This window comes from Kosakonia sp. MH5, from assembly GCF_009935945.1.
GTDB classification, from domain to species: Bacteria; Pseudomonadota; Gammaproteobacteria; order Enterobacterales; family Enterobacteriaceae; genus Kosakonia; species Kosakonia radicincitans.
Window position 1 is genome coordinate 264,519 of record NZ_QODH01000008.1, and the last position, 49,286, is coordinate 313,804.

Below are 49,286 nucleotides of genomic sequence, written 5' to 3' on the forward strand. Positions count from 1 at the left end.
CTGGCTGGGTGCGGCGATGAACCCGCTACTGACCGGGATCATTCTCACCACCCTGCCTGCCTGGTCACTGTTTGTGATCCTGATCGTCACCATTGGCATAGCATGGCTGATGCTGGTGAAAGGGATGCAGGTACGGCAATGGGGCGCGGTGCCAGCGCAATAAATAGCAGGTGCCTGATGGCGGCCACGCCATCAGGCACTCACAACGCTTTACCGACTCACCACACTTGTGCGGCGATATTTGTCACCAGACGCACTTTGTCCCACTGCTGCTCCGGCGTTAGTGAGTTGCCCTCTTCGGTGGAAGCAAAACCGCACTGCGGGCTAAGGCAAATCTGGTTGATATCCACATATTTTGCCGCTTCCGCGATACGTGCTTTCACCCCTTCCGGGTTTTCCAGCTCGCCGTTTTTAGTGGTAATAAGCCCCAACACCACCTGCTGTTTACCCGGACGAACAAAGCGCAGCGGTGCAAAATCCCCGGAACGATCGTTGTCATATTCAAGGAAGAAAGCATCAACATTGACGCTGCCGAACAGCACTTCTGCCACCGGCTCGTAGCCGCCTTCGGAAATCCAGGTCGAACGGAAATTGCCGCGGCAGACATGCAACCCGATGGTCAGATCCTCCGGCTTACCTTCCAGCGCTTTATTGAGTACGCGGGCATAAATGCGCGCCAGTTCATCCGGATCGTCACCGCGTTCGCGGATCTGGCGACGCTGATCGTCAGAGCACAGATAGGCCCAGACGGTGTCATCCAGTTGCAGATAACGGCAACCGGCGGCATAGAAAGCATGAATGGCATCGCGCCAGGTGGTCGTCAGATCGTCAAAATAGGCATCCAGTTGCGGATAGACGGTCGCATCAATATCTTTACGCCCGCCGCGGAAATGCAGCACGCTCGGGCTGGGGATGGTCATCTTCGGCTGCGCGTTGCCGCTGATGCTTTTCAGATAGCGGAAATCATTCAGCATTGGGTGATCGCCAAAACGCAGTTTGCCGGTGACACGTACGCCGTGGGCTTTGGTTTGTACGCCGTTAAACTGAATACCTTTCTCCGAATCGTAACGCTCAACCCCTTCCAGTCCGTCGAAGAAATCAAAGTGCCACCAGGCGCGACGAAACTCCCCGTCCGTCACCACATGCAGACCACAGGCGCACTGCTGTTCAACCACATGACGGATGGCCTCATCTTCGACACTGCGCAACTGCTGTGCGGTGATCTCGCCCTGCGCAAACTGCTGGCGGGCATTTTTGATGGCATCCGGTCGTAAGAAACTGCCGACTACGTCTGCGCGGAAAGGGGCCTGATGTCGCTGCATGGTTATTCTCCTCGAACGCCGGAGCAGATGATTACCCGGCGTGATAATTCATTATTTGAATTTTTAGCCTTCTGGATGGCTAAATGTCCAAATAAAATGTCACACCGGGCAGAGTGCAGCAACAGAGAAAATTTCACCATACATGAGAGAGTTTCATGATGACGTAATGAAGATGAAAAAAGAGGACTAGAAATCCGCTTCGCTCTGCCCGCTGGCGAAGGCATAACCTTCATCTTCCCAGCCGGTGATGCCACCGATCATGATTTTGACCGGTAGTCCCAGCCGCGCCAGTTTCAGCGCCGCGCGATCGGCACCGTTGCAGTGCGGCCCGGCACAGTAGACTACAAACAGCGTCTCCGACGGCCAGGCGGCCATGCGTTCGGCAGTCATCATGCTGTGCGGCAGATGCAACGCGCCGGGAACGTGACGACGAGCGAAGGCATCCGGGCTGCCAACCACATGCAGCAGGACAAAATCTCTGTCGTCATGGGTGATCGCGTCATGCACATCGGCGCAATCTGTTTCAACGCTCAGGCGGCGCAGAAAATGGCTGGTGGCTTGTTCAGGGGATGCGACGGGAAAATCAGTAACGTAGCTCATCGTGCTTTCTCCTTGTTTGTGTTAACAGTAATCTAACCAAAACAGGACAACTTAGCTGCACCGTTCTATGCCAGATAACACCAGGATAATGACAACATTACGACATCCCCCCGCACCGCACCGTGTTGTTGCCCTCGCTTATGATGGGCTTTGCACCTTTGAGTTTGGCGTCGCGGTGGAGATCTTCGGTCTGCCGCGCCCGGAAATGGGCGATAACTGGTACCACTTCGCCGTTGCGGCAGTGGATGCCGGAGAACTGCGGGCGACCGGCGGTATTCGTGTAACGGCTGAAGGCGGGCTGGAGCTGCTGGCCGACGCGCAAACCATTGTCGTGCCCGGATGGCGCGGGGCAGAGTCGCCCGTTCCGGCTGATTTGTGCGCTGCGCTCCAGCAAGCCTGGCAACGGGGTTGCCGCATTATCTCCATCTGTTCCGGGGTGTTTGTGCTGGCGGCGGCTGGCCTGTTAAACGGGCGCAAAGCCACCACCCACTGGCGTTATACCGATGGGCTGCGCGAGCGCTATCCGGCCATTGTGGTGCTGGAGGATGCGCTCTATTACGACGAAGGGAATGTGATGACGTCCGCGGGCAGCGCGGCGGGGATTGATCTCTGCCTGCACGTGGTCCGTGAGGATTTTGGTCTTGAGGCGGCGAACATGGTCGCCCGGAGACTGGTGGTTCAGCCACATCGCGATGGTTCGCAGACGCAGCAGCTTATCCGCCCGGTCGCCCGCACGCGCGAGAGCCGCCAGTTGGGACTGCTGTTTGATTTTCTCCACCAGCAACTTGCGGAAAATCATACCGTGGCATCACTGGCGCAACGGGTGGGCATGAGCCCGCGCACCTTTTTACGCCGCTTTCAGGAATCGACAGGCACCACGCCGGCACGCTGGATTTTACAGGCGCGGTTGCAGCGCGCTCAGACGCTGCTTGAACAAACACGCATGCGTATTGATCTGGTCGCCGGGCAGGCAGGATTTGGTAATGCCGCGTTGCTGCGCCACCATTTTCATCAGCAATATGGCATCTCCCCGGCGATGTACCGCAAGAAGTTTGCCGAAACAGCGAAATAACGCGCGCCATTCAGGCTTTATTGAGGTTCACCAGGTTATTATCTCTCCATCGCGGCTAAATAATTAAGGTAAGAGAGGCAAGTTGGTTAATTAGATGGAGGTTTAAAATGATGGCAAATATGCATGTCTTTATGGCAGTACTGGGAGTGATTCTTTTTTCCGGATTCCTTGCTGCTTATTTTAGTCACAAATGGGACGACTGATGAACAGCGATAATCCCCCACCGGGAAGGCCCCTTACGTAAATGCGTGAGGGGCCTTTTTCGTTATGCCCCAAAAAAAAACCGCCGTATCGGCGGTCAATGCTTGCATGGATAGTTTTGTATTATTCTGCACGTTCACTCAACGGGATGGGTAAACGCCGTGCTGACTACACTAGCAGTTACTGCCTCAATGAAGGTTAAACAAAGCTGAACTGGCGATAAAAAAAGCGCCAGCGAAACGTTTTGCTATTGAAATTATTGAAGATATATCTTTCAGCGCAATAAGAATATGTTAACGTCGAATCACCACTTCACAGACCGGAGGGGTTATTCCCAATCTCAAATTTCAGTGCCCGGTTTGCAGCAGTCAAAAGTTTTTATTCACCACATTCTGCCAGGAGCGGCAACAGCCGCATGGCGCAATTTGCTCAGTATGTGGAACAAGACTGACGGCAAGAACCTGTATATCTACGCCACGCCGCAGACGCTGGCCTAAACCGGTAATGTAAATGGGCCTCGTTGAGGCCCTTTTGATTTTTATATTTTGCATACTGCATGATAATTCAGGTAACTGCACAAACTGCCCGCATTTTATTTTCCGCTATTTGCACGAAACGCTAACGTTCAATTCTGGCTGCGACATGGCGTAAAAAAAACCGCCCTCAGGCGGTCGTTAATTAATAAAATTTCCGGATAGCCTGTTCGGTTTCCTGTTGGCTCACCAGATCGGAGAAACGGGCAACCAGGAAGGTCTCGCCATCCAGTTCCCAGGGCTCAATCGGGATTTCGAGAAATGAGCTTTGCTCATTTTTGAATGTGACCGATTTTGCGTTGTCTTCCACGGTCACGTTTTCAACCTTACCACCGGCGCGTATTACCACTACATTTTTGGTCATGTCGGTTACCTCAGTTGCTCAAATTTGATTCGACATTAGCACAGTCACTGTCTGAATGCCTGGGTTATGCCACAGAATGTTAACGTTCAAATCAGGTCCTTTAATTTGGCTTAATGAACGACATAACGCCACGGTAGTAAATGTGAGGTAGCCCACACTTTAACAACTGAGTGGTCTAAAAGCGGCAGTTAGCGCAGTGAAAAGAGAGGAAAGTAAAAAGCCAGAGGCCCGATGATGCAGGCCTCTGGCTGAGGAGTTTACGGTGATGCCGGGTGCCTCCCGGTGAGTTCGCGCCAGCCCACGAAACCCGCGATACCCCAAAAAGGTTTGACTGGTTGCCCCTCCGCGCAGGGGGATTCATCACCATCTGTTACGGTATTTCTCACGTGGAAACAGGTCAATAACCCTGCGGGTTATGTAACTTTTTAAAGCATTTCCGCCCGTGATTAATCACTTAACCCGCGATTTTTCAGCATCGGCTCGATCTGCGGATCGTGGCCGCGCCATTGCCGATAAAGTTCACCGAGATCGCTACTGTTGCCGCGCGACAAGATGGCTTCGCGGAATCGTTGCCCATTTTCACGGGTTAAACCGCCCTGCTCCACAAACCACTGATAGCCGTCATCGGCCAGCATCTGCGTCCATAAATAGGCGTAATAGCCAGCCGCATAACCGCCACCAAAAATATGCGCGAAATAGCTGCTGCGATAGCGCGGCGGAACCGCCGCCAGATCGAGCCGCTCCTTGCGAATAGCTTCACGTTCAAACTCATCGACATCATTCACCCCTGCGCCATCGGCCAGCGCATGCCAGTTCATGTCGAGCAGCGCCGCGCTCAGCAGTTCCGTCATGTCGTAACCTTTATTGAACTGGGTGGCTTGCAGCATTTTCTCGCGCAGCGCCTCCGGCATCGGCTCGCCGCTCTGATGATGGCGGGCGTAGTGAGCGAAAACCTGCGGCTGGCTGGCCCAGTGCTCATTGATTTGCGAAGGGAATTCAACGAAATCGCGCGGCGTATTAGTGCCGGAAAGCGTGGCGTAACGCTGGCTGGCAAATAGCCCATGCAGCGTGTGGCCAAACTCATGGAACAACGTAATCACTTCATCCCACGACAGCAGCGCCGCCTGCCCTGCGGCCGGTTTCTGGTAGTTACAAACGTTATAGATCACCGGCTGCGTGCCATTCAGCGTCGATTGTTCAACAAAATTGCCCATCCACGCGCCGCCGCTTTTTGAGTCGCGGGCGTAGTAATCGCCGTAAAACAGCGCCAGACCGCGGTCATCAGCATCGAAAATCTCCCACACGCGCACATCCGGATGATAAACCGGAATATCAAAACGCTCGCTGAACCGAATACCAAACAGCTCGCTCGCTGCCCAGAACACCCCGTCCGTGAGCACAGAGTTCAGGGCGAAATAGGGTTTTATTTGCGATTCATCCAGCGCATATTTCGCCAGACGAACCTGCTCGGCATAGAACGCCCAGTCCCAGGCCTGCGCGGTAAAGCCGCCCTGCTGGGTGTCAATCATCTGCTGAATGTCAGCCAGTTCCCGCTCGGCACGCGCGCGGGCGGCAGGCGCGATATCGCGCATAAATGTCAGTGCAGCCTGCGGCGTACCGGCCATCTGATCGGCGATCTTCCAGCTGGCGAAATCGTTAAAACCCAGCAGTTTCGCCTGCTGCGCGCGAAGCTGCACCAGACGCAGCACTATCGCGCGGGTATCATTGGCATCCCCTCGCTGTGTGCGCAGCCTACTGGCGGTAAACAGATTTTCGCGGGTCTGGCGATCGCGCAGCGCAGCGAGCGCCGGTTGCTGAGTGGTATTGAGCAGAGAGAGCAGCCAGCGGTTTTCCAGCCCTTTCGCCTTCGCCGCTTCGGCGGCCGAGGCGATCTCTTCGGCACTTAAGCCATCGAGTTGATGGACATAATCCACCACCAGCCCGCCCGCTTTATCTGCGGCCAGCAAACGCTGGTTAAACTGGCTGGTCAGCGCCGCCGCTTCGGTATTCAGCGCTTTCAGCGTCGTTTTATCTTCTGCGCTCAGCGTCGCGCCTGCGAGGACAAACTTCTGATACGTCGTTTCGACAAGGCGCAACGATTCTGCATCCAGCCCCAGCGCTTCACGTTGATGCCATACGCTTTCCACGCGGGCAAACAACGCATCATCAAGGTAAATATCGTTTGCCAGTTCCGCCAGCTCCGTGGAAAACGCCTCATCAAGTTGCTGTAAAAAATCGTTGGTATGCGCGGAAGTCATGGCGAAAAAGACGCTGGTCACCTGATTCAGCAGGTGGCCGCTCTGCTCCAGCGCCAGCAGCGTATTGTCAAAATCGGCGGCAGCCGGGTTCGCCGTAATGGCGGCGATCTCCGCGCGCTTTTGCCGTACGCCTTCGTCAAACGCCGGGCGATAGTGTTCATCAGTAATCACATCAAACGGTGGCGCCTGATACGGCAGCGGGCTTGCAGAGAAAAAGGGATTGGTAACCGACATGTTTCGCTCCTGAACACAGTGAATCTTTTCAGAGTAGGCATCCGCTGCGCGCATCGCAATCATTTCTCTCTCTGTTGCCGCACAAGCGTGCGTTTTTTGCCACACTGTAAGGCGGGATAACTTGTGTTACCGCAAACATGCGGTCATGCTAGGGTTCAACACCACAAAAAGCGTTGAGGAACAGTGAGATGATTATTCTGGTTACCGGGGCAACGGCAGGTTTTGGCGAAGGTATCACACGTCGTTTTATTCAGAACGGCCACAAAGTGATCGCCACAGGTCGCCGTCAGGAACGTTTACAGGAGCTGAAAGACGAGCTGGGGGATAACCTCTATATCGCGCAACTGGACGTTCGCAACCGTGCGGCAATTGACGAGTTGATGACTTCCTTGCCAGCACAGTGGCGAGACATTGATGTGCTGGTCAACAATGCCGGTCTGGCGCTGGGCCTTGAGCCCGCTCATAAAGCCAGCGTTGATGACTGGGAAACGATGATCGACACCAACAACAAAGGTCTGGTTTATATGACCCGCGCGGTACTGCCGGGCATGGTGGAACGTAATCGCGGCCATATCATCAATATCGGTTCAACGGCGGGGAGCTGGCCGTATGCAGGTGGCAACGTCTACGGCGCGAGCAAAGCGTTTGTGCGTCAGTTCAGCCTTAACCTGCGTACCGATCTGAGCGGTACGGCAGTGCGGGTGACCAATATTGAGCCAGGTCTGGTCGGCGGTACGGAGTTTTCGAATGTGCGCTTTAAAGGCGATGACGCTAAAGCGGGAAAAACCTACGAGAATACCACTGCGCTGACGCCTGAAGATGTGACCGAAGCGGTCTGGTGGGTGGCGACGTTGCCGAAGCATGTCAACATCAACACCCTGGAGATGATGCCGGTAAGCCAGACGTATGCGGGATTAAGCGTTCACCGTCAGGGTTAAATTTCCCACCCGGCCTGCGGGCCGGGTATGGGATGTACCGTAAATAAATGGTATGGTAGCCGGGTTAACCCTTTAAAAAGTAAGAGCGAATGGCCGCTGAAACGCAACTCAACCCTACACAGCCCGTAAATCAACAAATTTACCGCATTCTACGGCGGGATATTGTGCATTGCCTGATCCCACCGGGTACGCCGTTGTCGGAAAAAGAGGTGTCGGTGCGTTTCGACGTTTCGCGCCAGCCGGTGCGTGAAGCCTTTATTAAGCTGGCGGAAAACGGCCTGATCCAGATCCGCCCGCAGCGCGGCAGTTACGTTAACAAAATTTCCATGACGCAGGTGCGTAATGGCTGCTTCGTGCGCCAGGCTATCGAATGCGCCGTTGCCCGCCGCGCCGCCACGCTGATTGATGACAGTGCCTGCTATCAGCTTGAGCAAAACCTCAACCAGCAGCGCACCGCCATCGAGCGCAAGCAACTGAATGATTTTTTCGAGCTGGATGACAATTTCCACCAGAAGCTGGCGCTGATCGCCGATTGCCAGCTGGCATGGGATACCATCGAAAACATCAAAGCCACCATCGACCGCGTACGCTATATGAGCCTTGACCACGTTTCGCCGCCGGAAATGCTGCTGCGCCAGCACATGGATATCTTTTCCGCACTGGAAAAACGTGACCCTGACGCAGTCGACCACGCCATGAGCCTGCACTTGCAGGAGATCAGTGAATCAGTAAAAACCATTCGCCAGGAAAATCGCGACTGGTTCAGCGAGGATTAACGTCCTCGCCGGTCACAGACACCTGAGGGTGAGCCACCCTCACCGGTAGCTCACCGCTCTCCTTTCAGATACCTCTCGCGTTAGCGTTTAAACCGGCATTCCGGTGTCCGTAGCGACCGGCGCCGGCTCACGGCGGGATTCGCCTTTGCTCAGGTTGTACCGATCAACAGTGTCAAACATCTCGGTAAAAAGCGCGTCATCCTTTCGCGCCCAGAACGTATCCTGATCCTCGCCGCCCCAGATCTCATGAGTATGACAGGCGAACTCCAGTAAGCCGGAGTGATGCGGCGTGAAATCGATACGCTTCTGCGTCTCCTGCGGGACAATATTCTGATAGAAAAGCACAACTTCACACTCGCAGCCTTTCGCGTTGTACAACGACAACAGTTCATTCAGATGAGCTCTTAGCAGTGCAAGATCGGAATCCGCCGTGACGCGGTGATGATAAAGGAAGACAAAATTTTTATTTCCTCGCCAGGCGAGCTGACGCTCAATACGCCGTTTGAATGTCTGCTTATCAGCGGAAATGCTGAGGGGATCGTGATGGGTGAATTCAAATCCCAGCATATGTCTTTCACTGTACTGGCCAACGCAATGCTTATAGTAGGTGGAGCGTACAACAGAGTGGTCGCCATCAGGAAAATGTTGCAGATGCGTTTTGTCCAGTAAATTCTGGTAATTATCTTTTTCCATCTGAAGAATATATTCTATATTAGATCGCCCGGAGGAAAAAATAGAACTGAACGATTTCCTGTTGTGCCGACGAAGGATATCATCAGGCAGGCAATTTTCTCCAAGGGAAATCCAGTACACATCCGAATCACCGCTATGACGATATTTCCATTTCTTGCGCAGATGCGTAATTGTGCGTTTAAGCGACTTAAGATGATTTCTCACCTGTTGCTTGACAACCTCACTTTTCATTATGCCATCCCCATTCCGTATCGTTATAACACCATTAAAATGAAGCGATAAAACATCTCGCATTCATTAAAATTACCATCAAGATCAATGAGTTAAAATAAAACTATCTTATAAAAGACGTTCATACTCTTCGCCTGTTTGTTAATAAACAGACGACATTAAATGAAATAATTTCAATTCGTGATAATTCCAGATATATCTTTATTCTGTTGTCACTTACAGTAAGTTCAGTACAGAATAGCCAGCGATAAATTATGCTGTCGACCTTCATCACTTGCCGACAAAAACCAGGCTTCCCGCACTCTTCTGTCGCTTCATTTTTATTTAAAAACGATCGCCATATTTTATTCAAAAGAAACCCGGCGCAGGATTCCACTGCGCTAAAAATAGAAAAAGCGAAACAGTCTCTAACATATCGTTACAGAGTGTACGCGTTATCGCGCGGCAGGTAATAATCAGGAAAATCTTAAAAGCTTTTTATCATTAATGAATGAAAATAGAAGCGGGGAAATAAACGCGCGGTTTTTACCTATATCCGGTTGATTTAAGGTGTTTGTCATTGCGTGATGCCAAACATTTTTTCAGCAAAAAAGTGTGATGTTGATCAAAAACAAAAACTTGTCATCTCAGAAGCGTATTTATAAGGCGTCCGTAGCGGGGACATCTTCTGCCCCGTTTCGTTTTTTGGATATCAACAAGGAGAAACCACCATGGTGACTTATGATCGTAACCGTAATGCGATTACTACCGGCAGCCGCGTAATGATTAATGGCACGGGCCGTACCGGCAAAATCATTGCGATTCACGCAGCCGGGCTGGACGCCGCACAACTGCGCCGCAGTAAAACGGTAGAAGTGGAAGGTTGTGAAGGTAAATTCGAACCGGTTGAACTGATCCGTCTTGGTCTGCACTAAAATGGTGAAAATGCCCGTATAACGGCAAAAAAGAATGCCGCCCCGGCGGCATTCTTTCGACGATTTACAGCGCAGCGGCGTATTCTGCCACCGTCGCTTTCGCCCCTTTCTCCAGCAGTGAACGATACGCATTCTGTACCTGCGCCACAAAAGCCGCTTCTTTCGGCAGTTCGTTGCCAAAAATCGCTTCGATGCCCAGCAGAGCCTGCACGCGCGCTTCACCTTCCGCGCTTGCGTTAACGGCGCCCTGAATCACCGTCAGCAGCGGATCGCACACTTCGATCGCCTGACCTTGTTCATCAATACCGCCGACGTAGCGCATCCAGCCCGCCACACCCAGCGCCAGCAGTGCAAAGGAATCCTGATGCGCTAAATGCCAACGTACGGAATCGAGCATACGCTGCGGTAATTTCTGGCTACCGTCCATCGCGATCTGCCAGGTACGGTGGCGCAGCGCAGTGTTGCTGTAACGCGCAATCAGCAGATCGGCGTAACGCGCAAGGTCAACGCCCTTCACTTTCAGCGTTGGCGCCTGCTCTTTCAGCATCAGCGCGTGCGCCGCACGGCGATAGTTATCGTCGTCCATGCATTCGTTGATGTGCTGATAACCGGCCAGGTAGCCCAGATAAGCGAGGAAGGAGTGGCTGCCGTTCAGCATACGCAGTTTCATCTCTTCAAACGGCACGACGTCGGCAACCAGTTCGGCGCCCGCTTTTTCCCATGCCGGACGCCCCGCGACAAAGTTATCTTCAATCACCCACTGGCGGAACGGTTCGCAGGCCACACCGGCCGGATCGCGCACGCCGGTAAGCTGTTCGATTTTATCCAGCGTTTCAGCCGTTACCGCCGGAACAATACGGTCCACCATGGTCGACGGGAACGTCACGTTGGCGTCAATCCAGTCTGCCAGCTCCGCATTCACTGCACGGGCATAAGCGCACACCACATTGCGGGTAACGTGGCCGTTTTCCGGCATGTTATCGCAGGACATCACACTGAATGCCGCCAGCCCTGCCGCTTTGCGACGCGCCAGCGCTTCCACCACCACGCCAGCTGCGGATTTCGGCTGCTGCGGGTTTTGCAGGTCGCCAACGATTAACGGATGATCGAGCATCAGTTCGCCAGTCGCCGGTGAGTGGCAATACCCTTTTTCGGTAATGGTCAGCGAGACAATCGTCACCTGCGGCTCGCACATGGCGGCCAGCACAGTTTCCAGGCCATCAACCTGCGCGTGAAGAGCGCGTTTCGCCACACCAACCACCCGCGCTGTCCACGCGTCGGCAGACATTTCCGCCACGGTGTACAAATTATCCTGCTGTTTGAGGTCGGCAATCTGCTGCTCACCGCCAATCAAATTGACTTCGCAATAACCCCAGTCGCTGCCATGCTCTGCAGCCAGAATATCCGCATACACCGACTGATGAGCACGGTGAAACGCGCCAAACCCCAAATGCACAATGCGTGGAACCAGTTTGTTACGATCGTAAGTAGGTAACGTGGCTTTCGCCTTTAATAGCCTGTTTTCCATGGTGGGACTCATCTTATTAAGTGAAACAGTGGTTCAATAGATTACGGGCTGTCGCAAATCAGACGTTGATTTACGACAGCATTTGCGGACTACACTAACTAGAATGGTAACCAAATGTGTCAAAATTCTTTTAAATTACCCCTGGCTCAGCGTTCACTTCCGGTAATCGATAAGGCGTTTCAGATATAGTTACGGTTTCCCACCGGTTGAGTCACAGCACGCGGTTCAGCCGCGTCTTGCAGAATATTCAAATCGCGATCGCGCACTTCCGGCATCAGTACGGCGGAGAGCAAACCAATCAGCGAGTAGGCCACCAGCATGACGACTATCGGCCACCAGGAGCCGGTCATATTGCAGAAGATCCCTGCCAGTACTGGCCCGAATCCGACAGCCACCAGCCCACCTGCCTCTTTCGAAATGGCCATCCGCGTGAAGCGGTTACGGGAGCCAAACATCTCCGCCATGGTGATGTTTTCCAGCGCGAATAACCCGAGCACGGCAACGTTATGAATGACGATGATCGACAGCATAATCACGCCAGGGTTGTAGCTCTTATCGACGATGATCGCCATCATCGGGTACGCGAGAATAATCGCCGAAATACACAGGCAGATATAGGGTAAACGGCGCCCCACTTTGTCGGACAGCCAGCCCAAAAACGGAATGGTAAGAAAGCCAACAATCGAACTGATCATCAGGGCATCGGTCGGAATGCGTTTTTCGAACAGCAGGGTTTGTACCAGGTAACCCGCGAGGAAAGTCTGGATTAACCCGGAGTTACCGGCCTGACCAAAGCGCAAACCGGTCGCCAGCCAGAAAGTTTTGCTGCTGAACATCGCGCCCAGCCCCATTTCCGCACTTTGGCTTTTCGGCGCATGTGCGCCTTCGTGCACCTTCTCAAAGACCGGGCTTTCTTTCAGGTTCAAACGCAACCAGATGGCGAAAATCATCACTACCACACTGGCGATAAACGGCACCCGCCAGCCCCAGGCCAGCAGTGCTTCGCGATCCAGCGCGAAGAACATTACCGCCCAGATCGCCGTTGCGCTCAGCGTGCCGCAGTTGGTCCCCATCGCGACCAGTGAAGAGATAATGCCGCGTTTCCCTTTCGGCGCATATTCCGCCAGCATGGTTCCGGCACCGGATATTTCCGCGCCTGCGCCAAGGCCCTGAATAATACGCAGTGTTACCAGTAGTACCGGGGCAAAAATACCGATCTGCGCATAGGTCGGTAACACGCCAATCAAAGTGGTACAAATACCCATCATCGTGATGGTGATGAACAATACTTTTTTGCGGCCGATACGATCGCCCATTTTACCGAAGATAAACGCGCCGATAATGCGCGCCACATAACCCGCTCCGTAGGTTCCCATCGCGAGGATCAGCGCCATTGCCGCCGATTGCTCCGGGAAGAAGATCTCATGAAAAACCAGCGCCGCACCCAGCGAGTAAAGCTGGAAATCCATAAACTCAAGCGCGGTACCCAGCCAGCCGGAAACCGCGGCTTTCACCAGATCTGAGGTTGTTCTTTCAGCGTTAACTTGCGTCATAATGGCTATCTCGAAAAAGAAGTATGCGTACCGCTCAACCGCATTTTTCGTTGTAATTAATTGAACGTTAATAAGACTTTACAGCAGTGCCGCTGATCTTTTTCAAACAGTTCAATCGCATCGGTGACATGTTGATAGTCAAATTTATGCGTCACTAACTTCGTCGGATCGATCAGGGCGCGAGCCAGCCAGTCGATCACCACCGGGAATTTGCCCGCGTTAAGACGCGAAGAGAAAATAGACAGCTCTTTACCCGTGATGCCCTGCTGGATTATCTGGCTGGGTTCGCTGGAAAATCCCATGATCACAATACGCGCGGCCGGAGAGGCCAGCGCAATCGCCTCCTGGAGAATGGATGGATGACACGCCGCATCAACAATCAGCGTCGGTTTAATGCCCTGCTCTGCCAGCGCTTCCGCCAACGGTTGCTGGCTGTTGTTAATCACCCAGTCCGCGCCATTGCGCTGCGCCATTGCCAGACGCTCTTCAATACGATCGGCAACAATCACCTGCTGTACGTTGTAGACATTTTTCAGCGCCTGCAGCGTGGTTAACCCCATCGGCCCGGCACCATAGATCAGCGCAATGTCTCTCTCCTTTGGTTGCACCAGGCCTGTGACGTTAGCCGCGATGGTAAACGGCTCGATCATTACCGCATTCTCATCCGGGATTGTCGCCGGAACAGCCCACGCGTTACGTGCCGGTACAGTGGCGTATTCGCTAAAACCGCCATCGCGATGCACGCCCAGCACTACCAGTTCGTTGCAGACGTTCGGTTTGCCAACGGAGCACGGATAGCAATGGCCGCAGCTGATCACCGGATCAACAACCACGCGTTCGCCCAGCCTTTCCGCCGATACACCTTCACCGACGGCATCGATCAGACCGTAGAATTCGTGGCCGATGACGCGCGGATATTTGGCGAACGGGTTGTGCCCGCGATAGATGTGGCTGTCGGAGCCGCAGATCCCGGCGATTTTGACCTTAACGCGCACCTCACCGGCTGCGGGTTGCGGCAAAGGGCGTTCAGCGAGCGTTAATTGGTTGGGCTGTTCAATCACCACACTTTTCATTTTGCTTTCCTCTGTTACCAGTTCCACAACGTGCCATCTTCCAGCCGCGCGACCGGCAGATACGCGGGATCGTAGGGGTATTTCGCCGCCAGTTTTTCGTCAAAGCCGATGCCCAGACCGGGTTGATCGCCAGGGTGCATATAGCCTTGCTCAAAGCGCCAACTGTGCGGGAAAACTTCCAGCATCTGTTCGGAGTAACCCATATATTCCTGCACACCAAAGTTGGGCACCCACAGATCAAAATGGAGGGCTGCCGCATGACAAATGGGTGAAAGATCTGACGGGCCGTGCGAGCCAGTACGTACCTGATACAGCGAGGCGAAATCCGCAATGCGCCGCATACCCGTAATGCCACCGGCATGAGTGATCGTGGTGCGGATATAGTCGATCAGCTGTTCTTCAATCAGTTGCTTGCAATCCCAGATACTGTTGAACACTTCGCCAACGGCAATAGGGGTAACGGTGTGTTGGCGGATCAAGCGGAAGCACGCCTGATTTTCAGCCGGGGTGGGATCTTCCATCCAGAACAGGCGAAAAGGTTCGATGCTTTTACCAAAACGCGCGGCTTCAATTGGCGTCAGACGGTGGTGCATGTCATGCAGCAGATGTTCGTCGAAACCAAATTGACTGCGCACGGCGTCAAACAGTTTCGGGGTGAAATCGAGGTATTTTTCCGTCGACCAGAGCTGCTCTTCCGGCCACTGGCCTTTGGTGGCCGGTTCATACGCCTGGCCTTTGCCTTTTGCCATGCCGTAGGTGGTTTTCATTCCCGGCACGCCGCACTGCACGCGGATGGCTTTAAACCCCATCTCTTTATGCCGCGCGTAATCTTCCAGCATCTCATCAATGGTGTGGCCGGTGGTGTGGCAATAAACCATCACCCCTTCACGGGAAGCGCCACCAAGCAACTGGTAGAGCGGCATATTGGCGGCTTTGGCTTTAATATCCCACAGCGCCATATCAATGGCGGAGATAGCCGACATGGTCACCGGACCGCGCCGCCAGTAAGCGCCTTTGTAGAAAAACTGCCAGATATCTTCAATGCGCTGCGCGTCACGGCCAATAAGTTGCGGGCACAAATGATCTTTCAGGTAGGAAGCAACGGAGAGTTCGCGGCCATTCAGCGTGGCGTCACCAAGGCCGATGATCCCCTCTTCGGTGGTGATTTTTAATGTGACAAAGTTGCGCCCCGGGCAGGTAACAAAGACATCAGCGCCAGTGATTTTCATGCGGGTTTCCTTGCATCGACGTAATGTGATGCGGAAAACTTACGCAATCAGGCAACTACCATACAAGTATAATGATCAAGAAATACGCAATCGATCACAAAATATTAACGATTAGTTAAGTACGTCCCCATCCGGCGACAATGATTAACATACCGCATATCGCGACAACGGCACCCAGCCAGTCATAAAGACTCAGCTTCACGCCATCCACCACGCGCAGCCAGATAAGCGCCGTGCAAACATACACTCCGCCGTAAGCCGCATAAACGCGCCCGCTGGCCGCCGGATGCAATGTTAACAGCCAGACAAACAACGCCAACGCCAGTGCCGCAGGCACCAGCAGAAACGGCGTCGCGCCGCGTTTTAACCACAGCCAGGGCAGGAAGCAACCAAGGATTTCACACAGCGCGGTAGCAAAAAAAAGCAGCGTTGTTTTGAGCATTTCTGGCACTATTATTCAGGATTGGTTGAACCATCATACCCGATAATGTTCTGAGAGTGAGCGCCGCCCCAGTATGCTGGCAGCCTGAGATCGCATAGAATAGAGAGATGTGGGCTACCCGTTTCTCCCTCAATTTAAGGATATCGCAATGACAACTACACTTAGCAAACGCCTGTGCCTGACCGCAATGCTGACGCTGGGTGCCATCGTGTACACCACCTCCGCAATGGCAGAAACCAACCGTCTGATTATCGAATCGGGCGACAATGCACAAACCCGTCAATCTGTGGAGATGGAAAAAGAGCAATGGAATGACACCCGTACGCTGCGTCATAAAGTGAACAAACGCGTTGAAAAAGAGTGGGATAAAACCGACGTGGCGTTTGACGCACAGGATAACTGCCAGAAAAGCAGCAACTTTAACGCGTACTGGGAACCCAATACCCAGCGCTGCCTCGATCGTCGTACCGGTCGTCAAATTCAGTAATTTCACCGGGCGCGCACCGCGCCCGCTTTCTGCCTGCAGAAAAACTTAAGTGACGCAGCTATACCGCTCAGCTTCATCCTCCCCTGCGCTTCGCCCACCGCCTGATAACTTTTCGTAGGCCCTACCTGGGGTACGGATGAGGCTCACGCGAAACCGGATATCAGGCAAAACCCTTGCCAGTTCTCATATTATGAAAGAAACAGCAGGTGAAGAGTCAGTCCCGCAACCGCGCAACCGGCGATGACATGCGTTACTTTTGCTTTAAAGCGAAACAGAGCAATTGCCGCAGCCAGCGCAATCAGGGCCGCCGCCCAGTCGAGGTTGCCAGCAAACCCTTTCGGCCATAGCACATGATAACCAAAGAACAGGGCAAGGTTGAGAATGACGCCGACGACGGCCGCTGTTATCGCCGTGAGTGGCGCGGTGAATTTGATATCGTTGTGGGTTGTTTCAATAAAAGGTCCACCGGCAAAAATAAACAAGAAAGAAGGCAGGAAGGTGAACCAGGTAACCAGTATTGCGGCAACCACACCTCCGAGGAAGAAATGATCCGGCCCAAACACGGTATTGGCATATCCGCCGACAAATCCGACAAAGGCGACAACCATAATTAAAGGACCGGGAGTGGTTTCTCCCAACGCCAGACCGTCGATCATCTGGGTAGGGGTTAGCCACTGATAATTAACGACTGCCCCCTGATAAATGTAAGGCAGTACGGCGTAAGCCCCACCAAAAGTGAGAAGCGCCGCTTTGGTAAAGAACCAGCCCATTTGCGTTATGGTATGTTCCGGGCCCAGGGTGAGATAAAGCGTCCCCATAGGGAGCACCCACAAAAGAGCGCCAGCAATCACTATCCACATCAACCGCGACCATTTGAAAACGGCATGTTCCGGTGTCGGGGTATCATCATCAATCATGGCGGAGCCATAAGATTTGTCGGTTCCGGTATGCGCGCCGCCACCTTTGAACCTCTCCGGGGAGAAACGCCCGCCGATGAAACCAATGAGCGCGGCCGACAAGACAATAATCGGGAACGGGATATTTAAAGCAAAGATCGCCACAAAAGCGGCTGCGGCAATGGCCCACTGAGTATTGTTGCGTAACGCTCTGGTACCGATGCGATGCGCCGCCTGTACGACAATCGCGGTGATCGCGGGTTTAATGCCATAAAATAACCCCATGACGACAGGCAGGTCGCCCCAGGCGATATAAATCCAGGAAAGCGCGATTAACACCAACAGTGAAGGCAGAACAAACAATGTGCCAGCCACGATACCGCCCCAGCTACGATGCATCAGCCAGCCAATATACGTTGCCAGCTGCTGCGCTTCAGGCCCTGGTAGGACCATGCAGTAGTTCAATGCGTGCAGAAAACGTTGTTCTGAGATCCAGCGTCGGTTTTCCACCAGTTCCTGATGCATGATGGATATTTGCCCTGCCGGGCCGCCAAAACTGATAAACCCCAGCTTCAGCCAGAATAGAAATGCTTCCCGGAAACTGACGTGATGAGGAGTTTCTGTATCGGCCATAGCGAGCGATGGGCTTTTACTCATGGTGTGCTGATCCCATTTGGTAAGTCATTAACAGGCCGTCAAACAGCATAGATGCTGTCTCCAGCAACTTGTCATCGTCCGTAATGTTCTTCAGTGATACGCTCAACGCCAGCCGCCCCTGGGGGCTGAACTCCGCCAGTATCCAGGTAATCAGATTATTTTGAAATAAAACCAGTGATGATTACGCGCCCCTAAACAACTGTCTCAGGGACTCATTGCCATAACGGTCATGAACCGCCTGCCGCCACCGCGCCGTAAGCGCGGCGGGGAACTGCATCAATAATAGGAGATGGTATTTTTGATGCTGTATTTGTGGGTAACCTGCGGGGAAGCGCTCAGATCGACAACCTCCAGCGTGCAGCTCAACGGATTGTCGTGGCTGTCGTAGTCGCAAGCCTGTTTCACGCTGCCGAGCGGCTTGTCATTCAGCGTGCTGAGCGATGTGTAATCGAGTTTTTTCCGTTTGTCTTTGGAAGGCGTCGAGGCCACTGTCAGATGCTCGTCCTTCGAGGTCGTGGATTTGCCCAGCGGGTAACCTTCCTCATCGTAACGGTATTTCACTTCCATCTCTTTCCCGGTCGCCAGCACGACAAAACCGTTGTCATCGGTGTCCCACGTCACGCCCGCCGCCGGAAACTCAGCTAACTGGCATTTACCCTGCAAGCGCAGCCGCTTCTCTTTTGTTTCCGCGTCGAGGTAATAATTGGCATCCAGCACCAGCGCGACGCCGCTGTTGTTCTCCAGATCGTGCAGTTCCAGCGTATCGAAACAGCCCTCTTTCGACATCGTTCCGTTGACGCGTTTTGTTACTTCGCCCTTCTCATTTAACAGCGTCTGGCTGAACTCTTTCACCGGGCCACGCAACGGATCAAAATCGAATTCATTGGAGAAGCTCGCCATCTCTGGCGTAAACGATACCGGTCCCTTCGCGTCATCACATCCGGCGAGCAGTGCTGCCACAGCGATGAGCAATAGCTGTTTTTTCAATGGGTTCACCACATTTTTCTTCTGGATTGCGCTTATCTTAGCAAAATCTTTACACAGTCGGGCAAACACTTATTTGTCTTACGGCCTAAAACCTGCCAACGAATACACGCTGCCCATCAAATTTAGTAGCCGGAGCGGTCATAAAACGGCGGCGGTTATGTGTGCCGCCGCAGATAACGTTACTGCCGCATCAGCGATCGCATCGTCAGATAATTCAGAGATTTATCCGGCCCTGACGCGGAAACTGCTAAGCTTACTGCGGGCAAAACTGAAGGAGATGAGAATGCAATATTCACGTTGGTTATGTGCATTACTGCTGGCGGGCGCGGTTCCTGCCTTTGCTGCGCCCGATTCATGCGAGCGGGTCAAGGCGGATATCCAGCAGCGCATCATTAATAACGGCGTCCCGGAATCGGGATTCAGCCTGACAATTGTGCCGAATGACCAGGCAGACCAGGCCGGTTCGCAGGTGGTGGGCCACTGTGCGAATGACACCTACAAAATTCTCTACACCCGCAACAGCGGTGCCACCCCGCAGAACGATCAGGGCGCCGGTACGCAATAAAATATAATCCCCCTGAATATTAGGGGGATTATCCCGCAGTTGATCGTGGTTAAAACTTATCCCCCCCAAATGGTTACCATAAACACTTCATTAGCCTGCTTCTAATATGAGCGGTTAATTTCTTTTTATTATAAATAATAATGGAGTGAGCTATGTCCGACATTGAACACCAGGGGGGGATCAGCCGACGAACGTTGGTGAAATCTACTGCGCTGGGATCGCTTGCACTCGCAGCGGGTGCAATCTCCCTTCCTTTCGGCATGCGCTCCGCTGCAGCCGCCGTACAACAAGCCATGCAACCCGCGCCCGATAAAGTCGTCTGGGGCGCCTGCTCGGTAAACTGTGGCAGCCGCTGCGCCCTGCGTTTACATGTGCGCGATGACGAAGTGTACTGGGTGGAAACCGATAATACCGGCGATGATATTTACGGTAACCACCAGGTCCGCGCCTGCCTGCGCGGGCGTTCGATTCGCCGCCGCATCAATCATCCCGATCGTCTTAACTACCCGATGAAGCGCGTGGGCAAACGCGGTGAAGGCAAGTTCGTGCGCATTAGCTGGGACGAAGCTCTCGATACGATTGCCAACAGCCTGAAAGGCGTGGTGCAGAAATACGGTAACGAAGCGGTTTACATTAACTACTCTTCCGGCATCGTCGGCGGCAACATTACCCGCTCTTCACCTTCCGCTTCGGTCATTGCCAGGCTGATGGCGCTATACGGCGGTTTCCTTAAACAGTACGGCACTTACAGCACTGCGCAAATCTCCTGCGCAATGCCTTATACCTACGGCTCCAACGACGGCAACAGCACCTCGGATATTGAAAACACCAAACTGGTGGTGATGTTCGGCAACAACCCGGCGGAAACTCGTATGAGCGGTGGCGGCATCACTTACTTTCTTGAACAGGCACGCGAACGCTCGAATGCGCGGATGATTGTTATCGATCCGCGCTATACCGATACGGCTGCCGGACGTGAAGATGAGTGGGTTCCGATTCGTCCGGGTACCGATGCCGCATTGGTCGCGGGCATGGCCTGGGTATTGATCAGCGAAAACCTCGTCGACCAGCCGTTCCTCGATAAATATTGCATCGGTTATGATGAGAAAACCCTGCCCGCCGATGCGCCTGCCAACAGCCACTACAAAGCGTATATTCTCGGTCAGGGCGATGATGGTATTGCCAAAACGCCGCAGTGGGCGTCGCGTATTACCGGTATTCCGGCCGATAAAATTATTAAGCTGGCGCGGGAAATTGGCAGCGCCAAACCGGCCTATATTTGTCAGGGCTGGGGGCCGCAGCGTCAGGCCAACGGCGAGTTGACTTCGCGTGCCATCGCCATGCTGCCGATCCTCACCGGTAACGTGGGCATTAACGGCGGCAACAGCGGCGCGCGTGAATCCACTTACACTATTACCATCGAACGTATGCCGATGCCGGAAAACCCGGTGAAAACGTCGATCTCCTGCTTTACCTGGACGGATGCCATTGCCCGCGGCCCGGAAATGACCGCCAAACGCGACGGTGTGCGTGGTAAAGATAAACTCGATGTGCCGATCAAATTCATCTGGAACTACGCCGGTAACACCATCACCAACCAGCACGGCGATATCAACCGGACTCACGACATCCTGCAGGACGACAGCAAATGCGAAATGATTGTGGTCATTGAGAATTTTATGACCTCTTCGGCAATGTATGCCGACATTCTGCTGCCGGATCTGATGACCGTTGAACAGGAAGACATTATTCCGAACGACTACGCAGGGAATATGGGCTATCTGATCTTCCTGCAGCCGGTCACCGCGCCGAAATTCGAGCGCAAACCGATCTACTGGATTACCAGCGAAATCGCCCGTCGTCTGGGGCCGGATATCTACCAGAAGTTCACCGAAGGCCGCACCCAGCAAGAGTGGCTGAAGTATCTGTACGCCAAAATGGTCGCCAAAGATCCGCAGTTGCCTTCCTATGAAGAGCTCAAAGCGATGGGGATTTATAAGCGCAAAGATCCGAACGGACACTTTGTCGCCTATAAAAAATTCCGCGATGATCCGGTTGCTAACCCGCTGAAAACGCCCTCTGGAAAAATTGAAATCTACTCCAGTCAACTGGCGAAAATCGCCAACAGCTGGGAGCTGGAGAAAGACGAAGTCATCAGTCCGCTGCCGGTTTACGCCTCAACCTTTGAAGGCTGGGACGATCCGGCGCGGGAAAAATTCCCGTTGCAACTGTTCGGGTTCCACTACAAAGCCCGCACGCACTCCAGCTACGGCAACATCGATGTGCTGAAAGAGTCCTGCCGCCAGGAAGTGTGGATCAACCCTATTGATGCCGAGCGTCGTGGTATCAAGCATGGCGACATGGTGCGCGTCTTTAATGAGCGCGGCGAAGTGCGCATTGCGGCGAAAGTAACACCGCGCATCATGCCGGGCGTCAGCGCCATGGGCCAGGGCGCCTGGCACCAGGCCAACATGGAAGGAGACCGTGTCGATCATGGTGGCTGCGTGAATACGCTAACCACCCACCGCCCGTCGCCGCTGGCGAAAGGCAATCCGCAGCACACCAACCTGGTCGACATTCAGAAGGTTTGAGGAGTAACCGATGACAACTCAGTATGGATTTTTTATTGACTCCAGCCGTTGCACCGGTTGCAAAACCTGCGAGCTGGCCTGTAAGGATTACAAAGACTTAACCCCGGACGTCAGCTTCCGCCGCGTGTATGAATACGCTGGCGGCAACTGGCAGGAAGATAACGGTATCTGGCACCAGAACGTCTTTGCCTACTACCTTTCGATCTCCTGCAACCATTGTGAAGATCCGGCCTGCACCAAGGTGTGCCCAAGCGGCGCGATGCATAAGCGTGAAGATGGTTTTGTGGTGGTGGACGAAGATGTCTGCATCGGCTGCCGCTACTGCCATATGGCCTGCCCCTACGGCGCGCCGCAATACAACGCCGCGAAGGGACACATGACCAAGTGCGACGGCTGCCACGATCGCGTCGCCGAGGGGAAAAAGCCCATCTGCGTCGAATCCTGCCCGCTGCGCGCGCTGGATTTCGGCCCAATCGAGGAACTGCGTAAACAGCACGGTTCGCTTGCTGCCATCGCCCCCTTCCCGGCTGCGCATTTTACCCGGCCGAATATCGTGATCAAACCTAACGCCAATAGCCGCCCGACGGGTGATACCACCGGCTATCTGGCCAATCCGCAGGAGGTATGAAATGGGAAACGGATGGCATGAGTGGCCGCTGGTACTGTTCACGGTACTGGGCCAGTGTGTGGCTGGCGGCCTGATTGTAAGCGGTATCGTCTGGATGAACGCCAACGACGATCGTATCGGGCAAGTGCGCATTGTACGCAGCCAGCTTCTCCTCTGGGTGCTGATGGGCGTGGGTTTTATCGCCTCGATGATGCACCTCGGCTCGCCGCTGCGCGCCTTTAACTCGCTAAACCGCGTCGGTGCGTCGGCGCTCAGTAATGAAATCGCCGCCGGTTCTCTGTTCTTCGCCGTCGGTGGTTTCTGGTGGCTGGTAAGCTGGCTGGGGAAAATGCCCGCCACCTTAAGCCGCATCTGGCTGGCGGTCAGCATGTTGCTTGGCGTGCTGTTTGTCTGGGCCATGACGCGGGTCTATCAAATCGACACCGTGCCGACCTGGCATAACGGCTACACCACGGCAGCATTTTTTCTGACCATGCTGATGGGCGGCCCGCTGCTGGCCGTACTGCTGCTGCGTCTGGCGGGTATTCGTTTTCGCGCCTCGCGCTTCGCCGCGCTTAGCGTTGCGGCGTTTATCGCCAGCATTGCCGTAGTGATGCTGCAAAGCCAGCAATTGGGCGAGATCCACAGTTCCGTCCAGCAGGCGATCGCGCTGGTACCGGATTACGCTATGCTGCAGGTGGCGCGCCTGCTGCTGGTTGCGCTCGGTCTGGGCTGCTGGATCTGTCCGCTGGTGATGCGTAAACAGCCGCAGGTGCTTAGCCTGCTGCTTGGCATCGCGCTGGTCGCCGCCGGGGAAGTAATCGGGCGTGGTCTGTTCTATGGGCTGCATATGACCGTGGGCGTCGCCGTTGCCGGTTGATGATGTGCGCCGGATGGCCGTGCCTGATTCGGCCTGCGTGTTCCGCATGATGCGCAGGCCGGATAAACACCGCGCCATCCGGCAATTTTTCAGGATCAAACATGACTGACCTAACCGGTGAAAATTTTGTCGTGACCGCCCGCGTTCTGGGCGCGCTGTTTTACTACCCGCCGCAGAGCGAGCAGTGCCAGCCGCTGATTGCCGCGTTCACACAGGGAGACTGGGCGAAACAGTGGCCGCTCCCGCAAACCGACCTTGCGCCGCTGGTGGCTGAGTTCGCCGCGCCCTGTGACGAACCGCTGTCTGCAGCCTGGCAGCGCCTGTTTATTGGCCCGTGGGCGCTGCCTGCGCCGCCGTGGGGTTCCGTATGGCTGGATAAAGAATCGGTGCTGTTTGGCGATTCCACGCTGGCGCTGCGCCAGTGGATGCGGGAAAACAATATCGCCTTCGACAGCCGGCAAAATGAGCCGGAGGATCACTTCGGCGCACTGCTGTTACTGGCGGCGTGGCTGGCTGAAGAGGGAAATAGCGACGCCTGCGAGCGGCTGCTGGCCTGGCATCTGCTGCCGTGGGCCGGGCGTTTCCTGACGGTCTTTACCAACGAAGCGCAGCATCCTTTCTGGTGCTCAGTTGGAAAACTGGCGCAGCTGACGTTGGCCAGCTGGCAATCGCGCTTGCTGATCCCGGTCGCACAAAAACCCTTGTTTCGTTAATCCCGACCCGGCGTAACTGCCGGGATTTCCACGCTTTGTCATCATATATATGTGACATTGTCACTTTAAGCCGGTGCTTTTAAGACAATTCTTTACTTCCGGTTCGCAACCGTTATCTCATCAGGTCTGGCGTCTCTTTCCGGCATCATCCCGGCGCAAAGTAAATTTCCCCGTCACTGGAATCCTTCCCAGGCGCTTGCTATAGGTCAAGTCACCCTGCCGAACATGGCATAACAACACGCAACGCCCGTTGCCATAACGCATGCAAACAGGGAGAAACATTGCAATGCAACTATCCGTACTTACCCGCGCCCTGCTGTTTATCGTCGGGATCGCCATAGTTCTGGCCCTGCTGACCTGGGGAATTGGTCTGGACACCCTCAAAGCCCGCCAGGTCGATCTGCTTTATCTCGGGCAGCAGCACCTGATTCTGGTGTTCAGCTCAATGTTCTTCGCCCTGCTGGTGGGCATTCCGAGCGGTATCGCGCTTAGCCGTCCTGCCGCACGCGGCGTGGCGGAATACGTGATGCAAATCTTTAATGTCGGCAATACGCTGCCGCCGCTCGCCGTTCTGGCACTGGCAATGGTGGTGATTGGCATTGGCGATACACCGGCGATCATTGCGCTGTTCCTCGCGTCGCTGCTGCCGATTGTGCGTAACACCTACGCCGGGCTGTGCTCGGTGCCTGCGTCGTTAATTGAAGCCGCGAACGGCATCGGTATGACCAAATGGCAACGCCTGCGCCAGGTGGAGATCCCCAATGCCATGCCGGTGATCCTCTCCGGGGTGCGTATTGCCACCGCCATCAACGTCGGAACTGCGCCGCTGGCATTCCTGATTGGTGCCAGTAGCTACGGTGAATTGATCTTTCCGGGAATCTACCTGAACGACTTCCCAACGCTGATTTTAGGCGCTGCGGCCACCGCGCTGTTCGCCCTGATCCTCGACACTCTGCTGGCGGCGCTGGGCCGCTTCCTTAGCCCGCACACGGCCTGAAAACAACAAGAGGGAACCTGATGAAAAGATTGACCCGCTTGCTCGGTGCGCTTGCCGCTGCGGTCTTATTTTCCGCCAGCGCGCATGCCGCGCCGCTGATTCTGGCGACCAAAAGTTTTACCGAGCAGCACATCTTGTCGGCGATGACCGTGCAGTATCTGCAAAAACGCGGTTTCCAGGTACAGCCGCAGACCAATATCGCCACGGTGATCTCACGTAACGCAATGATCAACAAGCAAATTGATATGACCTGGGAGTACACCGGCACCTCGCTGATTATCTTCAATCACATTAACCAGCGCATGTCGCCACAGGAGTCTTACGACACGGTAAAACGCCTCGACGCGAAGCACGGACTGGTGTGGCTGAAGCCAGCCAACATGAATAACACCTACGCCTTTGCCATGCAGCGTAAACGGGCAGAAGCCGAACACATCACCACCATGTCGCAGATGGTGGCGAAGATTGAACAGATCCGTAAAACCGATCCCAAACACAACTGGTTGCTGGGGCTGGATCTGGAGTTCGCCGGGCGCAGCGACGGCATGAAACCTCTGCAACAGGCCTATGGGATGGCGCTGGATCGCCCGCAAATTCGCCAGATGGATCCCGGGCTTGTTTATAACGCCATCCGCGATGGCTTTGTTGATGCCGGGCTGGTCTACACCACTGACGGGCGCGTGAAAGGCTTCGATCTCAAAGTGCTGGAAGATGACAAAGGTTTCTTCCCGAGTTATGCGGTCACGCCCGTGGTGCGTGAAGATACGCTGAAAGCCAATCCGGGGCTGGAAGAGGCGCTGAATACCCTTTCGGGGCTGTTAAATAACGACGTCATTATGACGCTTAACGCCAAAGTGGATATTGACCACCAGACACCGCAGCAAGTCGCCCACGATTTCCTGCATGAAAAAGGGTTGTTGTAAGGAGAGCCTATGGAGACGATTCATTACATGATGGACAACGCAGGCTATCTGGCAAGCCTTACCTTCCAGCATTTGTGGCTGGTACTGCTGGCCGTTGGCCTGGCGATTATCATCGGCGTTCCGCTCGGCATTCTGATTGTGCGCCATAAGTGGCTGGCGACGCCGGTTCTCGGGCTGGCAACGCTGGTGCTGACCATTCCGTCAATTGCCCTGTTCGGGCTGATGATCCCGCTGTTTTCGCTGATCGGTCAGGGGATTGGCGCCCTGCCCGCCATCACCGCCGTTTTTCTCTATTCACTACTGCCGATTGTGCGTAACACCCACACGGCGCTGGACAGCCTGCCGCCGGGGCTGCGCGAAGCCGGACGCGGTATCGGCATGACCTTCTGGCAACGCCTGCGCTGGGTCGAAATTCCGATGGCGCTGCCGGTGATTTTCGGTGGTATCCGCACGGCTGTGGTGATGAATATCGGCGTGATGGCTATTGCCGCCGTCATTGGCGCAGGCGGTCTGGGATTGCTGTTGCTGAACGGTATTGGCGGCAGTGACATTCGTATGTTAATTGCCGGGGCGCTGATGATTTGCGTACTCGCGATTGTGCTCGACTGGTTATTGCACCGCTTACAAATTGTGCTGACGCCGAAGGGGATTCGCTAATGATTAAACTGGAAAATCTGACCAAACAATTTACGCAGAAAAACGGCCAGACAGTGAAGGCTGTCGATAACGTCAATCTGACTGTACCGGAAGGTGAAATGTGCGTACTGCTCGGCCCTTCCGGCTGCGGTAAAACCACCACGCTGAAGATGATCAACCGCCTGATTGCACCGAGCAGCGGCTCGATTTTCATCAACGGTGAAGACACCAGCGCCATGGATACCGTCACCCTGCGGCGCAATATTGGCTACGTGATTCAGCAGATTGGTCTGTTTCCCAATATGACCATCGAAGAGAACATTACTGTCGTTCCGCGCATGCTGGGCTGGGATAAAGCGCGCTGTAAAAGCCGTGCCGAAGAGTTGATGGAGATGGTGGCGCTGGATGCGAAAAAATTCCTTCATCGCTACCCGCGCGAAATGTCCGGCGGCCAGCAGCAGCGTATCGGCGTGATCCGCGCGCTGGCGGCCGATCCGCCGGTACTGCTGATGGATGAGCCATTCGGCGCGGTCGACCCCATCAACCGTGAAGTGATCCAGAACCAGTTCCTTGAGATGCAGCGCAAGCTGAAAAAAACGGTGATGCTGGTCAGCCACGATATCGATGAAGCGCTGAAGCTCGGCGATCGTATTGCGGTGTTCCGCCAGGGACGCATCGTACAGTGCGCCAGCCCGGATGAGCTGCTGGCCAAACCGGCCAATGAATTTGTCGGTTCGTTTGTCGGCCAGGATCGCACACTGAAGCGGTTGCTGCTGGTTTCCGCAGGCGACGTCACCGATCAACAGCCGACGATTACGGTGCGGGAATCCACTCCGGCGGCGGAAGCCTTTGCCACCATGGATGACAACGATATTCGCGCCATTACCGTCGTGGATTCGGCGGGTAAACCGCTGGGTTTTGTTAAACGTCGCGAAGCGCGAAACGCGCCGGGCAGCTGTTCCGATTTGCTGCATCCGTTCCGTATTACCGGGAAAGCGGAAGATAACCTGCGCGTGGTATTGTCACGGCTGTACGAAAGCAACACCAGCTGGATGCCGATTGTCGATGAGGATGGTCGTTATAACGGTGAAATTTCGCAGGACTATATTGCGGAGTATTTAAGTTCGGGCAGAACACGCCGGGTACTGAATATTCATGATGTGTAACAGAAGCCCCTCAGATGAGGGGCTTTTTTCAGGCGAGGATGCGGTCGGCAACTAACATGCCGGTCGCCATCTGCAAATTGATATATTGCGCCAGATCGCGCTGCTCGGCGCGCGGCAGATAGGGTAACTCGCCCACCAGCGGCGCGGGCAGTTTTTTGCTCAGCACATTGATAATTTCAGCATAATGCGCCAGCCCTGGGTTGATACGGTTCGCCACCCAGCCAATCAGCGGCAGACCGTCGCTGGCAATCGCCTGCGCGGTCAGCAAAGCGTGGTTAATGCAGCCTTCCTGGATACCCACCACCATCACCACCGCCATCTGCTCCTGTACCACCCACTCGGAGAGCGGGCGCAAATCATTCATCAGGCTGCGCCAGCCGCCGGTTCCCTCGACCACCACGTGATCGACTTTTTCACACAGGTTGACCAGGCCGTTAGAAAGCAGGCTGTAATTGATGGGGCAACTGTGCGCAACGCTACTTTCCTCTTCGCTCAGGGCAATCGGGTTTATCGCCTGGTAAGGTAAATCCAGCGAGGAAACGCTTTGCAGTACCAGCGCGTCTTTGTTGCGCAATCCTTCCGGCGTCTCTTTGCTTCCTTTAGCAACAGGTTTGTAACCTGCCACTGTTTTGCCGCTGGCAGCCAGCGCCTGGAGAAGCGCGCGGGATGCCACTGTCTTCCCGACAGAAGTGTCTGTACCCGTTACAAAGAAACGCTTAAGCATCTCGATTTCCACCGTTGTTCTACGAAAATATAAACCAGGAGAATAATTCAGTGGGGAAAGTCTAAGATAAGTATCATCGGCCCAGCTTGAGGTAGCGCAATTTTTACGACAACAATGTAAAAATGTTACCCCTGCAACAAACGGATAAGCAAAGATCCGTTATACATCGCGTCTTTTACCAGCGCGGCACCAGCCATCGTGCCCTGATTGGTGAACTGGGTACTCTCAACGGAAATATGCTGGCTGTATGCCGGTAACGCCTGCTGGCGAATGCAATCGGCAATAGCGGGAAAGAGAATGTCTGCCGCTTTGCTCAGCGGCGAGCCAATGAGTATTTTTTGCGGGTTGAACAAATTCACCATAATGGCAAGGATACGACCAATATTCGCCCCGACGCCGCTGATGATATCTTTCGCCAGCAAATCGCCCTGCTGCGCCGCCTGACATAACCACTCCACCGTTAACGGCTTCTGATGCAGCATTGAACTCATCGACTGGCTCATGCGTAACTGCGCCAGTTCCAGCACGCTTTCAACGCTGGCAATGGTTTCAAGACAACCGTGGTTGCCGCAATAGCAGCGCTTACCGTAAGGGTCCACCTGGGTGTGTCCAATTTCCACCAGGCTGCTGCTGCCCGCGTGCAGCAAGCGTCCGTCGGTGATCACTCCGGCGCCAACGTTGTGGTCAATCACCACCTGAATAACATCGCGCGCGCCGCGTGAAGCGCCGAACAGCGCTTCTGCCATGGTCCACGCGCTGATGTCGTGCTGCACGTAAACCGGCACGCCGGTGTGCTTCTCCAGCGTTTCACCCAGCGGCATATCTTTCACTTCCGTGTAAAACGGCATACGGTGAACGATACCATTCTCGGTATCAATGATTCCCGGCAGCGTGATGGCAATTGAGGTCAGACGCTCCAGGCGATTCTGGTGGCGGGTAAAAAAGCTGTCGATAAGGTGAATAATGCGATCCAGCAGCGGCATCTCATCGCCCAGCGGCAGTTCAAGCCGGTCTTCCACCACCAGCTTGCTGCTGAGATCGCGCAGCGAGAGAAAGATCTCCCCGCGGCTAATACGCAGCGAGAGATAGTGCCAGGCTTCGGTCTCTACCACCAACCCGACCGCCGGACGCCCACGGCTGCCCGGCTCCTGGATCTCCGTCTCCTGCACCAGATGTGCTTCCAGCATTTCACGCACAATTTTAGTAATGCTCGCCGGCGCGAGTTGCGCCAGACGCGATAAATCGATGCGCGAAACCGGGCCAAGCTGATCAATAAGGCGATAAACCGCCCCCGCGTTGGTCTGCTTAATCTGATCAATATGCCCAGGCTGACTATCAGCAACCACCTCTGACTCCCTTATTTTCGCGCTTCGAAATAAACGTTCAGCTATGGTGAAGCACTTCACCAGGCGCCGTCAAATTTTTACCCCGGCTTGTGAGTTACAGCACATTTTGCAATGACTTATGCGTAAAAATCAGCCGATTGCGGCATGTAGAAGTTGCTGCTTGAAACGCGCGGCTGCCGTTCCCTGTTCATGGTGTTTTGCCCACACCAGCCACATTTCGGAAACCGCATCCGCTTCAATAATCGGCACCCAGCGTATTTCATTGAGTTGCACCCGGTGAAACGACGCCGGGAGGATCGAGACGCCCAGCCCGGCCGCCACCAGCCCGATGATCGTCATCGCTTCGCCCACTTCCTGGGTTATGGTGGGGATTAATTGATAGCGCCGCATCAGCCCGAGGATCTCGTCATACAGGCCAGTGCCGACGTGCGGATCAAAAAAAACAAACGGCTCCTGCGCCAGTTCCTTCAGCGACACCGCCTTGCGCGCCGCCAGCGGGTGGTCACGGTGGATCATCGCCAGCAGCGGTTCACGCAAAATCACTTCCCATGCCAGCGTTTCAGGCAGCGGTGTATTGCGCATCAGCCCCAAATCCAGCGAGCCTTCATTCAGGGGAGCAATCTGCTCGCGGGTATTGATCTCCCGCGTCTGAATGTGCACATCCGGGTAGCGCTGGCGAAACGATGAGAGTGTATCGGAAACCGCCTTGATAAACGGCGCCGAAGAGGTGAAACCGATACGCAATTCACCGGTTTCCCCCTGATGCAGACGGGCAGCGCGGGCAGCGGCTTCATCGACCAGGCCCAAAATCTGTCGACTGTCGGCAAGAAACTGTTTGCCGGCGGCCGTCAGCGCGACGCTGCGGTTGGTGCGAGCCAGAAGACGCGCGCCAACCTGCTGTTCGAGCAACTGGATCTGCTGGCTCAGCGGCGGTTGGGAGATATTGAGCCGTGCCGCCGCATGACCAAAATGCAGCTCTTCGGCAACGGCGATAAAGTAACGCAGATGGCGCAGTTCGATATTCATATTTTAAAAGTATTATTTGAGATTATTAATATATTAGACAGAATATTACACCTTTCATACTCTTATGTCCGTGGTAAGCCCGTCACCAGAATCACGGGTATGAAATGTAAGGATCTCCAGTGAGTCGTACAACAACCGTTGACACCGAGCCGGCAAGCGTTGTCAACGAAATTCCTGTCGCGTTGCCGGGACAATTTATTAAACGTGGTACCCCCCAATTCATGCGCGTTACGCTGGCGCTCTTCTCCGCCGGGCTGGCAACTTTTGCCCTGCTCTATTGCGTGCAGCCGATTTTGCCGGTGTTGTCTCATGAATTTGGCGTCTCTCCTGCCAGCAGCAGTATTTCGCTGTCGATTTCCACCGCCATGCTGGCGATTGGCCTGCTGTTTACCGGCCCGCTTTCGGACGCCATCGGGCGCAAAAAAGTGATGGTTACCGCCTTGCTGCTCGCTTCCTGCTGTACCCTGCTGTCAACGATGATGACAAGCTGGCACGGTATTCTGGTAATGCGCGCGCTGCTTGGTCTGTCGCTGAGCGGTGTGGCGGCGGTCGGGATGACCTATTTAAGCGAGGAGATCCATCCGAGCTTTGTCGCCTTCTCAATGGGGCTGTACATTAGCGGCAACTCGATTGGCGGCATGAGTGGGCGTTTAATCAGCGGTGTGTTTACCGACTTCTTTAACTGGCGAATTGCAGTCGCGGTGATTGGCTGCTTTGCGCTGGCATCAGCGCTGATGTTCTGGAAAATCCTGCCGGAGTCGCGCCATTTTCGGCCCACTTCGCTGCGCCCGAAAACGTTACTGATCAACCTCCATCTGCACTTGCGCGATAAAGGGCTGCCGCTGCTGTTCCTTGAAGGCTTTTTGCTGATGGGATCGTTCGTTACGCTGTTTAACTACATCGGTTATCGCCTGATGCTGTCGCCGTGGTCGCTGAGCCAGGCGGCCGTTGGCCTGCTGTCATTGGCCTATCTTACCGGCACCTGGAGCTCGCCGCGCGCCGGGGCAATGACCAGCAAATATGGTCGCGGTCCGGTGATGATCGGCTCTTCCGCCATCATGCTGTTCGGGCTGCTGCTGACCCTTTTCTCTTCGCTGTGGCTGATTTTTCCGGGCATGCTGTTATTCACCGCCGGTTTCTTTGCCGCACACGCCGTCGCCAGTAGCTGGATCGGCCCGCGCGCGCGGCGCGCCAAAGGCCAGGCCTCATCACTCTATTTATTCAGCTACTATCTGGGTTCCAGCGTGGCCGGGACACTGGGCGGGGTTTTCTGGCACAGCTATGGCTGGAATGGCGTCGGCGGCTTTATTGCCTTGATGCTGCTGATTGCCATTCTGGTGGGCAGCCGGATCCACTCTCGTTTGCATTAATGCAACGACGAAAGAAGAGCCTCGCGTGTGCGGGGCTTTTTTTGCTCCGTGCGGATGTGCGTTAAAAGAGGCTCAAAATCGAGGTTGCGCCAACCAGTTCACGCACGGCATCCAGCGCCATCAGAGCAAAAATGATCCAGACAAAAGGATTTATGGTTGTCACTCTGTTGTCTCTTCTGCGGGTGTAAAAATCCTGTACTTCTATTATGGTACAAACTGGCCAAATGAAAGCCGGACTACTATTTCAGGTAGTTATAGAAAAAACGCTAACGAAAATAGAGGCATTATGGACAAGCAGAACTACCAGCAACTCACCCGCACTTTCCAGCGTCTGTCGCGCTTCTCACACCTCTCCGCCATCGCCAGCTGGGACATGTTCACCATGATGCCGCCAGGCGGTAGCGCAGCACGCGGCGAAGCGCTGGCTGAACTCAGCGTGCTGCAACACCAGATTCTGACCGATAAGCGTGTCGGCCAGTGGTTACAGGCGGCAAAGCAGGAGACGCTGGACGATATTGAACAGGCAAACCTGCGCGAAATGACGCGTCACTACCAGCAGGCGGCGCTGCTCCCGGAAGCGCTGGTCGAAGCACAGTCGCTGGCAGGCAGCAAATGCGAGCACGCCTGGCGCACACAGCGCCCGGCGAATGACTGGGCGGGTTTCAGCGCCAACCTGAAAGAGGTGGTCAAGCTTGCCCGCGAAGAGGCCAGCTTACGCGCAGCGGCCAAAGGCTGTTCACCGTATGATGCGCTGCTCGACAAATTCGAACCGGACATGACCAGCGCCCGCCTGGATGAACTATTTAGCGAGGTGAAAAGCTGGCTGCCGGATTTACTGAACCGCGCGGTGGCGAAACAGGCGCAGCAAACACTGATTGCGCCGCAGGGGCCGTTCCCGCAGGCCGTGCAGCGCGAGCTGGGATTGCAGGCAATGCAGGTATTGGGCTTCGATTTCAACGGCGGGCGTCTTGATGTCAGCGCGCATCCCTTCTGCGGCGGCGTCCCGGAAGATGTGCGCATTACTACGCGCTACGACGAAAATGAACTGCTGAGCGCGCTGTTCGGCGTAGTGCATGAAACCGGTCACGCCCGCTACGAACAAAACCTGCCGCGCGCCTGGGCCGGCCAGCCGATCGCGCTGGCGCGATCCACGGCGATTCATGAATCGCAAAGTCTGTTCTTTGAAATGCAACTCGGGCGCAGCGACGCGTTTCTGCGCCGCCTGCAACCGGCGATTGTCGAGAGTTTTGGTATGCAACCAGCCTTCGAAGAGGGCAATTTCATTGCCTGGAATCAGCGGGTGAAACCGGGTTATATCCGCGTTGAGGCTGATGAAGTCAGCTATCCGGCGCACGTGATCCTGCGTTACGAAATCGAACGCGCGCTGATCGACGGCGACATTGAAGTGGAGGATATTCCGGCGCTGTGGAATGAAAAAATGCAGGCCTGGCTGGGGCTTTCCACCGAAGGCAATTACCGCAATGGCTGCATGCAGGATATTCACTGGACCGATGGCGGATTCGGTTACTTTCCCTCCTACACGCTGGGCGCCATGTACGCCGCGCAACTCTTTCATGCGGCACGCGTGGCCCTGCCAACGCTTGATGAGGCCATTGCGCAAGGTGATTTTAGCGCCCTGTTCGACTGGTTGCGGCAGAATATCTGGCAGCACGGTAGCCGCTTCAGCACCTCGCAACTCATTGAAAATGCAACAGGAGAAGCATTGAATGCCGATTATTTCCGCCAGCATTTGACCCGCCGTTATCTCTGATGACATCGCGCCGGAACCCCCGTTTCGGCGCGGTACATCACGTTTGTACATTCCGTTACACGCCGATACCAATCACTCACGGAAACCTCGCATTTACAGGGATATAGTTCTTTCAACGGCCCCGCAGTGGGGTTGAATGATGAAACCAATTCGAGGATATCGGAATGAAAAAAGTATTAGCTCTGGTTGTTGCCGCTGCTATGGGTCTGTCTTCCGCTGCATTCGCTGCTGACACCGCTGCCACCTCTCAGGCTCCGGCTGCTGCTCCGACTGCTACCACCGCTGCACCGGCTGCTACCGCAACTAAAGCTCCGGCTAAAAAAGTGCACAAAAAACACAAAAAAGCTGTAGAGCAGAAAGCTCAGGCTGCAAAAGTGAAAAAACATCACAAAAAAGCAGCTAAACCGGCAGTAGAGCAGAAAGCACAGGCTGCTAAAAAACACAAAAAACACGTTAAACACACTGCAACTAAACCGGCTGCACAACCGGCTGCATAAGTAAACGTGTCTGATTCCGGCGTCCTTAACGGCACGCTGTGACAAGTCGGCGCTGAGCCCTTCGGGTGAGGCGCCGTTTTTCTCTGGAGGGCATATGCTGCGACGTTATCGTTTTGAACTGATTCTGTTAATGCTGATTATTTGCGCGCTTATTGCCATCCGTTTTTATCTTTACTGATGTAGCACGCTGATTTTACTCCCACTTTCCTCGCGTCCCGTCTATATTTATCTGGGCTTACGTTAATAATCATAATTACCCACCAGAGTGTGATATGCGAAAAACTGTTGTGCTGATGCTGGGATCGCTGTTTCTGTTTTCCGCTGCTGGTCATGCTGACGATGGCGAGGATGACGCGGTTAACGCCCGTGATGTAAAAACGCTTTTTTTTGGTCATGACGATCGCGTCCCGGTTCCCACGCCGACCAAAGCGCCGTGGGATGCTATCGGCCAGCTGGAAACCGCCAGTGGTAATCTGTGTACTGCCACCCTTATCTCTCCGCACCTGGCGCTGACCGCCGGACACTGCCTGCTGACGCCGCCGAACGGGAAAGCAGACAAAGCCGTCGCGCTGCGTTTTGTTTCGCAAAAAGGGACCTGGCGCTATGAAATTCACGGTATTGAAGGGCGTGTTGACGCCTCGCTCGGTCATCGTCTGAAACCCGATGGCGATGGCTGGATCGTTCCCTCTTCCGCCGCATCGTGGGATTTCGGTCTGATCGTCTTGCGTTATCCGCCGTCCGGCATTACACCGCTACCGATCTTTGTTGGCGATAAAGACGAACTGACAGCGGCGCTGAAAACGGCCAACCGGAAAGTGACGCAGGCAGGCTATCCGGAAGATCATCTGGATACGCTCTACAGCCACCAGGATTGTACGGTCACCGGCTGGGCGCAAAGTAGCGTGCTGTCGCACCAGTGCGATACCCTGCCCGGCGACAGTGGTTCACCATTGATGCTGAAAACCGACGCAGGCTGGCAGTTGATTGCCGTACAAAGCTCAGCACCGGCGGCAAAAGATCGCTGGCGCGCCGATAACCGCGCCATCTCCGTAACCGGTTTTCGTGACAAGCTGGAAGCGCTGGCCAAAGAGAGCGAGTGATTCAGCCCAGCCGCTGCAAACGCAGTTGCAGGATGTCGTGCAGCGGCATCGGTTCACTGAAGTAATATCCCTGAAGCTGATCGCAACCGGCCAGTCTTAACAGTTTCATCTGCTTTTCATTCTCCACCCCTTCCGCCACCACCTGCATGCCCAGCGCGCTGGCGATGCGGATAGTCCCGCTCACTAGCGCCGACGCCTGCTCATCATCGTCCACCAGCCCGGCCAGTGATTTATCAATTTTGATGGTGTCGAAATTAAAACGACGCAGATAACCAATGCTGGAGTAGCCAGTACCAAAATCATCCAGCGCCACCGCCGTGCCCAGCGCTTTTAAGTTGGCAATGGCCGAACGGGCGCGCTCGGGATTTTCCAGCACGTAGGTTTCTGTTACTTCCAGTTGCAGGCGGTGCGCCGGAAAGCGGCAGGTCTCCAGCACGCTGGAGACTTTGTTCTCGAACTCCGGATCGCGAAACTGCGCTGGCGAGATATTCACCGATAATTTCAGATCCTCTATCGGCTGGAGATCGCTGCAAGCGCGGCGCAGGACAAACTGTCCCAGCGAGTAAATCAGCCCGCTGGTCTCTGCAATCGGAATAAATTCATCCGGTTTTAGCTCCCCGGCAGGACGTCGCGGCCAGCGCGCCAGTGCTTCGATGCCCACCATCATCTGGCTTCGGGCATCGACAATCGGTTGATACCAGACATCAAACTCCTCACGCTCCAGCCCATCGCGGATATCACTTTCAATCAATAATTGCCGCTCGCGAGCGCTGTTCAGCGCCGCGTCATAATGCGTTAGCCTGTCTTTGCCGGTAATTTTCGAATGGTACATCGCAATATCTGCGCGGCGAAACAACTCGGAACTGGAGCATTCCAGCAGCGTGCCGCTGGCGATGCCGATGCTGGCGCCAATGTGGATGGTGCGTTTACCAATGCGCACAGGATGATTCAGGTATTGCAGGACGTTATTGGCAAAGTCGGTGGCCTTCTCCACCGACCACGGCCCGCTCAGGGTCATGGCAAATTCGTCGCCGCCCATCCGCGCCAGCATGCCGTCAGTCGGCACTTTCTCACGCAGGGTCTGGGCAATGGTGACAATCAGACGGTCGCCAACATCGTGCCCGTAGATATCATTCACATCTTTAAAACCATCCAGATCGATAAACACCACGCTTATCGTATCCGGATCGCCCATCGCGCCCAGTTTTTCGATGTTTTCGATGAGCGCCCGGCGGTTGGGTAACCGGCTGAGCCAGTCCGTCAGGGCGATTTTGCGCGCCAGCCTTTCCCCACGCGCCAGCTTGTACAGCCCGGCGCTGCTCAGCACGATAAACAGCAGGATCAACCCGGACGCCAGCATCGCAATCTGGCGAATATTCGACGCCGCCGCCCGCGCGGCTTCTGCGCCCGGCAGACGCGGCGTCCAGCTCAGATAGCCGAGCTCCTCGCCCGCCGAGTCACGCAGCGGAACGCTACTGGCGGCGGTTTTCTGCGGTGACAGGCGTAAGTCTGTAATCTGGAAGGTTTTGCCAAGGTCGCTGAGGATCTGCGCATCCAGATGGCGGGTAATCACCAGATAGCGGCGAGTGCCGTCGTAAACCTCAAGACGGCCAACCATCGGGCGCACCAGCCCGATACTGATAAACGCCACGCCGTCCCGGGTCTGCGTAATCCCGGCGTAGACCTCTTTCCCGGACTGAAGCAACTGGTTATGACCGCGGATCAGCGCCCGCAATCCACTGCCAAAAAAAGTGAGATCGCGCTCCGTGAAAAGTTGGCTGCGAAACGCGCCCCACAGCACATTGAATTGCTCATCCAGCACAAAGGTGCCGTCATACAGATTGTTGATTTTATAACCAGCCCCCCAGGTGTTGTACAACCACTGCGTATCCAGTTGTGGCCGATAAACTTCCCGCACCGCATCGTCCCAGACGCCATTATCAATCACCAGCGAGCGGATTCGGTTAACCGACGTCTGAATCGCGCCCTGCACCGCGAGCGCAGTGCGGTGCTCATCAATTTCATTGGCTTTGCTGCTGATTAAATTCAACGAGAGGTAAAGCAGTGCAACAACGGAGACGATTAAGCCAATCCCCGCCATAAAGGTCATGACAAATAACGTCCTTGCGCCAGGAATATTGCGCCAGCTAAACGGATTGAACATTCATCGCCCCCTGCAGGTGGCTGAAAAAGTCGCGTTGCGTTAGTTATTGAGTAAAGCGTAATACAGACTGCAAAATTCGCTGCCCGTAAACGCGGGCAGCGTCACATTATGCGAGTTTAATCAGCAACATACCCATAATTAACAGCAGCAGACCAAACCAGCCTTTACGGTTCAGGCGCTGGCCGAAGAGGATCCAGCCCGCCGCCAGCGTAGCGACAATACCAAATCCGCCCCACAGCGCATAGGCCACGGAAAGATCGATCCCTTTCACCGCCTGTGACAGCGCGCTAAACGCCGCCAGCACCGCCAAAAGCGACCCGCAACCGTACAGTTTGCGACGAAAACCGTCAGAGAATTTCAGAAAGATATTCGCCACGATCTCCAGCCCAATCGCCATCACCAGCCAGAGAGCGTGGATCCACTCAAACGGCTGCATGATTGCGCTCCTGACGCGGCTTACGCGTCCCGGATTTAATCAGCACAATGCCCAACACCAACGTTGCCAGCCCGATCACTTTTAATACCGGGAGTTGTTCATCAAAAAGAAATACGCTGAACAGGGTAATGAATAATATGCCAATGCCTTCCCACATTGCATACGCCACACCGAGGGCTATTTTTTTCACCGCAAATGACAGAAAAATATACGACAGCGCAATCATGGCCAGCATTAGAATAAACCCTGTCTGGCTATCGTTGACGCTGGCCCATTTCATTGACAATGTGCCGGTTATTTCAGCAATAATTGCTAAGATCAGTAATATCCAATAAATCATTTTTTCTCCTGCTTGAGAATATATACCCTTGCGCGGCTTACCGCAGCGCGGGAAACCGGAAAAACAGCAATATCAGCCGGACGCAGCGCGCCAGCACAGGCAGGAGGAGACTATAGCGCCGAGCGCCAGTATTGTTCACCCGCAAGCGGGCAGCAGGAGGAGTGGTGACGGGAAAAAACAGAATTGAAAATGCTGAACAGAATGTCCATATAATTACAATTATCCGCGAATTGCTTCTCATCATGCGGATGAAAATTGTCCTCAGTCGTTAAACACCGCTTATTTCTATCACAGCCCAGGATTTTACTCAAAAGCTTTTCAATTCTTTACTCTGCTATGGAATTTATATTATTTTTGCAGTGCGTGGTTTTCTTTTTATACCGCCTTTATATCAGGCGATAAATAATCCTCTTCAGCCGGTAATAACTCACGATGAGGAAATATATGTCACGTTGCCAATCGTGCGGCCATAGTTGGGAGATGGCGCCCAACGAATACGACAATGTTTACCACGGCTACGTGCATCGCGTTTTATGGCCGGTTTTCCATAACCGCCCCGACTTAGCCCGCTACCAGAAAGCCTGGTTTATAACCTACAAAACCTGTACGCGAACGGTGGCCTGCACCCTTTACGGCATCTTTGCCGCGCAGCGCCTTTATTGAGGCGGCGTTGGCGGGCTGTTTTTTGCAACGCTCGCCCGCGCTTCCGCCAGCAAATTCCACGAGGTGATAAACAGCGCAGCAATCATGGGCCCAAGGACAAAACCATTAATGCCGAAGAATTGCAGGCCGCCCAGCGTGGTCAGCAGAATCAGATAATCCGGCATGCGGGTATCTTTCCCAACCAGCAACGGACGCAGAAGATTGTCGGCCAAACCAACGACGATCACGAAGTAGAGCGTCAGCACCGTTGCCGTAACAAACTCGTCGGTTGAATAGAGAAAAATCACCGCCGGGATCCAGACAATCGCCGTTCCCACCGCCGGGATTAACGACAGGAATGCCATCAGCGCCGCCCACAGCAGGCTGCCGTTGAAACCGGCAAACCAGAAACCGATGCCGCCCAGCGCGCCCTGAACGATGGCAACCACCAGCGTCCCTTTTACCGTAGCTCGCGCCACACCGGCGAATTTCAAAAACAGGCGACGCTTAATGGTCGCCGTCAGCGGCATAACTTCGTAGATCTGGCGCACCAGCGTGGCGCCATCTTTCAGCAGGAAGAACAGCAGATAGACCATCAAACAGAAGCTAACGGTAATGCCCAGCGTACCTTTGCCAATGATCACCGCGCTGCCCGCCAGGTAACGCCCGACGCTCAACGCTACGCCGGAGAGTTTTTCCCGGATTGCATTCACCGAATCAAAATCATTGTCGCGCAGATAGCCCTTCGCCCAGTCCGGCAGATGTGCAATGCCATTACTTAATAGCTGCGGCAGATCGGTCGCGTTATTTTGCAGACGCTGGTACAGACTGTTGATCTCCACGGCCAGTGAAGAGAGCACCATCATCATTGGGATAAACACAATCACGCAAATCAGCAACACAGTGATCAACGAGGCAATGCCGTTACGCCCGCGCAACCATACCGAGAGCTGCATGCGCAGCGGATAGAAAATCAACGCCAGGATGATCGCCCAGATAATCGCGGAATAATAGGGCTGGATCAGGCCGAAAAACGCCACGCTGACCAGCAATAATAAAATGATAAAAAAGAACTGATTACTTTTAAGTGTTGACATCGGCCCGTCCAATGGAGAAACAACCATTAAGTGTAGTGCCTTACTCATTGATTGTAAAAACAATCCCCTGCCCTGACGGTTGTACACCGCTAATAACCTTTCCCTTTTTTATCAACTGCACGCCATCAGGATTTTCGTACTCAACGCGTATTTAAGAATGAGACGATAAATCGATGCCCTATTGCCGCTTATGATGACGCCACCGAATTGCGCCAGACAACACCAGGAATAGTGCATCGGCTATCTGGCTAACTGGTGGGGAAAAAGCAGTTGGTTAATATTGGCGACGCAGTAACACATTGTCGGGTTGTTTTATCCGTTATCTGTCTATTGTCGTGATAAGCATAGAAGCACCTTTAAATCAAAAGGTTATATTTCACAAAGAGGAGATACAGTATGACCATTGTAATGCTCATGTCTACCGATGCCGATATTGTTAACACGCAACTGAATGCCGCCTGGAACCCCATCACGAATCGCTATACGTGGGCACAGGTCAGTTCCATGAATTTAAATATTATCAACGGCGCGACCATTGTGGTTATTGCCCATGGTAATGGTACGGAAATTGGCAACGCGGCTCCGGGCGTTGTTGATGTTAATGCCGAAACCTTTCTTGCTCTGGTTCAGGGAAATATGGCGAATAACGCCGTTCCGGCAAGAATTTATATTTCCTCTTGCGGTCCGGGCATCGCAGAGTTTGCCGCTAATGTGCGGATAGCGGCGCAGAATAATCAGATTTGGCACAACACGCGTATTTTTGGTCATAGCGATCCGGTTTCCGGCCCGGTACCGCCCGCCAACGATATCCGCTGGACGCGAATTTTTTAAGCTATCGCTAGTACATGATGCCAGGCGGTGGTTGACACGGCCTGGCATCCCCGCCGCATAAATTTCATGTGACTTCAGTAGCTTTATTATTTTCTGCCGCAAGCGGCTTGCTCTCTTCACTATAATGGTGGTTTGACGCCGAATGAATCAGAACGCTTGTTCTGGAAATCTCTAAAGCCGTGGCCAATTTTTGTTGACCACTACAACTAGTTTTTATTTAGCGACAGGCAGGTCTGAATAGCGCGTAGTATAAGATGGTGATAGCATTTCACGCTTCATTGCCCAAGGTTTCTGGATGCCTTGACCAGCAAACCAGACCTTTCCTTTTCCTGACGAGTTAATGCCGTCGATTACCGCCATCAGTGCAGTGCTATTAGCCTTTGGGGCGGTATCATCAAACAAATTAAGCTGTGCAGTGCCACGACTAAAAAAGTCAGCAAGCATTACGCCAGCTTTCATGTAGCGATAACCATCGACCCATATCCGGTCTAGTGATTCTGTAGATGCACGTATAATGTCACGCGTATCATTAGATGGTATCGATAGTTTCGTAGATGATTGGTTCTCATAATAAATTTCATTATCTGCGTGCGGGCTGGTGCGTAGAAATACGCTGACAAAAGCACAAAACTGGTGTTCGCTACGCAATTTTGCTGCGGCGCGTTCAGCATAGGCGCAGACAGCCTGGCGCATATCTGCATACTCGGTAATACGATACCCAAAAGAGCGGCTGAACATAATCTGTTGTTTATCCGGCACGAATTCCTCAAGCTCCAGGCACGACTCACCGCGCAGCTCACGCAGCGTTCTTTCCAGAACAACGTTGAAATGTTTTTTGATTACCCAAGGTGAGCTATTGGCTAAGTCCAGCGCTGTATTGATCCCCATATTGTTCAGTTTTTTGCTGATGCGCCTTCCTACACCCCATACATCCTCCACAGGCACTCGTTCTAACAGCTTCCGCTGACGTGATATATCGGATAGATCAACCACGCCACCCGCACTCGCCCATCGTTTTGTTGCGTAATTTGCTAATTTTGCTAACGTTTTGGTTTGCGAAACTCCGATTCCGATCGTGAGCCCGGTATTTTTAAGTACCTGGTTCCGCACGGCCTTCCCAAAATCTGTCAGCGACATGTAGCTGGCTATGCCGGATAAGTCGATAAAGGCTTCATCAATTGAATAGATCTCGATGGCTGGCGCCATCTGCGTCAGCGTCTGCATAACCCGCGCACTGAGGTCAGCATAAAGAGCATAGTTCGAGCTGAATACGTGCACTTCAGATGAGAACGTTTTATTTTTCAGTTTGAAAAAAGGCTCTCCCATGGCGATGCCAAGCGCTTTTGCCTCTGCTGAACGCGAAATTACGCAGCCGTCGTTGTTAGAGACCACTACCACGGGTTTTCCCTTTAAATCCGGGCGGAATACCGTTTCACAGGACGTATAAAAGCTGTTGACGTCGGCCAAAGCAAACATCGTCATTTATGTGACTTCACTGAAAATGTTACTACACCAAATATTTCTAGATCTTCTGGGTTATGAAACGTAATGGGTGAGTAATTGCTATTGTGTGGAACCAGGCGTAAGACAGGATGAGTACGTAGTTCCTTGACAGTAAACTCCCCAGCTACAGCAGCAATCACAATATCGCCATGGCTTGCCGACAGCGAACGATCAACTACCAGAAGATCACCATCCCCAATTCCAGCACCAGTCATGGAGTCACCGCTGACTTTAATAAAATATGTGGCGCAAGGATGGGCTATCAAAAGCGTATTGAGATCCAGCCTATCTTCAACATAGTCTTGCGCGGGACCAGGAAAACCACAAGGTACCCGCTCCGTAAAGAGAGGAAGATGGATAGAGGGGGCAATCTCTAAGGGATAAAAAAGCTGCATAATGAGGAACTCAATATAACTGTATTTATATACAGTATCTCTGATTTTTTCGCACGTTCAACCTTCTTCTAAGAAGGTTTTCGGAACCGTTTGAAGTTGCGAGGTATTTAGGTTTTACCGTGTGAGCAGCAAGCCGGGAAAGTTTGCTTTTCACTACAGTCACTGGTCACTGGTCACTGGTCACTGGTCACTGGCACGATAGCTCTGATTTTCCGGTTTTCGGTCCCTGATTTATTCCAGCCGGTGCATGAATACAGCACGGGACAGCGCGTTACGCAGGCTTCACCTTAATTCAGCCCCGCCTGTACCCGCCGACGCAGTGAAGTGACCTGTACACGGTTGATTATCACAAGCCAGTGTTAGTCCTACATCTGATACACAATGGCTTAAAGAACCGCTCCTTGCTCAAAGCCGGCCTGGCTATATCTGGATTTGCCACTTTGTGCCAGAAACGATCTGATCCGCTCATAAACGCGTGAATGACGCGTGATTAATGCAGCCCTGGCCGATTAACGTAGTCCGCACGGCCTCAATCAGCGGGGTATGCGGTTCGTGGCCTAAAAAGTCGATCAGTTTTGCATTGTCCATCTGTATCGGCTGTTCCCATAAATACCGCATCTCGCGCATCTCACGCAGCGTGGTATTGAACGGCGCCATCGCAAAGATAAGCCACCAGGGAAAAGAGGTTATCTTCGCTTTAATACCCGCAAATTGTGCGACACTTTTTATGGCTGCTGCCATCGCCGTACCATCGGCATCCCAGTGCCCCCGCATATGAAAACAGGCAAACGGTTCGAGTTGCTCCCGACGCGCCAACAGCGCAGACAGCGTTTCGGCGACATCCGGCAGATAGGCCCACTGATGGCCTGTTCCGGCTTTACCCGGATTTTTAATTGTCCGGGGGAGTTTACCTGGCGTGATCCATCCCTGTGAAAACCAGTTGTTGCCTGCGTCAGGGCCAAAGAAATCACCGGCCCGCAGAATCAGCACTTTTCCGCCACGCTGCGTGTAGGCGTTCAGTGCCTTCTCCATTTGCACCCGTATGGCCCCTTTTCTGGTGACAGGATTTTGGGGAGAGTCTTCCCGTAAAAGTGGAAAGGCGTCCGGACCGTAGTTGTAAACGGTGCCAGGGAGAACGATTAAGGCACCGTTTCGCTCCGCCGCATTGATGGTGTTCTGTAACATCGGCAAAACCAGTTGCTCCCAGTTTCGATAACCTGGCGGATTAACGGCATGGACAATCACACTACACTCTGACGCCGCCGCCGCGACCTGCTCAGCATTCAGCGCGTCACCCGTTATCCACGGCATATTTGCGGGCTCTTCATTTTGCGGAGCGCTGCGGCGCAGTGCATGAACGTCCCATTTTTCGCGAATGAGTTTACGGGCGATTTCGCCACCGATTCCGCCTGTTGCGCCCAGTACGAGTACCTTGTTTCTGTTTTTCATCGCCTTGCCTTTACCGGATGTGTGTGCTTGACATCGTAGTGTTTGCGCGGGCTAAATGTAATTGCATGACATCAGGTAGCAGGTATGCATTTTTGTATGACTATAAATATTCCATGGGAATGGTATCGAACCTTCCTGGCGGTGATGAAAGAAGGCTCCCTGTCGGGGGCCGCCCGTATGCTTGCCATTACCCAGCCCACTGCGGGGCGCCACATAGCAGCACTGGAATCCGCCCTTGGCCTGGTTTTGTTTACGCGGTCGCAGACTGGCCTGCAACCCACGGATGCGGCAGCCGCGCTGCAAGGCCATGCGCAAGCGATGGAAAACACGGCCAATATGATTGCGCGAACGGCCGCCAGCTTCAGCACGCACACCGCCGGGTTGCATGGCGTGGTACGCGTTTCTGCGAGTGAAATTATCGGCACGGAAGTTCTTCCTTCCCTGATTGCACGAATCAAAGAGGATTATCCGCAGCTTACAATTGAATTGGTTCTCTCTAACCGAATGCAGGATTTATTGAACCGGGAAGTGGATATTGCGGTACGCATGACCACACCGGTGCAGGAGCAACTGATCGCACGTCGGTTGGGCCGTATTGAAATTGGTCTGCATGCATCACATTCCTATCTGGCCCGGCATGGTGAACCGGAAAGTATTGACGAGCTGTTCAGCCATCCGCTTGTGGGCTTTGATAAAATGACGCCGTTTATTTTACAGGCACTGAAACACTACCCTCAGCTGAACCGTGAAGCATTTACCTTACGAACTGACAGTGATGTGGCGCAGTTGAACCTTATTCGCGCAGGTGCGGGTATAGGGATGTGTCAGGTTCAACTGGCCGATTTTCCTGTCCCATTAAAGCGGTTGATGCCTGATTTCTTTGCGTTCCGTCTTGATACCTGGCTGGTGATGCATGAGGACTTGCGCCACAGTCAGGCCTGTAAAACGGTATTCGATATTCTTGCCGGGGGCTTACAGGCGTATATCAATAAGGCAGGTTTGTGACACGCAGTACAGGAAATCAAGGCGTTGTCGTTCTCGAATGAGTGCGAGATTCAATGCTATTGTTTCCGCTTAATTTGACGGCTTTCAAGAATTCCCTCATGTTCACAAAGGAGTCGACTTATGCAACATCTCCCCGAGATTATTGGCATTGCAACGGCACTCGCCGCTGGCGCTGCAAGCCCGGGTCCGAGCTTCGTGATGGTGGCACGCACATCGGCAAGTATGGGCCGACTCAACGGCTTGCTAGCCGCGTTGGGGATGGGGGTTGGAGGATTGATTTTTGCAACAGCATCGTTGCTGGGACTTCATGGCGTTTTGCTTGCAGTCCCGTCGTTATATTTGCTCCTGAAAGTTGGCGGTGGTCTTTATCTGGCTTATTTAGGCTTCCGTATCTGGAGGGGCGCTCGTACCCCTCTTGTTGCTGAAGTTCAGCTGCATGATCGGTCAATTCCACTCTCTTCACGATTTCTGTTCCTGGGCCTTACCACTCAACTCAGTAATCCGAAAACGGCTATTGTCTATGCCAGTGTTTTTGCCGCCTTTCTTCCACCAGATAGCGCTCTCTCCTTTAAGGTTGTCATTGCATTGCTCGTCTTTTTAATCGAAGCCAGCTGGTATGCGCTTGTCGCGATTGTTCTTTCTGCGTCTAAACCTCGAAATTTGTACCTTCGCGGAAAAGCGTGGTTTGACCGGGCCGCAGGTGGCGTGATGATGGCCCTTGGGATTAAGTTAGTGACTTCATATGAAGGAACATGAAGACGGCCACGTCTCTACCCTTAATGCCATTTTCCGTGAAGTTCTGCTTTTTCCCGGTACGCTCTCGTTACGGTAAATTGACGTAACAAATGAAAAAGTTTCTGGTGCTGATTGTGAGTTTCGTCGTTATCAGTACTACCAGCGCAGCACCGGCGGGTGGCCTCGCACAACGTAAGGGCACCCTCTCCCCTTTTTGAACATTGAATATACGTTTTGTGCCAGAGCAGTCGTTGCGAACATCAGTTCGTGTTAATCAATGGAGAGCAGCTCAAAGCGGGCACTGAATCAATGGAAAAACAGAGAAATTGTGCATACTGTCAGGCCTGCTAATAAACTGATTATTGATTAGTTTTTTCGAAAAAAGCCTCAAGCTCTGAAAAACTGATGGCATGTTTTGCATAAGAAAAAGTGCCATTACCACTGATTTCTCGTGCAGCCTGAACAAACACTCCATAGGCGAGCCGGGCCATTGAGGCTCCCACGCTTATACGCCGGACTCCGGCATGTGAAAGTTCTTCAACACTGTAAACATTTCCGGGCAAGCCCATGACAACATTCACCGGTTTTGTAACAGACCTGCAGAGGGTATGAATCATAGAAAGATCATGAATTCCAGGGGCATAGAGGACATCTGCGCCTGCTTTTTCGAAGGCCTGAAGTCTCAGAATTGTTTCATCAAGATCCTCATTGCCCCACATGAAATTTTCAGCGCGCGCAGTAATAACAAAATCAGGATCACAAATATCACGTGATTCAGCCGCTGCCGAAATCCTCTCGGCTGCAAGACTTAAATCGAAGACAGGATGTTCTGGTCGGCCGGTATAATCCTCAAGGGAACAGCCTGCAAGTCCGGCATCCACGGCAATCTTAATGGTTTCAGCGGCGCTATCCGGACTGTCACCTGTTCCTTTCTCCAGATCGGCTGACACCGGCAGAGAGGTTGCTGCTGCGATGTTCCGGCAATGATGGATTGTCTGTTGCCAGGAAACCTGACCTTCTGCCACCCCCAGAGAAAAGGCAAGGCCAGCACTGGTTGTGGCGAGGGCCAGAAAGCCCATTTTTTCAAGTATTCTGGCTGTGCCAATGTCCCATGGATTAGGAATGACAAAGGTATTTCCGGATTCGTGAAGAAGACGAAAAGCTTTGCTTTTGTCGCTCATAAATCTCTCATGACTTCTGCTGTTCTTCCTGATTAACGATATACCATAAATACTGCATTGAAATTCTATTTCTCATAACAACCCATACGATGTATCGATGATCACACCCGCAGAACGCTTTCGCCGGTGTATTGCCAGTTCAGGCTCCCCCTCCCGTCACTGTTGCGTGATAACTGGAAAATTATGCGAATACTCTCCCGGACGTGATTACAATCGTTGGCACGTCACTGGTTGTCTGAAACCAGCCCTCCTGTATCGGTATCAATGTTGCGTATAATGACGCAGTGCATATTAATGTTTTATTTATCAGACAATTCAGTTCATTATACTAAAAGTGGGATATATATAATATATATATCAATATTATCGATTAATTCTTTCTCTTTAATTTCCGATAAAAAGATTAAGCGCAGCCTGATACCGAAAGGCCTGCGCAATACCTGCCTATACAACAACAACAGGTTAGCATGCTATGAAATTATCCTTTGCGCATAAACTGTGGCTTCCACTTGCTGTCGCACTGCTAAGCCTTGCCGGGTCATTATTCTTTGGCTCAGTAAAAATTAAAGATGACCAGCTGGCGCTACGAAAAAAGGAATTAATGTATGTTTCCCAGTTAGCCCTTAACGTGGTGAAAACGCAGGCTGCACTTGTTGATAAGGGGCTGATATCAAAAGAGGAAGCACAACAGCGTTCAATCCAGATCATTAAAGACTTACGTTATGGCGACACAGGATATTTTACTATTCTGAATAACCAGGCACGGGTCATTATGCATCCCATTAATGCCGCGTTAATTGGCAAGGGGCCGGATGTTGCCGATGTCAATGGCGTCTATATTTACAGAGATATGGTCACGGTGACGAAGGATGGCCATGATGGTTACACCGCCTATAATTTTCCGCGGCCGGGAGACACCGAACCAAAGCCCAAAATTGCCTACAACATTCCCTGGGTTCCCTGGGGATGGATTATTACGACGGGTCTTTATGTTGATGATATCCATGAAGCATTTCTGGGTTCTGTTTATCAGAACCTGGGAGAATTTATTGTCATCAGCATCCTGCTCTCGGTGCTGGTTTATATGATTAACCGCAGCACGCTGAAAACACTGGGCGGAGAACCGCGTTATGCGGCTGAGGTTGTATCGCGAATTGCCGCCGGGGATTTATCGCAGAGCGTAAATAAAAAAGCCAGTGATAACGCCAGCCTGTTACATGAGATGGGGGTGATGCGCGAGCAACTGACTTCCGTTATTGCGGAGATCCGCGATGGTGCTGAGAGGATCAACACCAATACCCAGGATATTGTCGCCGGTAATCAGGAAATTGCCGGGCACACCGATCAGCAGGCGGTATCTCTGGAAAGAACCTCCTCCAGCATGGAAGAGATCACCGCAGCCGTAAAACAAAATGCTGAAAACGCAGGACAGGCGCGTGAACTGGCGCGTGGCGCGGTAGATATTGCCTCGCGCGGGGGTGTGATGATGCAGAATGTCAATGACACCATGAACGGTATTTCTGAAAGCGCCGGTAAAATTGCCAGTATCATCGATGTGGTAAACAGCATTGCTTTTCAAACCAACATTCTCGCGCTGAATGCGGCAGT

Annotated in this window: 49 protein-coding genes (1 of these 49 only partly in view); 25 read left to right on the plus strand and 24 right to left on the minus strand. The window is 53.5% G+C overall.

Translation table 11 applies throughout. The features are described 5' to 3' along the window. A protein-coding gene (gene ydeE, locus DK872_RS20590; protein WP_071921849.1) for an efflux MFS transporter YdeE crosses the window boundary here: on the plus strand, positions 1-163 show its end. Its footprint begins 1,025 nt before the window's first position; only the last 163 of its 1,188 coding nucleotides appear in the window; the start codon falls outside the window, past its left edge; it ends in the stop codon at positions 161-163. Between the two features lie 55 nt (positions 164-218). On the opposite strand, the gene DK872_RS20595 is transcribed toward ydeE, so the two are convergent. Together DK872_RS20595 and DK872_RS20600 are read right to left on the minus strand one after the other, a co-directional pair. Then, positions 219-1,322, minus strand: coding sequence for a cobalamin-independent methionine synthase II family protein (locus tag DK872_RS20595; RefSeq protein ID WP_079517974.1), 1,104 nt, complete (start codon positions 1,320-1,322; stop codon positions 219-221). Positions 1,323-1,508: 186 nt separating this feature from the next. Then, the gene (locus tag DK872_RS20600; RefSeq protein WP_071920745.1) at positions 1,509-1,922 is read right to left on the minus strand and encodes a rhodanese-like domain-containing protein; all 414 of its coding nucleotides are present in this window, start codon (positions 1,920-1,922) and stop codon (positions 1,509-1,511) included. Positions 1,923-1,989: 67 nt separating this feature from the next. Here DK872_RS20600 and ftrA point away from each other — a divergent pair, with 67 nt between their 5' ends. Together ftrA and mgtS are read left to right on the plus strand one after the other, a co-directional pair. Then, on the plus strand, positions 1,990-2,994 hold the full coding sequence (ftrA, locus tag DK872_RS20605) for a transcriptional regulator FtrA (RefSeq protein ID WP_035943427.1): 1,005 nt from the start codon (positions 1,990-1,992) through the stop codon (positions 2,992-2,994). A 107-nt stretch (positions 2,995-3,101) separates the two neighbouring features. Beyond that, entirely contained in the window at positions 3,102-3,197 is a 96-nt protein-coding gene (gene mgtS, locus DK872_RS20610) for a protein MgtS (protein WP_035885781.1), read from the plus strand. Positions 3,198-3,873: 676 nt separating this feature from the next. On the opposite strand, the gene DK872_RS20615 is transcribed toward mgtS, so the two are convergent. Both DK872_RS20615 and dcp read right to left on the minus strand, forming a co-directional pair. Continuing rightward, on the minus strand, positions 3,874-4,092 hold the full coding sequence (locus DK872_RS20615) for a hypothetical protein (RefSeq protein WP_007374905.1): 219 nt from the start codon (positions 4,090-4,092) through the stop codon (positions 3,874-3,876). 446 nt (positions 4,093-4,538) lie between these two features. Then, on the minus strand, positions 4,539-6,584 hold the full coding sequence (gene dcp, locus DK872_RS20620; protein ID WP_161518776.1) for a peptidyl-dipeptidase Dcp: 2,046 nt from the start codon (positions 6,582-6,584) through the stop codon (positions 4,539-4,541). A 188-nt stretch (positions 6,585-6,772) separates the two neighbouring features. On the opposite strand from dcp, the gene ydfG reads away from it, so the two are divergent. Both ydfG and DK872_RS20630 read left to right on the plus strand, forming a co-directional pair. Continuing rightward, entirely contained in the window at positions 6,773-7,522 is a 750-nt protein-coding gene (gene ydfG / locus DK872_RS20625; RefSeq protein ID WP_149288842.1) for a bifunctional NADP-dependent 3-hydroxy acid dehydrogenase/3-hydroxypropionate dehydrogenase YdfG, read from the plus strand. Positions 7,523-7,611: 89 nt separating this feature from the next. Beyond that, positions 7,612-8,298, plus strand: a complete 687-nt coding sequence (locus DK872_RS20630) for a GntR family transcriptional regulator (protein WP_007374902.1) — start codon at positions 7,612-7,614, stop codon at positions 8,296-8,298. Positions 8,299-8,385: 87 nt separating this feature from the next. On the opposite strand, the gene DK872_RS20635 is transcribed toward DK872_RS20630, so the two are convergent. Then, complete coding sequence (locus tag DK872_RS20635; protein WP_354000862.1) at positions 8,386-9,285, minus strand: DUF1796 family putative cysteine peptidase; 900 nt, start codon at positions 9,283-9,285, stop codon at positions 8,386-8,388. Positions 9,286-9,932: 647 nt separating this feature from the next. On the opposite strand from DK872_RS20635, the gene ydfZ reads away from it, so the two are divergent. Continuing rightward, positions 9,933-10,136, plus strand: a complete 204-nt coding sequence (gene ydfZ / locus DK872_RS20640; protein WP_007374899.1) for a putative selenium delivery protein YdfZ — start codon at positions 9,933-9,935, stop codon at positions 10,134-10,136. Between the two features lie 64 nt (positions 10,137-10,200). Here the strand turns inward: ydfZ and DK872_RS20645 are convergent, their stop codons facing one another. From DK872_RS20645 to DK872_RS20665, 5 genes are all read right to left on the minus strand, one after another. Next, entirely contained in the window at positions 10,201-11,664 is a 1,464-nt protein-coding gene (locus DK872_RS20645; RefSeq protein ID WP_149288844.1) for a mannitol dehydrogenase family protein, read from the minus strand. Between the two features lie 179 nt (positions 11,665-11,843). Further along, positions 11,844-13,217 carry an MFS transporter gene (locus DK872_RS20650; RefSeq protein ID WP_035885786.1) on the minus strand — a complete coding sequence of 458 codons (1,374 nt, stop codon included), beginning with the start codon at positions 13,215-13,217 and terminating at the stop codon, positions 11,844-11,846. A gap of 56 nt (positions 13,218-13,273) precedes the next feature. Continuing rightward, the gene (locus DK872_RS20655; RefSeq protein WP_071920742.1) at positions 13,274-14,290 is read right to left on the minus strand and encodes a Zn-dependent oxidoreductase; all 1,017 of its coding nucleotides are present in this window, start codon (positions 14,288-14,290) and stop codon (positions 13,274-13,276) included. A gap of 14 nt (positions 14,291-14,304) precedes the next feature. After that, positions 14,305-15,519 (minus strand): D-mannonate dehydratase ManD, encoded by a 1,215-nt coding sequence (gene manD, locus DK872_RS20660; RefSeq protein WP_071920741.1) that lies wholly within the window; start codon positions 15,517-15,519, stop codon positions 14,305-14,307. 115 nt (positions 15,520-15,634) lie between these two features. Continuing rightward, positions 15,635-15,961, minus strand: coding sequence for a YnfA family protein (locus tag DK872_RS20665; RefSeq protein ID WP_007374894.1), 327 nt, complete (start codon positions 15,959-15,961; stop codon positions 15,635-15,637). A 148-nt stretch (positions 15,962-16,109) separates the two neighbouring features. Here DK872_RS20665 and DK872_RS20670 point away from each other — a divergent pair, with 148 nt between their 5' ends. Then, positions 16,110-16,448: a DUF1283 family protein gene (locus DK872_RS20670; RefSeq protein WP_161518777.1), complete on the plus strand. Its 339-nt coding sequence runs from the start codon at positions 16,110-16,112 to the stop codon at positions 16,446-16,448. Positions 16,449-16,636: 188 nt separating this feature from the next. Here DK872_RS20670 and chrA read toward each other — a convergent pair whose 3' ends face one another. After that, positions 16,637-18,001, minus strand: coding sequence for a chromate efflux transporter (gene chrA / locus DK872_RS20675; RefSeq protein WP_197685241.1), 1,365 nt, complete (start codon positions 17,999-18,001; stop codon positions 16,637-16,639). A gap of 276 nt (positions 18,002-18,277) precedes the next feature. Beyond that, a complete protein-coding gene (locus DK872_RS20680) occupies positions 18,278-18,988 on the minus strand; it encodes a YnfC family lipoprotein (RefSeq protein ID WP_202626121.1) in 711 nt (236 codons plus the stop codon). 283 nt (positions 18,989-19,271) lie between these two features. Between DK872_RS20680 and DK872_RS20685 the strand changes: the two genes are divergently transcribed. The 9 genes from DK872_RS20685 (at position 19,272) to osmV (ending at position 28,066) form a co-directional block, all read left to right on the plus strand. After that, the gene (locus tag DK872_RS20685; RefSeq protein ID WP_035885791.1) at positions 19,272-19,553 is read left to right on the plus strand and encodes a DUF1161 domain-containing protein; all 282 of its coding nucleotides are present in this window, start codon (positions 19,272-19,274) and stop codon (positions 19,551-19,553) included. A 152-nt stretch (positions 19,554-19,705) separates the two neighbouring features. Beyond that, positions 19,706-22,144 carry a selenate/tellurate reductase subunit YnfE gene (gene ynfE / locus DK872_RS20690; protein ID WP_035885792.1) on the plus strand — a complete coding sequence of 813 codons (2,439 nt, stop codon included), beginning with the start codon at positions 19,706-19,708 and terminating at the stop codon, positions 22,142-22,144. A gap of 10 nt (positions 22,145-22,154) precedes the next feature. Continuing rightward, entirely contained in the window at positions 22,155-22,772 is a 618-nt protein-coding gene (locus DK872_RS20695) for a DMSO/selenate family reductase complex B subunit (protein WP_035885793.1), read from the plus strand. Between the two features lies 1 nt (position 22,773). Beyond that, on the plus strand, positions 22,774-23,631 hold the full coding sequence (locus DK872_RS20700; RefSeq protein WP_161518778.1) for a dimethyl sulfoxide reductase anchor subunit family protein: 858 nt from the start codon (positions 22,774-22,776) through the stop codon (positions 23,629-23,631). Between the two features lie 101 nt (positions 23,632-23,732). Beyond that, entirely contained in the window at positions 23,733-24,344 is a 612-nt protein-coding gene (dmsD, locus tag DK872_RS20705; protein WP_071920737.1) for a Tat proofreading chaperone DmsD, read from the plus strand. 286 nt (positions 24,345-24,630) lie between these two features. Next, positions 24,631-25,341, plus strand: coding sequence for an osmoprotectant ABC transporter permease OsmY (gene osmY, locus DK872_RS20710; RefSeq protein ID WP_007374882.1), 711 nt, complete (start codon positions 24,631-24,633; stop codon positions 25,339-25,341). Between the two features lie 20 nt (positions 25,342-25,361). Continuing rightward, the gene (gene osmX / locus DK872_RS20715) at positions 25,362-26,264 is read left to right on the plus strand and encodes an osmoprotectant ABC transporter substrate-binding protein OsmX (protein WP_007374881.1); all 903 of its coding nucleotides are present in this window, start codon (positions 25,362-25,364) and stop codon (positions 26,262-26,264) included. Positions 26,265-26,273: 9 nt separating this feature from the next. After that, entirely contained in the window at positions 26,274-26,921 is a 648-nt protein-coding gene (gene osmW, locus DK872_RS20720) for an osmoprotectant ABC transporter permease OsmW (RefSeq protein WP_007374880.1), read from the plus strand. Beyond that, positions 26,921-28,066: an osmoprotectant ABC transporter ATP-binding protein OsmV gene (gene osmV, locus DK872_RS20725; RefSeq protein WP_071920734.1), complete on the plus strand. Its 1,146-nt coding sequence runs from the start codon at positions 26,921-26,923 to the stop codon at positions 28,064-28,066. The genes osmW and osmV overlap by 1 nt, the downstream gene beginning before the upstream one ends. 28 nt (positions 28,067-28,094) lie before the next feature. On the opposite strand, the gene bioD is transcribed toward osmV, so the two are convergent. From bioD to DK872_RS20740, 3 genes are all read right to left on the minus strand, one after another. Continuing rightward, the gene (bioD, locus tag DK872_RS20730) at positions 28,095-28,790 is read right to left on the minus strand and encodes a dethiobiotin synthase (RefSeq protein ID WP_007374878.1); all 696 of its coding nucleotides are present in this window, start codon (positions 28,788-28,790) and stop codon (positions 28,095-28,097) included. 125 nt (positions 28,791-28,915) lie between these two features. Beyond that, the gene (gene mlc, locus DK872_RS20735) at positions 28,916-30,136 is read right to left on the minus strand and encodes a sugar metabolism global transcriptional regulator Mlc (RefSeq protein WP_007374877.1); all 1,221 of its coding nucleotides are present in this window, start codon (positions 30,134-30,136) and stop codon (positions 28,916-28,918) included. Positions 30,137-30,265: 129 nt separating this feature from the next. After that, entirely contained in the window at positions 30,266-31,162 is an 897-nt protein-coding gene (locus DK872_RS20740) for a LysR family transcriptional regulator (protein ID WP_007374876.1), read from the minus strand. A gap of 119 nt (positions 31,163-31,281) precedes the next feature. Here DK872_RS20740 and DK872_RS20745 point away from each other — a divergent pair, with 119 nt between their 5' ends. Then, positions 31,282-32,532 carry an MFS transporter gene (locus DK872_RS20745; protein ID WP_035885796.1) on the plus strand — a complete coding sequence of 417 codons (1,251 nt, stop codon included), beginning with the start codon at positions 31,282-31,284 and terminating at the stop codon, positions 32,530-32,532. 61 nt (positions 32,533-32,593) lie between these two features. Here the strand turns inward: DK872_RS20745 and DK872_RS27640 are convergent, their stop codons facing one another. Then, the gene (locus tag DK872_RS27640; RefSeq protein WP_227135680.1) at positions 32,594-32,695 is read right to left on the minus strand and encodes a KPN_01571 family protein; all 102 of its coding nucleotides are present in this window, start codon (positions 32,693-32,695) and stop codon (positions 32,594-32,596) included. A gap of 123 nt (positions 32,696-32,818) precedes the next feature. On the opposite strand from DK872_RS27640, the gene DK872_RS20750 reads away from it, so the two are divergent. The 3 genes from DK872_RS20750 to DK872_RS20760 all read left to right on the plus strand — a co-directional run bounded on the left by DK872_RS20750 (position 32,819) and on the right by DK872_RS20760 (position 35,900). Next, the gene (locus DK872_RS20750; protein WP_007374874.1) at positions 32,819-34,303 is read left to right on the plus strand and encodes a carboxypeptidase M32; all 1,485 of its coding nucleotides are present in this window, start codon (positions 32,819-32,821) and stop codon (positions 34,301-34,303) included. A 164-nt stretch (positions 34,304-34,467) separates the two neighbouring features. Beyond that, positions 34,468-34,800 carry an acid resistance repetitive basic protein Asr gene (gene asr, locus DK872_RS20755; protein ID WP_007374873.1) on the plus strand — a complete coding sequence of 111 codons (333 nt, stop codon included), beginning with the start codon at positions 34,468-34,470 and terminating at the stop codon, positions 34,798-34,800. 272 nt (positions 34,801-35,072) lie between these two features. Beyond that, entirely contained in the window at positions 35,073-35,900 is an 828-nt protein-coding gene (locus DK872_RS20760; RefSeq protein WP_007374872.1) for a serine protease, read from the plus strand. 1 nt (position 35,901) lies between these two features. On the opposite strand, the gene DK872_RS20765 is transcribed toward DK872_RS20760, so the two are convergent. The 3 genes from DK872_RS20765 to mdtJ all read right to left on the minus strand — a co-directional run bounded on the left by DK872_RS20765 (position 35,902) and on the right by mdtJ (position 38,840). Beyond that, on the minus strand, positions 35,902-38,064 hold the full coding sequence (locus DK872_RS20765) for a bifunctional diguanylate cyclase/phosphodiesterase (protein WP_007374871.1): 2,163 nt from the start codon (positions 38,062-38,064) through the stop codon (positions 35,902-35,904). A gap of 106 nt (positions 38,065-38,170) precedes the next feature. Then, the gene (gene mdtI / locus DK872_RS20770) at positions 38,171-38,500 is read right to left on the minus strand and encodes a multidrug/spermidine efflux SMR transporter subunit MdtI (protein ID WP_107146168.1); all 330 of its coding nucleotides are present in this window, start codon (positions 38,498-38,500) and stop codon (positions 38,171-38,173) included. Next, a complete protein-coding gene (mdtJ, locus tag DK872_RS20775; RefSeq protein WP_035885798.1) occupies positions 38,487-38,840 on the minus strand; it encodes a multidrug/spermidine efflux SMR transporter subunit MdtJ in 354 nt (117 codons plus the stop codon). The genes mdtI and mdtJ overlap by 14 nt, the downstream gene beginning before the upstream one ends. 444 nt (positions 38,841-39,284) lie before the next feature. Here mdtJ and DK872_RS27370 point away from each other — a divergent pair, with 444 nt between their 5' ends. Then, positions 39,285-39,503 carry a hypothetical protein gene (locus DK872_RS27370; protein WP_181951277.1) on the plus strand — a complete coding sequence of 73 codons (219 nt, stop codon included), beginning with the start codon at positions 39,285-39,287 and terminating at the stop codon, positions 39,501-39,503. On the opposite strand, the gene DK872_RS20785 is transcribed toward DK872_RS27370, so the two are convergent. After that, positions 39,497-40,579, minus strand: a complete 1,083-nt coding sequence (locus DK872_RS20785; protein ID WP_035943637.1) for an AI-2E family transporter — start codon at positions 40,577-40,579, stop codon at positions 39,497-39,499. The genes DK872_RS27370 and DK872_RS20785 overlap by 7 nt on opposite strands. A 396-nt stretch (positions 40,580-40,975) precedes the next feature. Between DK872_RS20785 and DK872_RS20790 the strand changes: the two genes are divergently transcribed. Then, positions 40,976-41,410 carry a hypothetical protein gene (locus DK872_RS20790; protein WP_035885801.1) on the plus strand — a complete coding sequence of 145 codons (435 nt, stop codon included), beginning with the start codon at positions 40,976-40,978 and terminating at the stop codon, positions 41,408-41,410. A gap of 213 nt (positions 41,411-41,623) precedes the next feature. Here DK872_RS20790 and umuC read toward each other — a convergent pair whose 3' ends face one another. From umuC to DK872_RS20805, 3 genes are all read right to left on the minus strand, one after another. Continuing rightward, on the minus strand, positions 41,624-42,886 hold the full coding sequence (gene umuC, locus DK872_RS20795) for a translesion error-prone DNA polymerase V subunit UmuC (protein WP_007374864.1): 1,263 nt from the start codon (positions 42,884-42,886) through the stop codon (positions 41,624-41,626). Positions 42,887-42,888: 2 nt separating this feature from the next. Next, positions 42,889-43,308 carry a translesion error-prone DNA polymerase V autoproteolytic subunit gene (gene umuD / locus DK872_RS20800; protein ID WP_071532063.1) on the minus strand — a complete coding sequence of 140 codons (420 nt, stop codon included), beginning with the start codon at positions 43,306-43,308 and terminating at the stop codon, positions 42,889-42,891. 465 nt (positions 43,309-43,773) lie between these two features. Further along, positions 43,774-44,757 carry an NAD-dependent epimerase/dehydratase family protein gene (locus DK872_RS20805; protein ID WP_071920729.1) on the minus strand — a complete coding sequence of 328 codons (984 nt, stop codon included), beginning with the start codon at positions 44,755-44,757 and terminating at the stop codon, positions 43,774-43,776. Positions 44,758-44,853: 96 nt separating this feature from the next. Between DK872_RS20805 and DK872_RS20810 the strand changes: the two genes are divergently transcribed. Next, positions 44,854-45,762: a LysR family transcriptional regulator gene (locus tag DK872_RS20810; RefSeq protein WP_071921848.1), complete on the plus strand. Its 909-nt coding sequence runs from the start codon at positions 44,854-44,856 to the stop codon at positions 45,760-45,762. Positions 45,763-45,882: 120 nt separating this feature from the next. Beyond that, positions 45,883-46,518, plus strand: a complete 636-nt coding sequence (locus DK872_RS20815; RefSeq protein WP_035885805.1) for a LysE family translocator — start codon at positions 45,883-45,885, stop codon at positions 46,516-46,518. A gap of 338 nt (positions 46,519-46,856) precedes the next feature. Here DK872_RS20815 and DK872_RS20820 read toward each other — a convergent pair whose 3' ends face one another. Beyond that, the gene (locus tag DK872_RS20820; protein ID WP_071920728.1) at positions 46,857-47,678 is read right to left on the minus strand and encodes an oxaloacetate decarboxylase; all 822 of its coding nucleotides are present in this window, start codon (positions 47,676-47,678) and stop codon (positions 46,857-46,859) included. 472 nt (positions 47,679-48,150) lie between these two features. On the opposite strand from DK872_RS20820, the gene DK872_RS20825 reads away from it, so the two are divergent. Then, the coding region (locus tag DK872_RS20825) for a cache domain-containing protein (RefSeq protein ID WP_161518779.1) at positions 48,151-49,286 on the plus strand (1,136 nt) is incomplete at its 3' end.

Coding starts and splice junctions, on each gene's coding strand:
- DK872_RS20595 (WP_079517974.1), bottom strand. CDS start 1,322: ATGCAGCGACATCAGGCCCCTTTCCGCGCAGACGTAGTCGGCAGTTTC.
- DK872_RS20600 (WP_071920745.1), bottom strand. CDS start 1,922: ATGAGCTACGTTACTGATTTTCCCGTCGCATCCCCTGAACAAGCCACC.
- ftrA (WP_035943427.1), top strand. CDS start 1,990: ATGCCAGATAACACCAGGATAATGACAACATTACGACATCCCCCCGCA.
- mgtS (WP_035885781.1), top strand. CDS start 3,102: ATGATGGCAAATATGCATGTCTTTATGGCAGTACTGGGAGTGATTCTT.
- DK872_RS20615 (WP_007374905.1), bottom strand. CDS start 4,092: ATGACCAAAAATGTAGTGGTAATACGCGCCGGTGGTAAGGTTGAAAAC.
- dcp (WP_161518776.1), bottom strand. CDS start 6,584: ATGTCGGTTACCAATCCCTTTTTCTCTGCAAGCCCGCTGCCGTATCAG.
- ydfG (WP_149288842.1), top strand. CDS start 6,773: ATGATTATTCTGGTTACCGGGGCAACGGCAGGTTTTGGCGAAGGTATC.
- DK872_RS20630 (WP_007374902.1), top strand. CDS start 7,612: ATGGCCGCTGAAACGCAACTCAACCCTACACAGCCCGTAAATCAACAA.
- DK872_RS20635 (WP_354000862.1), bottom strand. CDS start 9,285: ATGCGAGATGTTTTATCGCTTCATTTTAATGGTGTTATAACGATACGG.
- ydfZ (WP_007374899.1), top strand. CDS start 9,933: ATGGTGACTTATGATCGTAACCGTAATGCGATTACTACCGGCAGCCGC.
- DK872_RS20645 (WP_149288844.1), bottom strand. CDS start 11,664: ATGGAAAACAGGCTATTAAAGGCGAAAGCCACGTTACCTACTTACGAT.
- DK872_RS20650 (WP_035885786.1), bottom strand. CDS start 13,217: ATGACGCAAGTTAACGCTGAAAGAACAACCTCAGATCTGGTGAAAGCC.
- DK872_RS20655 (WP_071920742.1), bottom strand. CDS start 14,290: ATGAAAAGTGTGGTGATTGAACAGCCCAACCAATTAACGCTCGCTGAA.
- manD (WP_071920741.1), bottom strand. CDS start 15,519: ATGAAAATCACTGGCGCTGATGTCTTTGTTACCTGCCCGGGGCGCAAC.
- DK872_RS20665 (WP_007374894.1), bottom strand. CDS start 15,961: ATGCTCAAAACAACGCTGCTTTTTTTTGCTACCGCGCTGTGTGAAATC.
- DK872_RS20670 (WP_161518777.1), top strand. CDS start 16,110: ATGACAACTACACTTAGCAAACGCCTGTGCCTGACCGCAATGCTGACG.
- chrA (WP_197685241.1), bottom strand. CDS start 18,001: ATGAGTAAAAGCCCATCGCTCGCTATGGCCGATACAGAAACTCCTCAT.
- DK872_RS20685 (WP_035885791.1), top strand. CDS start 19,272: ATGCAATATTCACGTTGGTTATGTGCATTACTGCTGGCGGGCGCGGTT.
- ynfE (WP_035885792.1), top strand. CDS start 19,706: ATGTCCGACATTGAACACCAGGGGGGGATCAGCCGACGAACGTTGGTG.
- DK872_RS20695 (WP_035885793.1), top strand. CDS start 22,155: ATGACAACTCAGTATGGATTTTTTATTGACTCCAGCCGTTGCACCGGT.
- DK872_RS20700 (WP_161518778.1), top strand. CDS start 22,774: ATGGGAAACGGATGGCATGAGTGGCCGCTGGTACTGTTCACGGTACTG.
- dmsD (WP_071920737.1), top strand. CDS start 23,733: ATGACTGACCTAACCGGTGAAAATTTTGTCGTGACCGCCCGCGTTCTG.
- osmY (WP_007374882.1), top strand. CDS start 24,631: ATGCAACTATCCGTACTTACCCGCGCCCTGCTGTTTATCGTCGGGATC.
- osmX (WP_007374881.1), top strand. CDS start 25,362: ATGAAAAGATTGACCCGCTTGCTCGGTGCGCTTGCCGCTGCGGTCTTA.
- osmW (WP_007374880.1), top strand. CDS start 26,274: ATGGAGACGATTCATTACATGATGGACAACGCAGGCTATCTGGCAAGC.
- osmV (WP_071920734.1), top strand. CDS start 26,921: ATGATTAAACTGGAAAATCTGACCAAACAATTTACGCAGAAAAACGGC.
- bioD (WP_007374878.1), bottom strand. CDS start 28,790: ATGCTTAAGCGTTTCTTTGTAACGGGTACAGACACTTCTGTCGGGAAG.
- DK872_RS20740 (WP_007374876.1), bottom strand. CDS start 31,162: ATGAATATCGAACTGCGCCATCTGCGTTACTTTATCGCCGTTGCCGAA.
- DK872_RS20750 (WP_007374874.1), top strand. CDS start 32,819: ATGGACAAGCAGAACTACCAGCAACTCACCCGCACTTTCCAGCGTCTG.
- asr (WP_007374873.1), top strand. CDS start 34,468: ATGAAAAAAGTATTAGCTCTGGTTGTTGCCGCTGCTATGGGTCTGTCT.
- DK872_RS20760 (WP_007374872.1), top strand. CDS start 35,073: ATGCGAAAAACTGTTGTGCTGATGCTGGGATCGCTGTTTCTGTTTTCC.
- DK872_RS20765 (WP_007374871.1), bottom strand. CDS start 38,064: ATGTTCAATCCGTTTAGCTGGCGCAATATTCCTGGCGCAAGGACGTTA.
- mdtI (WP_107146168.1), bottom strand. CDS start 38,500: ATGCAGCCGTTTGAGTGGATCCACGCTCTCTGGCTGGTGATGGCGATT.
- mdtJ (WP_035885798.1), bottom strand. CDS start 38,840: ATGATTTATTGGATATTACTGATCTTAGCAATTATTGCTGAAATAACC.
- DK872_RS27370 (WP_181951277.1), top strand. CDS start 39,285: ATGTCACGTTGCCAATCGTGCGGCCATAGTTGGGAGATGGCGCCCAAC.
- DK872_RS20785 (WP_035943637.1), bottom strand. CDS start 40,579: ATGTCAACACTTAAAAGTAATCAGTTCTTTTTTATCATTTTATTATTG.
- DK872_RS20790 (WP_035885801.1), top strand. CDS start 40,976: ATGACCATTGTAATGCTCATGTCTACCGATGCCGATATTGTTAACACG.
- umuC (WP_007374864.1), bottom strand. CDS start 42,886: ATGTTTGCTTTGGCCGACGTCAACAGCTTTTATACGTCCTGTGAAACG.
- umuD (WP_071532063.1), bottom strand. CDS start 43,308: ATGCAGCTTTTTTATCCCTTAGAGATTGCCCCCTCTATCCATCTTCCT.
- DK872_RS20805 (WP_071920729.1), bottom strand. CDS start 44,757: ATGAAAAACAGAAACAAGGTACTCGTACTGGGCGCAACAGGCGGAATC.
- DK872_RS20810 (WP_071921848.1), top strand. CDS start 44,854: ATGACTATAAATATTCCATGGGAATGGTATCGAACCTTCCTGGCGGTG.
- DK872_RS20815 (WP_035885805.1), top strand. CDS start 45,883: ATGCAACATCTCCCCGAGATTATTGGCATTGCAACGGCACTCGCCGCT.
- DK872_RS20820 (WP_071920728.1), bottom strand. CDS start 47,678: ATGAGCGACAAAAGCAAAGCTTTTCGTCTTCTTCACGAATCCGGAAAT.